The sequence below is a fragment of the Streptomyces sp. CA-243310 genome, from assembly GCF_050936775.1.
Classification (GTDB): Bacteria; Actinomycetota; Actinomycetes; order Streptomycetales; family Streptomycetaceae; genus Streptomyces.
In genome coordinates this window covers 1,136,766-1,193,414 of sequence record NZ_JBNJMF010000002.1, presented here as the reverse complement: position 1 = coordinate 1,193,414, position 56,649 = coordinate 1,136,766, and the positions used below count along the sequence as shown (strand labels likewise).

The 56,649-nt window shown below is 72.0% G+C and carries 49 protein-coding genes and 4 pseudogenes (2 of these 53 running past the window's edge); 24 read left to right on the top strand and 29 right to left on the bottom strand.

All coding sequences use genetic code 11. The annotated features are described in order from the left end of the window. A protein-coding gene (locus ACQEVM_RS22880; RefSeq protein WP_433081928.1) for a Gfo/Idh/MocA family protein crosses the window boundary here: on the top strand, nt 1–286 show its final stretch. Its footprint begins 620 nt before the window's first position; the window shows 286 of its 906 coding nt (coding positions 621–906); its start codon lies off the left edge, out of view; its stop codon occupies nt 284–286. Here the strand turns inward: ACQEVM_RS22880 and lnt are convergent. The 4 genes from lnt to ACQEVM_RS22860 all read right to left on the bottom strand — a co-directional run bounded on the left by lnt (nt 231) and on the right by ACQEVM_RS22860 (nt 3,177). Then, nucleotides 231–1,775, bottom strand: a complete 1,545-nt coding sequence (gene lnt / locus ACQEVM_RS22875) for an apolipoprotein N-acyltransferase (RefSeq protein WP_433081926.1) — start codon at nt 1,773–1,775, stop codon at nt 231–233. The two genes, ACQEVM_RS22880 and lnt, sit on opposite strands and share 56 nt — an antisense overlap. Before the next feature lie 54 nt (nt 1,776–1,829). Then, nucleotides 1,830–2,297, bottom strand: a complete 468-nt coding sequence (locus ACQEVM_RS22870; RefSeq protein ID WP_433081924.1) for a nuclear transport factor 2 family protein — start codon at nt 2,295–2,297, stop codon at nt 1,830–1,832. A 69-nt stretch (nt 2,298–2,366) separates the two neighbouring features. Next, nucleotides 2,367–2,543 carry a hypothetical protein gene (locus ACQEVM_RS22865; protein WP_266951622.1) on the bottom strand — a complete coding sequence of 59 codons (177 nt, stop codon included), beginning with the start codon at nt 2,541–2,543 and terminating at the stop codon, nt 2,367–2,369. Nucleotides 2,544–2,694: 151 nt separating this feature from the next. Then, the gene (locus ACQEVM_RS22860; protein WP_433081922.1) at nt 2,695–3,177 is read right to left on the bottom strand and encodes a transposase; all 483 of its coding nucleotides are present in this window, start codon (nt 3,175–3,177) and stop codon (nt 2,695–2,697) included. Here ACQEVM_RS22860 and ACQEVM_RS22855 point away from each other — a divergent pair. Both ACQEVM_RS22855 and ACQEVM_RS22850 read left to right on the top strand, forming a co-directional pair. Beyond that, nucleotides 3,172–3,663, top strand: a pseudogene (locus ACQEVM_RS22855) (IS5 family transposase); the annotation flags it as partial. The gene ACQEVM_RS22860 and the pseudogene ACQEVM_RS22855 sit on opposite strands and share 6 nt — an antisense overlap. A gap of 27 nt (nt 3,664–3,690) precedes the next feature. Then, the gene (locus ACQEVM_RS22850; RefSeq protein WP_433081920.1) at nt 3,691–4,023 is read left to right on the top strand and encodes a hypothetical protein; all 333 of its coding nucleotides are present in this window, start codon (nt 3,691–3,693) and stop codon (nt 4,021–4,023) included. Between the two features lie 55 nt (nt 4,024–4,078). Here ACQEVM_RS22850 and ACQEVM_RS22845 read toward each other — a convergent pair. After that, nucleotides 4,079–5,124: pseudogene (locus ACQEVM_RS22845) on the bottom strand (transposase). Nucleotides 5,125–5,310: 186 nt separating this feature from the next. Next, the gene (locus tag ACQEVM_RS22840) at nt 5,311–5,901 is read right to left on the bottom strand and encodes an SMI1/KNR4 family protein (protein ID WP_433081918.1); all 591 of its coding nucleotides are present in this window, start codon (nt 5,899–5,901) and stop codon (nt 5,311–5,313) included. Between the two features lie 544 nt (nt 5,902–6,445). Here ACQEVM_RS22840 and ACQEVM_RS22835 point away from each other — a divergent pair. From ACQEVM_RS22835 to ACQEVM_RS22815, 5 genes and pseudogenes are all read left to right on the top strand, one after another. Then, nucleotides 6,446–7,862 (top strand): annotated as a pseudogene (locus tag ACQEVM_RS22835) (DUF6177 family protein). Nucleotides 7,863–8,104: 242 nt separating this feature from the next. Continuing rightward, entirely contained in the window at nt 8,105–8,545 is a 441-nt protein-coding gene (locus tag ACQEVM_RS22830) for a DUF6507 family protein (protein WP_433073434.1), read from the top strand. After that, nucleotides 8,542–11,097, top strand: coding sequence for a hypothetical protein (locus ACQEVM_RS22825; RefSeq protein ID WP_433081916.1), 2,556 nt, complete (start codon nt 8,542–8,544; stop codon nt 11,095–11,097). The genes ACQEVM_RS22830 and ACQEVM_RS22825 overlap by 4 nt, the downstream gene beginning before the upstream one ends. Further along, nucleotides 11,094–12,062 carry a hypothetical protein gene (locus tag ACQEVM_RS22820; protein ID WP_433081914.1) on the top strand — a complete coding sequence of 323 codons (969 nt, stop codon included), beginning with the start codon at nt 11,094–11,096 and terminating at the stop codon, nt 12,060–12,062. Before ACQEVM_RS22825 ends, ACQEVM_RS22820 begins: the two co-directional genes overlap by 4 nt. A gap of 513 nt (nt 12,063–12,575) precedes the next feature. Next, nucleotides 12,576–13,196 (top strand): annotated as a pseudogene (locus ACQEVM_RS22815) (transposase family protein); the annotation flags it as partial. Between the two features lie 51 nt (nt 13,197–13,247). Here ACQEVM_RS22815 and ACQEVM_RS22810 read toward each other — a convergent pair. Together ACQEVM_RS22810 and ACQEVM_RS22805 are read right to left on the bottom strand one after the other, a co-directional pair. Next, complete coding sequence (locus ACQEVM_RS22810; RefSeq protein ID WP_433081912.1) at nt 13,248–14,126, bottom strand: undecaprenyl-diphosphate phosphatase; 879 nt, start codon at nt 14,124–14,126, stop codon at nt 13,248–13,250. 48 nt (nt 14,127–14,174) lie between these two features. Further along, a complete protein-coding gene (locus ACQEVM_RS22805; protein ID WP_433081910.1) occupies nt 14,175–14,903 on the bottom strand; it encodes a TVP38/TMEM64 family protein in 729 nt (242 codons plus the stop codon). A gap of 614 nt (nt 14,904–15,517) precedes the next feature. On the opposite strand from ACQEVM_RS22805, the gene tuf reads away from it, so the two are divergent. From tuf to ACQEVM_RS22790, 3 genes are all read left to right on the top strand, one after another. Further along, a complete protein-coding gene (gene tuf / locus ACQEVM_RS22800) occupies nt 15,518–16,696 on the top strand; it encodes an elongation factor Tu (RefSeq protein WP_433081908.1) in 1,179 nt (392 codons plus the stop codon). Nucleotides 16,697–16,807: 111 nt separating this feature from the next. Next, complete coding sequence (locus ACQEVM_RS22795; RefSeq protein WP_433081906.1) at nt 16,808–17,656, top strand: patatin-like phospholipase family protein; 849 nt, start codon at nt 16,808–16,810, stop codon at nt 17,654–17,656. Nucleotides 17,657–17,739: 83 nt separating this feature from the next. Further along, complete coding sequence (locus tag ACQEVM_RS22790; protein ID WP_433085320.1) at nt 17,740–18,531, top strand: spermidine synthase; 792 nt, start codon at nt 17,740–17,742, stop codon at nt 18,529–18,531. 41 nt (nt 18,532–18,572) lie between these two features. On the opposite strand, the gene ACQEVM_RS22785 is transcribed toward ACQEVM_RS22790, so the two are convergent. Then, nucleotides 18,573–19,877, bottom strand: coding sequence for an MFS transporter (locus ACQEVM_RS22785; RefSeq protein ID WP_433081904.1), 1,305 nt, complete (start codon nt 19,875–19,877; stop codon nt 18,573–18,575). Between the two features lie 70 nt (nt 19,878–19,947). After that, nucleotides 19,948–20,979, bottom strand: a complete 1,032-nt coding sequence (locus tag ACQEVM_RS22780; RefSeq protein ID WP_433081902.1) for a hypothetical protein — start codon at nt 20,977–20,979, stop codon at nt 19,948–19,950. 96 nt (nt 20,980–21,075) lie between these two features. Here ACQEVM_RS22780 and ACQEVM_RS22775 point away from each other — a divergent pair, with 96 nt between their 5' ends. From ACQEVM_RS22775 to ACQEVM_RS22765, 3 genes are all read left to right on the top strand, one after another. Beyond that, entirely contained in the window at nt 21,076–21,528 is a 453-nt protein-coding gene (locus tag ACQEVM_RS22775; protein ID WP_199826666.1) for a DUF4442 domain-containing protein, read from the top strand. A gap of 380 nt (nt 21,529–21,908) precedes the next feature. Then, nucleotides 21,909–24,410, top strand: coding sequence for a glycoside hydrolase family 3 C-terminal domain-containing protein (locus tag ACQEVM_RS22770; protein ID WP_433081900.1), 2,502 nt, complete (start codon nt 21,909–21,911; stop codon nt 24,408–24,410). A gap of 57 nt (nt 24,411–24,467) precedes the next feature. Then, the gene (locus ACQEVM_RS22765; protein WP_433081898.1) at nt 24,468–25,217 is read left to right on the top strand and encodes a DedA family protein; all 750 of its coding nucleotides are present in this window, start codon (nt 24,468–24,470) and stop codon (nt 25,215–25,217) included. Nucleotides 25,218–25,280: 63 nt separating this feature from the next. Here the strand turns inward: ACQEVM_RS22765 and ACQEVM_RS22760 are convergent, their stop codons facing one another. Further along, nucleotides 25,281–25,826 (bottom strand): gamma carbonic anhydrase family protein, encoded by a 546-nt coding sequence (locus ACQEVM_RS22760; RefSeq protein WP_053683228.1) that lies wholly within the window; start codon nt 25,824–25,826, stop codon nt 25,281–25,283. Nucleotides 25,827–25,957: 131 nt separating this feature from the next. Between ACQEVM_RS22760 and ACQEVM_RS22755 the strand changes: the two genes are divergently transcribed. Next, complete coding sequence (locus ACQEVM_RS22755) at nt 25,958–26,722, top strand: acyltransferase (RefSeq protein ID WP_433081895.1); 765 nt, start codon at nt 25,958–25,960, stop codon at nt 26,720–26,722. Nucleotides 26,723–26,729: 7 nt separating this feature from the next. Here the strand turns inward: ACQEVM_RS22755 and ACQEVM_RS22750 are convergent, their stop codons facing one another. Next, nucleotides 26,730–27,596 (bottom strand): EamA family transporter, encoded by an 867-nt coding sequence (locus ACQEVM_RS22750; RefSeq protein WP_433081893.1) that lies wholly within the window; start codon nt 27,594–27,596, stop codon nt 26,730–26,732. Between the two features lie 110 nt (nt 27,597–27,706). Between ACQEVM_RS22750 and ACQEVM_RS22745 the strand changes: the two genes are divergently transcribed. Then, the gene (locus tag ACQEVM_RS22745; RefSeq protein WP_433081891.1) at nt 27,707–28,285 is read left to right on the top strand and encodes an XRE family transcriptional regulator; all 579 of its coding nucleotides are present in this window, start codon (nt 27,707–27,709) and stop codon (nt 28,283–28,285) included. A 120-nt stretch (nt 28,286–28,405) separates the two neighbouring features. On the opposite strand, the gene ACQEVM_RS22740 is transcribed toward ACQEVM_RS22745, so the two are convergent. Next, entirely contained in the window at nt 28,406–28,810 is a 405-nt protein-coding gene (locus tag ACQEVM_RS22740; protein WP_433081889.1) for a CoA-binding protein, read from the bottom strand. Between the two features lie 144 nt (nt 28,811–28,954). Here ACQEVM_RS22740 and ACQEVM_RS22735 point away from each other — a divergent pair, with 144 nt between their 5' ends. The 3 genes from ACQEVM_RS22735 (at nt 28,955) to ACQEVM_RS22725 (ending at nt 33,877) form a co-directional block, all read left to right on the top strand. Further along, nucleotides 28,955–29,581, top strand: coding sequence for a YigZ family protein (locus ACQEVM_RS22735; RefSeq protein ID WP_433081887.1), 627 nt, complete (start codon nt 28,955–28,957; stop codon nt 29,579–29,581). Between the two features lie 118 nt (nt 29,582–29,699). After that, entirely contained in the window at nt 29,700–30,869 is a 1,170-nt protein-coding gene (locus ACQEVM_RS22730) for an exonuclease SbcCD subunit D (RefSeq protein WP_433081885.1), read from the top strand. Further along, complete coding sequence (locus tag ACQEVM_RS22725; RefSeq protein ID WP_433081883.1) at nt 30,866–33,877, top strand: AAA family ATPase; 3,012 nt, start codon at nt 30,866–30,868, stop codon at nt 33,875–33,877. Before ACQEVM_RS22730 ends, ACQEVM_RS22725 begins: the two co-directional genes overlap by 4 nt. Here ACQEVM_RS22725 and ACQEVM_RS22720 read toward each other — a convergent pair. After that, nucleotides 33,867–34,313, bottom strand: coding sequence for an Lrp/AsnC family transcriptional regulator (locus ACQEVM_RS22720; RefSeq protein ID WP_433081881.1), 447 nt, complete (start codon nt 34,311–34,313; stop codon nt 33,867–33,869). The genes ACQEVM_RS22725 and ACQEVM_RS22720 overlap by 11 nt on opposite strands. A 94-nt stretch (nt 34,314–34,407) precedes the next feature. Here ACQEVM_RS22720 and ACQEVM_RS22715 point away from each other — a divergent pair, with 94 nt between their 5' ends. Further along, nucleotides 34,408–34,926 (top strand): rhodanese-like domain-containing protein, encoded by a 519-nt coding sequence (locus ACQEVM_RS22715; RefSeq protein WP_433081879.1) that lies wholly within the window; start codon nt 34,408–34,410, stop codon nt 34,924–34,926. A gap of 87 nt (nt 34,927–35,013) precedes the next feature. On the opposite strand, the gene ACQEVM_RS22710 is transcribed toward ACQEVM_RS22715, so the two are convergent. The 4 genes from ACQEVM_RS22710 to ACQEVM_RS22695 form a co-directional block, all read right to left on the bottom strand. Next, on the bottom strand, nt 35,014–36,720 hold the full coding sequence (locus ACQEVM_RS22710; protein WP_433081877.1) for a DUF885 domain-containing protein: 1,707 nt from the start codon (nt 36,718–36,720) through the stop codon (nt 35,014–35,016). Nucleotides 36,721–36,863: 143 nt separating this feature from the next. Beyond that, nucleotides 36,864–38,321 (bottom strand): GNAT family N-acetyltransferase, encoded by a 1,458-nt coding sequence (locus ACQEVM_RS22705; RefSeq protein ID WP_433081875.1) that lies wholly within the window; start codon nt 38,319–38,321, stop codon nt 36,864–36,866. Nucleotides 38,322–38,441: 120 nt separating this feature from the next. Then, complete coding sequence (locus ACQEVM_RS22700) at nt 38,442–40,037, bottom strand: alkaline phosphatase D family protein (protein ID WP_433081873.1); 1,596 nt, start codon at nt 40,035–40,037, stop codon at nt 38,442–38,444. A gap of 106 nt (nt 40,038–40,143) precedes the next feature. Continuing rightward, on the bottom strand, nt 40,144–41,043 hold the full coding sequence (locus tag ACQEVM_RS22695) for an alpha/beta fold hydrolase (protein WP_433081871.1): 900 nt from the start codon (nt 41,041–41,043) through the stop codon (nt 40,144–40,146). A gap of 354 nt (nt 41,044–41,397) precedes the next feature. On the opposite strand from ACQEVM_RS22695, the gene ACQEVM_RS22690 reads away from it, so the two are divergent. Beyond that, complete coding sequence (locus tag ACQEVM_RS22690; RefSeq protein WP_433081869.1) at nt 41,398–42,156, top strand: GntR family transcriptional regulator; 759 nt, start codon at nt 41,398–41,400, stop codon at nt 42,154–42,156. 921 nt (nt 42,157–43,077) lie between these two features. Here ACQEVM_RS22690 and ACQEVM_RS22685 read toward each other — a convergent pair. The 3 genes from ACQEVM_RS22685 to ACQEVM_RS22675 form a co-directional block, all read right to left on the bottom strand. Then, nucleotides 43,078–44,235 carry an ROK family transcriptional regulator gene (locus ACQEVM_RS22685; protein WP_433081867.1) on the bottom strand — a complete coding sequence of 386 codons (1,158 nt, stop codon included), beginning with the start codon at nt 44,233–44,235 and terminating at the stop codon, nt 43,078–43,080. 101 nt (nt 44,236–44,336) lie between these two features. Next, a complete protein-coding gene (locus ACQEVM_RS22680; RefSeq protein WP_433081865.1) occupies nt 44,337–44,987 on the bottom strand; it encodes a response regulator in 651 nt (216 codons plus the stop codon). Between the two features lie 36 nt (nt 44,988–45,023). Beyond that, nucleotides 45,024–46,112 carry a sensor histidine kinase gene (locus tag ACQEVM_RS22675; RefSeq protein ID WP_433081863.1) on the bottom strand — a complete coding sequence of 363 codons (1,089 nt, stop codon included), beginning with the start codon at nt 46,110–46,112 and terminating at the stop codon, nt 45,024–45,026. A gap of 108 nt (nt 46,113–46,220) precedes the next feature. On the opposite strand from ACQEVM_RS22675, the gene ACQEVM_RS22670 reads away from it, so the two are divergent. Both ACQEVM_RS22670 and ACQEVM_RS22665 read left to right on the top strand, forming a co-directional pair. Continuing rightward, complete coding sequence (locus ACQEVM_RS22670) at nt 46,221–48,008, top strand: ATP-binding cassette domain-containing protein (protein WP_433081861.1); 1,788 nt, start codon at nt 46,221–46,223, stop codon at nt 48,006–48,008. Beyond that, nucleotides 48,005–48,442 carry a hypothetical protein gene (locus ACQEVM_RS22665; RefSeq protein WP_433081859.1) on the top strand — a complete coding sequence of 146 codons (438 nt, stop codon included), beginning with the start codon at nt 48,005–48,007 and terminating at the stop codon, nt 48,440–48,442. Before ACQEVM_RS22670 ends, ACQEVM_RS22665 begins: the two co-directional genes overlap by 4 nt. A 256-nt stretch (nt 48,443–48,698) precedes the next feature. Here the strand turns inward: ACQEVM_RS22665 and mug are convergent, their stop codons facing one another. The 5 genes from mug to ACQEVM_RS22640 form a co-directional block, all read right to left on the bottom strand. Then, nucleotides 48,699–49,238, bottom strand: a complete 540-nt coding sequence (gene mug / locus ACQEVM_RS22660) for a G/U mismatch-specific DNA glycosylase (protein WP_433085318.1) — start codon at nt 49,236–49,238, stop codon at nt 48,699–48,701. Then, complete coding sequence (gene purB / locus ACQEVM_RS22655; RefSeq protein ID WP_266972549.1) at nt 49,235–50,668, bottom strand: adenylosuccinate lyase; 1,434 nt, start codon at nt 50,666–50,668, stop codon at nt 49,235–49,237. Before purB ends, mug begins: the two co-directional genes overlap by 4 nt. Nucleotides 50,669–50,739: 71 nt before the next feature. Then, a complete protein-coding gene (locus ACQEVM_RS22650) occupies nt 50,740–51,531 on the bottom strand; it encodes an SGNH/GDSL hydrolase family protein (protein ID WP_433081857.1) in 792 nt (263 codons plus the stop codon). Between the two features lie 92 nt (nt 51,532–51,623). Further along, nucleotides 51,624–52,643: a hemolysin family protein gene (locus ACQEVM_RS22645; RefSeq protein WP_433081855.1), complete on the bottom strand. Its 1,020-nt coding sequence runs from the start codon at nt 52,641–52,643 to the stop codon at nt 51,624–51,626. Further along, a complete protein-coding gene (locus tag ACQEVM_RS22640) occupies nt 52,640–53,980 on the bottom strand; it encodes a hemolysin family protein (RefSeq protein WP_433081853.1) in 1,341 nt (446 codons plus the stop codon). Before ACQEVM_RS22640 ends, ACQEVM_RS22645 begins: the two co-directional genes overlap by 4 nt. Nucleotides 53,981–54,184: 204 nt before the next feature. On the opposite strand from ACQEVM_RS22640, the gene ACQEVM_RS22635 reads away from it, so the two are divergent. Continuing rightward, a complete protein-coding gene (locus tag ACQEVM_RS22635) occupies nt 54,185–54,610 on the top strand; it encodes a GNAT family N-acetyltransferase (RefSeq protein ID WP_433081851.1) in 426 nt (141 codons plus the stop codon). A gap of 76 nt (nt 54,611–54,686) precedes the next feature. On the opposite strand, the gene ACQEVM_RS22630 is transcribed toward ACQEVM_RS22635, so the two are convergent. The 3 genes from ACQEVM_RS22630 to ACQEVM_RS22620 all read right to left on the bottom strand — a co-directional run. Further along, on the bottom strand, nt 54,687–55,346 hold the full coding sequence (locus ACQEVM_RS22630) for a class I SAM-dependent methyltransferase (protein ID WP_433081849.1): 660 nt from the start codon (nt 55,344–55,346) through the stop codon (nt 54,687–54,689). Between the two features lie 232 nt (nt 55,347–55,578). After that, nucleotides 55,579–56,298, bottom strand: a complete 720-nt coding sequence (bioD, locus tag ACQEVM_RS22625) for a dethiobiotin synthase (RefSeq protein WP_433081847.1) — start codon at nt 56,296–56,298, stop codon at nt 55,579–55,581. A gap of 5 nt (nt 56,299–56,303) precedes the next feature. Next, a protein-coding gene (locus ACQEVM_RS22620) for an adenosylmethionine--8-amino-7-oxononanoate transaminase (RefSeq protein WP_433085316.1) crosses the window boundary here: on the bottom strand, nt 56,304–56,649 show its end. 887 nt of this gene lie beyond the right edge of the window; 346 of the gene's 1,233 nt are visible here — the last part of the coding sequence; its start codon lies beyond the right edge, outside the window; its stop codon occupies nt 56,304–56,306.

The window sequence follows — 56,649 nt, the reverse complement described above, 5'->3', positions numbered from 1 at the left end:
CATGAACCGGCTGTCGGGGTCCACCGAGGAGACCCTGGAGGTCTCCGGACAGGACACCAAGCGGCAGGTCGTCAACCTCGCCGAGATCGTCGACCACAAGGGCCAGCCGACCGTGCGCAGGCGCGGCGACTGGGTGCCGGTCGCCCGCCAGCGGGGCATCGAACAGGTGGTGGACGCCTTCCTGGAAGCCGTCGAGGCGGGCACGACGCTGAGCGCCCGGGACGCCCTCCTCACCCACGAGCTGTGTGAACGGGTGGTGCGCTCGGCTCTGGAGCAGGCTTCCTGATCGAGGGCCTCCACCGGGCCGCGCAGAACGCGGCCAGGGCGGCGAGGGCAGCGCCCACCGGCCAGTCCCCGAAGCGGACGTAGAGCGTCGAGCCGGTGGCCAGCGGCACGGCGTACACGTGGGCGGTGCTCTCCGAGGTGGCCAGGGACGGGCCGACCCGCTCACCGGCCGGGCCGTGCACCTCGCTGATGCCGGTGAGGGTGGCGTGCACCACCGGGCGGCCGGTCTCGGCGGCGCGCAGGGCGGCGAGCGAGGCGTGCTGGGCCGGGGCCCAGCTGTCCTGGAAGCTGGACGTCGCGGACTGCGCGACGAGCAGGGCCGCCCCGCCACGCGTCAGGTGCCGACTCATGTCGGGGAACGCGGACTCGAAACAGACCAGCGGACCGATCAGCAGCGCGGGCCGGCCCGGCAGCGGCATCAGCACGGGGGAGTCGCCCCGCACCCGGTCCTCGCCCGCCGCCTTGCCCACCGAGGTCGCCCAGCCGAACAGCGCCCGGGCGGGTACGTACTCGCCGAAGGGAACCAGCCGCATCTTGTCGTACCGGTCGCCGGTCGGACCCTGGGGCCCGATCAGCACGGAACTCTTGCGGATCCCGGCACTGTCACCCCGCCGCGCGTCCACGTTCACCAGCAAAGGAGCCCCCACCTCGGCGGACAGCGCCGTCAACCGCCGCTCCAGGTCCGGGCGGGCCTCCAGATCCGCGCCGACGCTGCTCTCGCCCCACACCACCAGGTCGGGGCGTTGACCCGCCAGGGTCCGGGTCAGCTGCTCCCCGACGTCGAACCGGCGCTCGGCGCTGTCCGGCCCGTCCGCGACGACCCCCGGCTGGACCACGGCCACGCGCAGCACGCCGGCCGCCTCCGGGCGCGGTACCCACAGCCACGCCACCCCGGTCAGCACCGCACAGCCGGTCACCCCGGCCACCGCCGGGACCCGCGCCCCGGGCACCGCGAGCAACAGCACCAGCGCACAGTTCACCGCCACCACCAGCAGGCTCACCAGCCACACCCCGCCCAGGGAAGCCAGCACGAGCGCCGGCGGCACCTGCCACTGACTCGCCCCGAGCAGCCCCCACGGCCCGCCCAAGCCCTGCCAGGATCGGACCAACTCCGACAGCAGCCAACCCGCCGGTACCAGGACCAGCGCGGCCACCGCACGACCGGCGGCCGGCACCCCGCCGAGCAGTTCCCGCACCAACAGTGCCCAGGGGATCCACAGCAACCCCAGCAGCGCGGCCACCGCGACCAGGAACACGTGCATGCTCGGCAGCAGCCAGTGGTGCACGGCGAAGATGAACCCGGCGCCGCCGAGCCACCCCTCCAGGGCCGCGCGCCGTCCGCTGGGGGCAGACCTGAGCAACAGCATCCAGGGCACGAGGGCGACGTAGGCGAACCACCAGAGGCCGGGCGAGGGGAAGGCGAGGGCGGGCAGCGCTCCGGCGGCGACGGCTGCCGCCGCCCGCCACCACCGGTTCGACCTCGAGATCATGACGCGCCTCCGCCTCCAGTGTGGAACGGCCGGGCCGGATCAGCCCGGCCAGGGCTACGCGGGCATGTGCCGCCACTTCTCGTGCACGGTGACCGAGGCGAGCCGCCAGCCGTCCGCGGTCCGGGCCAGCGCGAACGCGTACCGCCCGGCGGCGACGAAATTGGGGGAGGTCACCGTCCCGTCGAACTCCTCCCCGGCCAGTCGCATCGGGTTGAGGAAGTCCGCCCGCACCTCCGCGGAGTCCCCGGGCGAACCGCCCAGGTCCTCCAGCCGGATCAGCCGGTTGACGATCAGGTGCTGGCGCACCGGGAACAGCAGCATCGTCTGCGCGAGCCATTCGGCCACCTCGCCGGCGGGCCCCTCCACCCCGCCGGCCGAGCTGTAGTCGGCCCGCCCGGTCGGTGTGAACAGGGCGCGGTAGGCGTCCCAGTCACCGTCGTCGACGGCTGCCGCGTACTCCGACACCACCTCGTCGATGGCCAGCCGGTCCATCAACGTCCCGAGGTCCACGCGCTGCGTCATCGGGACAGTCTGGGGGCGCACGCCCGCGAGGCCAAGGGGCGTGCGCGGACCGGGCCCCCACACTCGCGATCAATGACCGGAATGAGCCTCCCGCGGTCGGACCACGACCAGGAACGCGTCACTGTCCAGGTCCATCACCACCTCGGCCGGCACGCCCTCGCGCAATCGCTGCGCCGCGTACTCCTCGGCGGGCCAGCTTCCCCGCGGACTTCCGGCCGGAAAACGCTCCAACACCACACGACCCATGGGACACCCCCTGCTTGCTTGCCTTCAGGTCCTTCAGGCACAACGACGCGGAGGCCGCCCGGGAACGTTCCCGAACGGCCTCCGGTTCACGCGAAGCGGTGAGCGCGCCGTGCGCTACGATGCCGCCCCGCCACCTACCACAGCTATTGATTCAGAAACTCAAAGGGTTCTCGTCCAGGACGTAGCGGACGTGTGGGCCGCCGAAGTAGCAGCGGACGATGTGTGGTTGACGCCGGCGTCTGTGGAAGAACCTGAGGGTTTCGGCGGCGAGTTCAACCTGGTTCCTGGCCCGGTGGGTGTGGGGCAGGCTGCGTTTGAGGTCGGCGTTGACCGGCTCGTCGGGGTTCAGCTCGGGTGAGTACGAGGGCAGGAAGTGCACCTCGATCTCGTCCGTGCGGCCGGCGAGCCAGGCCTGGACGGTCTTCGAGCGGTGGGCCGAGTGCCGGTCGAAGATCAGGTGGACCTTCCGGTCGAAGTGCCCGACGATCCGGGTGAGGAAGCGGCACATGACCCAGGTCTCCTCGTGCCAGACGCGGACCGCTTCCGCGTCCTGCTCTACCGCCCGCTTGTCAGGACGCTGGAAGGCCAGCCCCCAACGCTTGAGGTACGGGTTGGCACCGAGCCGGACGATCACGGGCTGGGCCGGTCAAGGGGTGGGTTAACCACGAAGATTCATCTGGCGTGCGAGCAAGGCTGTCACTGCTGGTCACTGCTGGTCACTGCTGGTCGCAGCGGGGCAGCGGGGTGACAGCCCGCAGTTCGAGCCGGTCCTCGAAGCGATCCGGGTTCCCGAGCCGGGTGGTGGCCGACCCAGGCACAAGCCGCTGCGGGTGAGGGGCGACAAGGCGTACTCCTCGCGCGCCAACCGTTCCTACCTGCGCAGACGCGGAATCCGGTGCACCATCGCCGAGCCGGCTGATCAGATCCGAAACCGCAAGCGCCGCGGTCGTGACGGGGTCCGCCCGCCGGCCTTCGACCGGGAGGACTACAAGGCCCGCCACGCGGTCGAGTGCGGGATCAGCCGGCTCAAGCAGCACCGGGCGGTGGCGACTCGATACGACTGCTCGCCGTCCGCTTCGAGGCCACCGTCCAGCTGGCGGCGGTCCAGCAGTGGCTGTGAACCACCGGCCGCCGACCTGGCCATGCCATGCCGACTATCGGCATTCAGCAGCTCGTTCAGGGGGGAACAGTGGCCGCCCAGTACTACTGCGCCGACAGCGAGAACGGTGACCACATCGACGACCCGTCCGAGGACGCCCTGTTCATGCTGATCACCGACCTGAACGACGGCGACAACACCTTCGTCGTCATCCCCGACGAGGGCAATCCCGCCTGGTTCGCCTCCGTCGCCGTCCTTGACGAGGGCGGATACGAGATCGTCCGCCGTGACACCACCCGCCGCGAGCACGACGTCACCATCGAGAGCAGCAGCGACCGCATCGCGGGCCTCACTACATGGCTGGCCACCCGCGCTACCTAGAACACGGCCTAGCCGCCCCACGGGACTTCCGTTGCCCATCAGCCCCTCCCACATGTCATGGACGGCTCAGACACAGGTACTGAGCTTGTTCTTTATCTACCAAGATGTACCAAGATCTTCCAGGTCTGCCGATGGCTTTGAGGGTCTCGGGGCGTTTGACGGTTTTGTCGACGTCGTAGCGGGTGGCGGGCCGTCGGTTCTTTGAGCCGAGGGGTCGTCCGGGCCCGGTTCCGGTCGGTTGAGGAACACGGGCCGGGCAGAGCAGGTGGGCGCGGATGTTCCTGAACCCGCGGCGGACCCGGGCCGGGGTGAGGCGTTCAGGCTTGGCCGGTTTCTCCCAGGGCCGCCGGAGATCGGTGGCCAGCGGCCGGGCGAGTCGGAGCTGGGTGTGGGCGACGACCAGGAGCCAGGTCCAGCGGTCTGCCGCCTCGGGAGTACGGACTTTCGGGGTGGTCCAGCCGAGCGAGGAACACCTGCCAGCACAGGTCCACGTCTACCGGGACGGCTCCGGTCTTGGAGGACCACAACCACACCGGCGGGGCCTCTCGTTCCTTCGAGAGGTGCTCGACTTTCAACCGGATCGGGGTGCCCTCGACGGCGGTGACCGCAGTCGCGTCGCCCTCGGGCCCGAGCCGGACCACGTCCAGGATCCCGGTCCACGACGTGGCGCCCGGCTCCAGGACGGCGACGAAGGAGTAGGGCCAGCCCGGGATGAACTGCGCCGCGGACTTCGCCCGCCCGTAGACATGGCAGAACGGCCGGTCCGCCGAGCACGGCGCGTCGGACCGCAGCCACGGCGGCACGTCGACCGCCAGCACCAGACGACCGTCGTCGAAGCGCGGCAGCGGCATGTCGGCCAGAAGGGACCGCAGCCCTGTCGACGTCGATTCGGCCGTGCTTGAGGGCTCCGTACAGCGCCCCGTGCCCACGACGGTGCTCGGGCACCAGCGTCAGGTCCACCGGTCGGTCGACGCACAGCAGCGCGTCTGTCAGCTCGAACAGTTCGTCACGCCGGGCGGTCAGACACTTGTAGAACTCGGCCCGGAAGCGTGACGCTTCCGCGAACGCTTCCCTCCGGACAGCATCAGGCAGCAGACTCAGCCTCACGGCCTTCGTCTTGGTCACGTGCACCTTGGTCGGAGCACGTGATCAGACGAATGTCGCCCCCGTGTCCGGCGAATGCGCAGGTGAGCGCTCTAGTGCGAGCCGTCGTTCGATGCCGGATGCCACATCGGTCCAAACATGCCGAGGCGAGTACGACCCACCGGACTCAACAGCGCGTCCCTCTCACCAGTCGATCTTTCCGTCCTCGTCTACAGAGGGATGAGCGACGGAGTCGAGCCGGTCGGTCCGATCGTGGTGTTCCATGGCCTCGGCCACCTCGTGGAGCCAGGTTCCAAGGCTCGGCCACCCCACGAAGTAGGCATGGTCGGCGTGCGGGGCGCTACCGACATGGTCATGCCACAAGCCCGGGCCCGCGTCGATGAAGTGCTCATCGCCATCGCCGCCGGCGAAGGGAATCCCCTGCGTTCCCCACCAAGGAGTCTCCTCCTCGTCGGGGTCGTCCTCGCCCTCCCAGATCTTCATGCGTCTCTGTCTCACGTCGGCGATCGCGTCCGTGGAGTAGAGAGGGCCGCACGGCAATATGCCGAGATGGGATGACTCCCCGTTGTGGCACAGCAGTGACGCGCGCAGGTCGGTGGGGAGAGCTACGCCCAACGCGACTTCGAGCTGGTCGACGGCATGCGGCGAAGCCGGAGCAGCAAGCTCTGCCAGTCGAGCGGGCGCATGCCGGCCCAGCCATGTGTCGATGCGCTGCCAGGAGGTGGCGACGGGAGGAATCACCGGCGTGATGCCGATCCGAGGCGGCTCAATCATGAGCTGAAGCATCTCATCCGCGGTCAGCAGCAGGCTGAGAGGTGCAGGCTACGGATGCTTCTCATCTACCTGGACGGGGCTGGAAGATAAAGAACAAGCTGAGGCACATCTGGCCGTGTGACCAGGCCGTCGCCGCCGAGGCCGCCACGTCTGCCGCCGTTCCTGTACAGCAGTCGGACTTGCGGCCGGTACCCCGGTACGAGCCGACGGTGGCTATCCGGTGGGTCACCGCCCCCGTGCTCGCCGCCACGTCTGCTGCTGTGTCGCGGGATGCCGCCCGCTCCGTCGCCTGCACCTGAAGCACCCATGGGAAGCATGGAATCCCCGGCCTTGAGGGCGGGGAGATGCCAAGGTCTGCACGGCGTCCTGGCTCCGGCTCGCCTCTGGGCGATGGCAGTGAGGAAGAGTTGCTTATTCGCCGATATGTACGCTTCGTGTAGCGCCCGGTGCTGTGCACGCGGTCGACGGGCAGACTTACCGCCTGAACCACACGCTGTACGAGACCGAGTGCCGAAACCGCCAGACCCAAGGGCCGTACGACCACATGACGACGGACGTCATAGCCCTCTCCCCGCGGATGCCGGACGCCTGGAGCGTGCTGGCCGGGCCCCTTTGCGGCGGCCCCGACAAGCTCGTGGACACCACCGGTGAGGGCGCCGTCGGGCAGCTCTGAGATGCCCAGGGCCGGCCGCTGGTGGCAGTCGAGGCGCCGATGTTCACACAAGTCCCGGGCGAAGCAGCCCGGTTGTTCGGGGCCGTGGAGCCGCCGGTGCCGTTCTGGTGGACCGAGGCCCGCGCCACCACCGGCGTCGCGGAGGCGGAACGGCTGGCAGGTACCTTTGCGGCCCGGGTTGCTGCGCTGATCGGCGGCACGGCGTGGCCGCCGGAATCCGCGCTCTCCGTGGCGGTGGTCCCGTCCGAAGGCGTGGGCGTGGCTCCCGCGCAACCCGCCGCGCAACCCGCCGTGAACGTCCTGACTGACATGGTTGCCGTGGTGATCACGGACCGGTCGGTCGTCGCGATGACGGCCTGGCTCTCGGATGCCTTCCGGGCTGCCGCCGCCTCGGGGCGCGGGCTCCAGATCGTCAGTCCGGCGGGCAGCACTCTCACCCCGACCGTGCGTGACGCCCTGCCCGGCGCCATCGCGCTGGGTCGTCCGGGACGCGCGGGACGGGTACTACGACGGCCCTACGGGCGCGGTGCTGCGCCGGCAAGAAGGCATGTTCGCGCCGGTCGTGCAGCCGGACGGGGCCGAGGGCGATCTGCGCACCCCGGTGGCGGCCTCGTTCCAGGAGTTCGATGACACGGGCGAGCGCCAACTCGCCATCTCGTTCCGGACGATCCACCCTGCCGACGATCGGCTGGTGCTCGGGGGCGCCCTGGAGGCGGTCTGGCGCGAGCTCACCGGCGGAGCGCCGGCCGGCTGGTCCACCGCCGAACCGGCCAATCTGCCCTGGTCCCCCGAAAGACTGACCGAGGTCGCCCACGCGCGGTCCCCCGAGTCGACCTGGTTCGCAGTCGTGGGAGCCCCGTCGCGGCCGGGACTCGCCGGGGTTCGGGTGACCCGTACGAAGGCGGGGCTGGAGGCGGACGTCACGCCGGCGTTCGGCTACGGGGCGCACGAGGAAGTGCCGTTGGATGTGCTGCCGCGGCTGGCGGAGTCGCTCGCCACCCGCCACCACTTGTGCTCCATGCCCGTGCAGCTCCGCAAAGCGCGCCGCGATCTGGCGGTACCGGCCCGTTTTGAGGGTCCCGATGTGCCGTTGGCGTTCGTCCTGGGCTCCGAGGAGGTTCGGGCGATGCCGGGTGACCGCGCACGGCGTACGCCGCTGTCAGTGCAGCCGGTCATGCTGGGACCGAAGGCCCGCCCGGCGCTGTACTACCCGTTCCCGGGGGATCCTTCGGATCTTTCGGGGTGGAGCGATTTCGAGCGGTTGGTGCGCCACCTGCAGGGTGAGTGACGGACCTGCGGGTTTGTCAGGCTTGTGTCACAACTGGTCGGTTGCTGGTTGCATTAGCTATGTAGATTGATAGAAACGATCATACTTGCGATCGTTTGAGTGTCGGGGGAGCGCGACGTCGTTGTGGGGGTGCAGTGCCCCGCGGGTCTGGTGCCGGCCCCGCGGCGGACGGGCGCCGAGCTGAGAAATGGGTTGGAAGTGCGCCTCGTAAGGGGTGGGCATGTCGGAGCTTCGGGGGAGCCATGACGTCGTGGGACATCAAGCCGCAGGGTGTGCAGAGCCAGCTCAAGCTCACCGGTGAGCGGGCGGGTGATCTGGAGAAGGCGCTGAACAAGCTGATGTCGGACATGTCGGAGGCGGCGTACGCGGCCGGCACGGCGATTCCGGGATCGGCGGCCACGCTGCCCTCGCCCACCATGCAGGGGCCGGTGGCGACGGGGCAGGTGCCGCTGTCGCACCGCGGCAGCACGGGTCCGGTGGGTGCCGCGCTCAGCCAGTACCTGGAGAAGCGGCAGACGGACCTCAAGTCCATGGTCGACCGCATTCAGGCCGCGGTCCTGGGCGCGGCCAAGGCGACGAACGAGTACGTCCACGGCGACCTGGAAGCGGCCAAGGAGGCCCAGGACGCGGCGAAGAACGTGCGCCTCGACCAGCTCAAGGAAGCCGCGGGAGGGCACAAGTGAGCAACGCACCGGTCGATCCGGCCAACGTTCCCGTCTTCACGGGTCAGTTGTCGGTGTTGGACGAGAAGGTCAAGGCCCTGTCGGCGGACGGCGGCGCCCTGGCCAATGCCGGCTCGTCGGTCCACACCACCTTCGGCGGGATGTCGGCGTACTACCAGGCGCCCGAGGCCGAGCAGTTGTTCGCGGTGACGAAGCCGGTCGTCGACATCACGATGTCGTTCAGCGGCGACATGTGCACCATCGCGGGAGCGCTGGGCACCTACGCGCAGGAGATCCGTCCTCTGGTGAAGAGGATGGAGGAACTGAAGACCGAGGCGGCGTCGTTCAAGTCCAAGGTCTCCCAGGACGAGGACTGGATCGAGGACGGGGATCTCATCGACGAGAACCTCGAACGCCGCAACAAGATCGCCGAGGTGTGGACCCAGTTCCAGGCGGCGGAGCGGCACGCGCACGACAAGATCGTGGCGTTGGTGTGCGGAACGCCGCTGAAGGTCAACGACGGCTCCAACGGCGAGGGCATGTACGGCTATGACGCCGAGGCCCTCAAGCATGCCAAGACGCTCCCGTGGGGCGACGCGGTGGAGGAGTCGGTCCCGGCGTGGCAGGTGTGGGAGCACGCCTACGACTTCGGCAAGGGCCTGATCGTCGACGGCGTGTGGGGCACGATCAAGGGTCTGGGCACGCTCGTCGGCTTCGACGGCTGGGACGCGGCGGGGCAGGCGTGGACGGGGCTCGGGAAACTCGCGACGGGTCTGGTGATCGCCTCGGTCCCGGGCGTCTCGACGGTGTTCTGGCTGGCGGACGACAAGGACCTGCCGCCGTGGATCCGTGACTCGCGCACGGCGATGAAGGAAACGGGCAAGGCGCTTCTGGCGTGGGACCAGTGGGGTTCGAACCCCTCGCGGGCGGCGGGCGCGGTCACCTTCAACGTGTTGACGACGGTGTTCACCGGCGGCGCCGGCGGTGCGGCGGCGGGTGCGGGCAAGGCGGGCCTCGCGGCGAAGGCGATCTCGTTGGCCGGCAAGGCCGGTCGCGCGATCGATCCGATGACGTACGTGTTCAAGGGTGCCGGTGCCGGCATCTCGAAGATCGGCGACGTCATGGCCGGTCTCAAGGGCATGGGCAAGATCGAGCTTCCCAAGATCGACGAGGGTGCGTTCAGCCTGCCCGAGGGCTCTCTGGAACTGCCTGACGGAACGATTCAGCTGCCCAAGGATACCCCGATACCCGAGGGGGCCATCAAGGTCTCCGACGACACCATCAGACTCCCCGAAGGCACCACCTCCCTGCCCCCGGGCACCGTGAAGTGGCCCTTCGACGGCCCCGCGAAGTACGCCGACGAGGCGGGCAACCTCTACAAGGAGGACGGCAGCCTCTACCAGAAGGCCGGCGAGGCCAGGCCGGAGCCGTCCCCGAAGATCGACACGGGCGCGAACACCCCCCGTACGGAGGTCCCGGTCCGCCAGGAGACCCCGGTCCTCGCGGGAGTCGGCGCCCGAGGCGGCGACGACGTCATCCGCCTCGGCAGCGACATCTCCGAACCGGTCCACGCGGTGGACAACGGCGCCCACGGCGGCCCCCACGGCCTCGACAACACCCCCACGGGCCGCGCGGGCGACCACACCACCCCGGGCGGCCACGCCCCGGACGGCATGCCGCGCAACAGCGCGGACCACCACTCCCCGGGGACGGGAGGGCACCCGGAGCCCCCGTCCACGGCGGGCCACACGGACGGCCCGGGCGGCGGCAACCACGAGCCTCCGCCCACGGGCGGTGGCCATGGTGACACCCTTCCGGGCGGCGGCCTCGGCGACGGTCCGGGAACCGGTGGGCTTGCTGGTCCTGATGGACCGAACGGTCCTGCCGCCTGGGAGCGGCCCGCGAACGGAACCGGCCCGCTCCAGCGGGGCAGCGAACTGGAACAGCAGGTTCGGGACCAGATACGCGCCGTCAAGGTCAAGCATCCGGACATCGAACCGGTCCTGAAGACCCTGTCGGAGTCCCCCTTCGGCAGGGAGATGGCCGACACCATCGCCTCGGGCCGCTTCACGGATGCCGACGGCTTCAAGACCGTGGTGTCCAACCTCGTCCGGCCCTCTGAGATCCCGGGCAGCCTCGAGGCGATGCGTCTGGGTAACCGACTGCATGACAGTGGTGTCACCGATGTCTCCTTCGAGGTCAAGCAGGGCGGGAACGAGATCAGGCCCGGTGTCTTCACGGGCGAGAAGACCGATCTCGATGTGATGGCCACGGACGCGGCCGGCAGGGTTCACGGCTGGCAGTTCAAGGACATGACAGGACCGGAGTCGTCGCCCATCGCGGGGAAGTCGGTCCAGCGCATCTTCAAGAGCATCCATCAGCTCCTGGACTCGAACGCGGACGTGCAGACCTTCGTGATCGACTCCAAGATCCCGAGGGGCGAGATGGAGACGCAGCTCGCACGTCTTCAGGAGAAGTACGACACCAAGGGTGTGCAGTTCGTCATCCGCACGCCGGACGGAGTCATATTCGTCCCCCGGGACGGTAAGTTCATGCCGGAGGTGGCACCGTGATCGCCAGTACGCCAGTCGCCCGATGGACGTGGGGCGACTTCATCGAGGATGTGGACCCGCTGGTCCGGTGCCTCGGAGACCTGATCGCGGCTCGATCCGTGCTGGCCTCGCACCAGCTCGCGCTCGGCGAGCCGACCTTCCGTCTCGCCATCGCCGAGGCCGGCACACCGGCCGGCATGCTGTTCCAGAGCGAACTCACCGCTACCGGATCCGCCGAGGAACTGGCCGGCGCGATCAGGTCTGCCATGCGCCCTGGTCGCATCGGATCGGTGGATGCCCGGTGTACCGTGGCCGGCTCGCTGTCCACCGGTGCGGAGCAGATCCGGACGGAAGGAGTGTTCGACCTGACCGCCTTCGTGGACCCCAGCTTCGCCACAGTGGATCTGGTCACATACTCCGATGCCTGGATGCCGTACGACCTCCGAGGCCGTGCCCAGTCCGCCGTCCACGAGGCGAACGCGCCTCGTTTGGAGTCCGCGCTCGCGGAGCTCACCGATGTGCTGGGATCCGACATGGACCCCGAGGACCCCACCTACTTCGGCACGCCGACGGAGACGGGCGTCGTTCCCCATGTCGACCAGGACGGAACTCCGTCCGACTCCTGGTCCCGGTACGAAGTCGCCCGGCGGTACGACGTCTTCACCCATGCGCCCGGCTTCGGGCACATCGGATACCGACGCTCGGTGCCGGGCGAGGTCCGGTACGTGTCGGTGACCGACGACCGCGGGGTGCTCGGATATCTCTGGGCCTCTGAGACAGAGCCCGCGGCGAGCTTCGAGCCCCTCGATCTCGACGACGACGAGAGGTACCGGACCGCGCTCACGTGGTTGGACCGCCTGCGCTCCGCCTCCGATCGGGGACTGTCACCGTGCCAGGCACTCACGGAGCTGACGGGACGATCACTGAGCGACACCGAGGGGCCCGTGGGCCTGGCGGAGCTGCGTGCACGGGCGGAAGACGTCTGACCGTTTCCGTCCCCCACACCGCTGTGGACCATCAAAGGGGTGTGTCTGTCCCCGCGGGCCGCCAAGACCCTCGCCGGACTTCCCGGGCCCACCCGGGAGATGGTCCGCGACGTCCTGGACGTCGCGGTCCGTTCCCCGTGGGGCTGGCCCCAGTGAATACCGGCGACCCGGAGGGTGAGGACGTCCGCGCCGCGTCGGTGGGCCGGCTGTCCGTCGTCTCCACGGTCAATCGCCTCACCCGGCGCATGTCTGTCCTGGAGATCGTCTGGGGGAGGTGTCGCCGGTCGTGCCCGGGGGTGAGGAGCTCGGCGGTACCCGGCTCCTCCACCCTTGCCCGGCCGGGCGCGGTACCGCGGTTTCCTACGCGTAGTGGTCCAGAGGAGCAGGACCTGCTCGCGCGGCCGACGCTCACCGGGAGATCGGCCACGACCCTGTTCTGATCAATGAGAAGCCCGTGCCCACGGCATGCTTCCGCTGGTGCCCGAGATCCGTCCGTCCCTCCCCGTGGTTCCCCAGCTCGCCGCGGGGTTCGGGATCGGTATAGCGACCGTCTACCGGTACATACGTGAGGCGATCGAAGTCCTGTGCGTCCTCGCACCGTCTCTGGACGAGGCGATGGAGACGGCCCGGACGAAGGCGTTCGCGATCCTGGTCGCCCCCTGCTGCCGACCGGCCGGATCGCCGTCGACACGCCGTACTACTCGGGGAAGCACAAACGCCACGGCATGAATGTGCGGGTCCTCACCGATCCGCTCGGCCGACTGCTCTGGACCTCGGCCGCTCTGCCAGGCTCCACCCGTGACCTGACGGCCGCCCGAAGCCACGGGATCGTCAAACGCGATCGCTGCCGCGGGACTGAAATGCTGGGCGGACAAGGCCTACCAAGGCGCCGGTCGGCACATCCGAGTCCCCTTCCGGGGCCGCCGGCTGAAGCGGTGGAAGCCACGTCACAACAGCAGCCACGCCAAGATCCGGTGCGTCGGCGAGCAGGCCAAGGCCGTCCTGAAGGGCTGGCGCCTCCCGCGGAAGCTCCGCCGCAGCACCAACCGGATCACCGACATTGTCAAGGCCGTGGCTGATCGCCTCCCGATCTCCTGGGTGGGAGACGAGTGGGAGGCGATCATGGCCTGGTGATGCGTCCAGGCGCCAGGAAATGCTAGATGGTGCTCCATGCGTGGCCCGGGATCAGGACCCGGACTCGCCGGCGTGCGGGCTCAGCACATCCGTGCCGATCAGCGCGAACAACAGGATGCCCAGGGCGATCCGGTAGATCACGAACGGCATGAAGCTCTTGGTGGAGATGAACTTCATGAACCAGGCGATCACGACGTATCCCACGAAGAAGGCGATGACCGTCGCGAAGATCGTCGGTCCCCAGGAGATGTGCCCCGGGGTCTCGACCACGTCCTTGATCTCGAACGCCCCGGAGGCCAGCACGGCCGGGATGGCGAGGAGGAAGGAGTAGCGGGCCGCCGCCTCGCGCGTGAAGCCCAGGAGCAGACCGCCGGAGATCGTCGCGCCGGAACGCGAGACGCCGGGGATCAGGGCCATCGCCTGGCAGACACCGAAGATCAGACCGTCCTTGACGCCCAGCTCCTGGAGCGTCTTGCGCTCCTTGACCACACGGTGCTTCCCGCCCTGCTCGTCGCGCGAGGCCAGCCAGTCGGCATAGCCGAGCACGATGCCCATCACGATCAGGGTGGTGGCAGTCAGTCGCAGGTCGCGGGCCGGGCCCACGATCGCGTCCTTGAAGACGAGGCCGAGGACACCGATCGGGATCGATCCGACGATCACCAACCAGCCCATCTTCGCGTCCTGCTCGGAGCGGAGGGCCTTGGTGTAGAGCGAACGGAACCACGTGGAGATGATCCGCGCGATGTCCTTGCGGAAGTAGATCAGGACGGCGGCCTCGGTGCCGATCTGGGTGATGGCGGTGAAGGCCGCCCCCGGGTCGTGCCAGCCGGCGAAAGCCGCAGTCAGCCTGAGGTGGGCACTGGAGGAGATCGGGAGGAACTCCGTAAGCCCCTGGACGAGACCGAGGATTAGGGATTCGAACCAGCTCATGTCGGGGTGCGCTCGTCCTTGTGATCGTCGGGCAGTTCGGGTCCGATGCTAGGGCCCGTGGGGGGCGCCGCTGACCACAGGGGGGTGGTGGGGCGCCGGCTCGTACGCCGGGCCGTGTGCGACGGGGGGTGCCAGACGGTGCCGCTTGCGCCAGGCGACGGCCGCCGCGACGACCCCGGAGACCGCGATGAAGCCGAACGACGCGAGGAACGCGGGCGAACCCGGGGACGAGGCGCTGGCTCCCGCGATCACGTACGCGGCGGTGTTCGGGACCGTGCCGAGCGCCGTCGCCGCCAGGAACGGCAGCCAGCCGCAACGGGAGACCGCGGCGCAGTAGTTGGCCGCGGCGAAGGGCACCCCGGGGAAGATCCGGATCGCCAGCATGGAACGGAACCCGTGCCGGCTCAACTGTCCGTCGGCCGCCTGCAACCAGCGCCCGCGCAACAGCGGACGCAAAGCCCCCTGCCCCATCACCCGCCCCAGACCGAAGGCGACGCCGGCCCCGAGCACCGTGCCACCCACCGCCGCCACCAGCCCGAACGCGGTTCCGAAGACCGCCCCCGCGGCGAGGTTCAGCAGCGGGCGCGGCACGAACGCCGCCGTGCACAGCCCGTACACCGCCGCGAACAGCGACACCGCCACACCCACCGGGAGCGCCGGCGCCCACCCCTCCGAGAGGAGGCGCTGGGGCTCGTACAGCAGCACGCACACGCCCGCCGCCACGAGCAGCAGGACGAGCACGGACAGCCGGGTCCACGGCGCGAGGAGGAGGGACATCCCGGGAGACTAACCGACACATGCGGCGTCGCGCCGTAATCCGGACCTCATGCGGTCGAACGACCGGCGGCCTCCGAACGTGCCTCGCGCCCGCCCGCGGACGCGGCTCGCGTCGCCCGGCGGAGGGCGCGTCGTGGACGCCGAGCAGGTCGGTCGTGCGACGCGCCCGCGCCGAGGGCGACGAGCCCGTCCGCGCGGATCCGCGCGGACGACGCCGCGCACCGGCCCGGGCAGTGACGAAGGACACTGCGCGGCCGGCCGGGACCCGCCGGCCCTTCCCGCCGCCGGGCCGCCGGGCCCTCGCGGACCGTGAGCGCCCCGGGCGGTCGGTGAAGCGGCCGAGCCGGCAAGAACCCCCGGCCGCGCCGAAATTGGGTCGACGCCGGCCCGATCGCACGGCAGGATCGCCGACATGTCCAGGCACGCCTTCCTCGCAGCGCCGTCCGCAGTCGCGGACGCGCCGAAGGCTGCCTTCCTCGTGGAGGATCTCGCCCTCGTCGCATTCGACGGCGCACGAAGCTGACCCTTCCCGGATCGTCCGGCGGACCCCACAGGGGGAGGGTCGGTTCGCTCCAGGGGTCCCGCTCCAGCTTCGGAACACGCGGGAAGACATCATGGCCAAGACGGCCTTCGTGCGCACCAAGCCGCACCTCAACATCGGCACCATGGGACACGTCGACCACGGGAAGACGACCCTCACCGCCGCCATCACCAAGGTTCTCGCCGAGCGCGGCGGCGCCTCCTTCGTCCCCTTCGACCGCATCGACCGGGCCCCCGAGGAGGCCCGGCGCGGCATCACCATCAACCTCACGCACGTCGAGTACGAGACCGACACCCGGCACTACGCCCACGTCGACATGCCGGGTCACGCCGACTACGTCAAGAACATGGTCACGGGCGCGGCCCAGCTCGACGGGGCGATCCTCGTCGTGTCCGCGCTCGACGGCGTCATGCCACAGACGGCCGAGCACGTACTGCTGGCCCGGCAAGTCGGCGTGAACCACATCGTGGTGGCCCTCAACAAGGCCGACGCCGGGGACCCGGAGCTCACCGACCTGGTGGAGCTGGAGGTCCGCGAGCTGCTCACCGCGCACGGCTACGGCGGCGACACCGCCCCGGTCGTCCGGGTCTCCGGGCTCGGAGCGCTGGAGGGGGACCCGCGCTGGACCGGGGCGATCGAGGCGCTGCTGGACGCCGTGGACACGTACGTGCCGATGCCGGTGCGCTACAAGGACGCGCCGTTCCTGCTGCCCGTGGAGAACGTGCTGACCATCACCGGGCGCGGGACCGTGGTGACCGGAGCCGTCGAGCGGGGCTCGATCCGGCTCGGCGAGCGCGTGCGCGTGCTCGGCGGGGACGGCGAGCCGGTCGAGACGGTGGTCACCGGGCTGGAGACCTTCGGCCGGCCGATGGAGTCCGCCGAGGCCGGGGACAACGTCGCGCTTCTGCTGCGCGGCGTGCCGCGCGACGGGGTCCGACGCGGTCACGTGGTCGCGGAGCCCGGGAGCGTGGAGCCGAGCCGCCGCTTCACCGCGCGGGTGTACGTGCTCTCCGCGCGGGAGGGCGGTCGTACGACGGCGATCACGTCCGGGTACCGGCCGCAGTTCTACATCCGCACCGCCGACGTGGTCGGGGACGTGGACCTGGGCGAGGCGGCCGTCGTCCGACCCGGGGAGACGGTCACCATGACCGTGGAGCTGGGGCGGGACGTGCCGCTGGAGGCCGGCCTCGGCTTCGCGATCCGTGAGGGCGGGCGCACGGTCGGCGCCGGGACGGTGACCGCCGTCCTCTAGTGGGTCCGGGCCGACCGTCGGTGTCGGCCGGATCGGGGCCCGCCGTGGTGGCGGCGGTCGGCTTCGGCCAGACTGCCGTCATCACGGGACACGACCGAGGGGCGGGCGGCGATGAGCGGCGAAACGGCACTGGTGCTGGGCGGCGGGGGGCTCACCGGAATCGGCTGGGAGAGCGGGATCCTGTACGGGCTCGCCCGTGCGGGCATCGACCTGGGCAACGCCGAACTCGTCGTCGGCACCTCGGCCGGCTCGGTGGTGGGTGCGCAGCTCACCTCCGGGCTGCTGACCCCCCGGGAGCTGTACGAGCGCCAGCTGGGCGACGCCTCGGGCGAGGCGGTGGCGCGGCTCGGCGCGGGGCTCGTCGCGCGGTACGCCGTCGCGATGGCCCGCTCGCGGGACGCCGCCGGCTACCGTCGGCGCGTCGGCGCCTACGCCCTGGCCGCCGCCGGGACGGCATCGGAGACGGAGCGCCGCGAGGTCCTCAAGGCCCGGCTGGTCTCGCAGGAGTGGCCCGAGCGGAGGTTCGTCGTCACCGCCGTGGACACCCTGACCGGGGAACTCGGCGCGTTCGACCGCACGGGCGGGGCCGGGCTGCTGGACGCGGTCTCGGCGAGCTGCGCCGTGCCCGGGGTGTGGCCGCCGGTGACCGTGGGCGGGCGACGGTTCATGGACGGCGGTGTCCGCTCCGCCACCAACGCCGACCTGGCGGCGGGATACGCGCGGGTGGTGATCCTCGCGCCCATGAGCCTGGGCACCGGCATGATCCCCTCGCCCGCCACACAGGCGGCCCGACTGCGGGCGGCCGGGGCCCGGGTGCTGCTGATCACCCCGTCCCCGTCGGCACGCAAGGCCTTCGGGCGCAATGTCCTGGACCCCGCCCGGCGGGACCCGGCGGCGCGGGCGGGGCTGGCACAGGCGGCCGATCACGTGGCCGAGGCGACCGCCGTCTGGGCGACCTGACGGCGCGGCGGCCCGACAATGGTGGGGTGGACGACGAACAGATCCCGGTGATCCGGGACGTGGGTCAGGGCACCGCCAAGCTGATGCCGGACGTGGACCGGGAACGGGCCTGGCTGCTGACCGTCAACGGGGCACCGCAGTCGTACGTGGACCTGGACGCGCCGGAGCACCTGGAGTTCGAGTACGTGCGCCGGCTCGCCCACGTACTCGACTGCGCGGCCGAGCCCGGCGCCCCGCTCGACCTGCTGCACCTGGGCGGGGGCGCGCTGACTCTGCCGCGCTACGCCGCCGCGACCCGGCCGGGGTCCCGACAGCAGGTGGTGGAGTTCGACGCGGAGCTGGTGGACATGGTGGCGCGGCACCTGCCGCTGGCGGAGGGCGCCGGGGTCACGGTGCACGCGGCCGATGCCCGGGCCTGGTTGGGCGGCGCCCCCACCGCGAGCGCGGACGTCCTGGTCGCGGACGTGTTCGGCGGCTCTCGGGTACCGGCGCAGCTGACCTCGGTGGAGTACGCGCGGGAGGCGGCCCGGGTGCTGAGGCCCGGCGGGCTGTACGCGGCGAACCTGGCCGACGGGGCCCCGTTCGGGTTCTTGCGGGCGCAGCTGGCGAACTTCGGGGCGGTGTTCGGGGAACTGGCGCTGATCGCGGAGCCGGGCGTACTGCGGGGGCGGCGCTTCGGGAACGCGGTGCTCGTGGCGTCGGACCGGGAGATCCCGGTGGCTGCGCTGGCCCGGCGCTGCGCGGCCGACGCGTTCGCGGCTCGGGTGGAGGACGGGGAGGCGTTGGCCCGGTTCACGAGGGGGGCGTTGCCGGTGGGGGACGCGCAGGCGGTGGACTCGCCGGAGCCGCCGACGGGCGCGTTCAGCGTCGACTGAGGAGACCCCGGGCGGGGGCCGGGACCCGCCTGCGGCCGATCTCAGCCGTGCAGGACGGCGGCGGCCGGAGCGGGCGCCGTGTGGAGGTCGGGGGCTTCCTTCGCGGACTTGCGGGTCATCCGGCGGACGTCCGGGACGAGCAGGACCAGTCCGGTGACCAGGATCACGAGCGCCGCGCACCCCCACAGGGCCGAGGTGCGGCCGACGGCCGATTCGACGGGGCCGGCCAGGGCGGTGGCGAGCGGCAGCATCGACACCGAGCCGAACCAGTCGTAGGCGGACACCCGGGAGAACTTCTCCTCCGGGATCTCCTGGTGCATGGTCGTCATCCAGCTGACGCCGAACACCTCGATCGCCAGGCCGCTCACGAGCATCACGAGGCACAGGGCCCACACGGGAAGCGGGACCGCCAGTCCGGCGGAGGGCAGGGCCAGCGGGAACACGCACAGGGTGCCGACCAGCAGCAACCGTCGGGGTTTCCACGCCATCATGAGGAAGGCTCCGGCGATGGTGCCCACGCCGAAGAAGGCCAGGGCGAGGCCCCAGGGGGCCGCCCCGCCGAGTCGATCCCGCGCGACCAACGGCCCGTACACGGCCTCGGCGGCACCGACGACGGCGACGACCACGGAGAACTGGAGCACGATGCTCCACAGCCATGGGCGGGTCTTGAACTCCACCCAGCCCTCGCGCAGGTCGGACAGCAGTCCGCCGCCGGGGACCCGGTCGGGGATGTGGCCTACGTCGAGGAAGGCGCGCAGGGCGCCGGCGACGGCGAAGGCGGCCGCGTCGACGGCGAGCACCCAGCCCGGGCCCATGGCGGCGATCAGGGCGCCGCCGAGGGCCGCGCCGCCGATGCCGGCGCCGTTCACGGCCATCCGGAAGAGCGCGAAGGCGCGGTTGGCGTGCGGGCCGGACACGGTGGAGAGCAGCATGCCCTCGGCGGCCGGATTGAAGAACGCGGTACCCGTGCCGCAGAGCGCGGTGAACAGCATCATCTGCCACAACTGCGGGTGCCCGGTGAGGACGATCGCGGCGAACGCGGCCTGGGACACGCAGTTCAGGGCGTTCGCCCCGACCATCACCCGGTGGCGGGGCAGCCGGTCGGCGATGGCTCCGCCGATGAGCAGGAACAGGACGAGCGGCAGGGTGCGCGCCGCCGCGACGAGACCGACGTCACCGGGGGATCCGCCGGTCTGTATGACCGCGAAGGAGGCCGCGATGAGCGCTCCGTGGCTGCCGAGGTTCGTGACGACCGCCGAGGCCGTCAGGAGGCTGTAGTTGCGGCCCGCCCATTCGGGGCGGCGGCGCGCGGACAGCGGGGCGGGATCGGCGGGGGGAGTGCTCACCCACGGACTATCCCTGTCCGGGGCCGGGATTCCAAACGGAATTCCGGCCCCGGGGGAGGGGATGCAAAGATCAGCTCGTGTTGAGGCGGACGGAGCTGAGGATCTTCTCGTACGTCTCCTGGCTGACCTCGCCGGGAACTCCGGCCGCGCTGTAGAGGACCCAGGTCGCGAAGTCGTTCTTGGCGTTCTTGAAGCTGAAGGCGATGCTCTTGCCGTCCGAGGAGCACTTGTTCTCCTTCGGCAGGCCGGTCACCGAGGCGGTCGCCATGTGCCCCTTGAGGCCGGAGGAGGTGGTGTACTCCTTGGGCTCCGTGACCTTGGTGGTGCCCTTGGGCCCCTTCTGCGCGTATCCGGCGAAGGCCCAGTTGCCGGCCTCGGTGCGCGCCGCCTCGGCGGTGTCCTTGGCTCCCTGGCCGCCCTTGGTGCCGGTGCCGCCGAGCGCCGTGGTCTCCTCGCTGCCGTTCTTGTCGGAGTCGACCTTGCACCAGTCCTGCTTGAGGTACGCCGGCGCGGACATCATGAGGATCGGCGAGCCGTCGCCCTTGGCCTCGTCCTCGAAGCCGATCGACATGCCGGAGGTCAGCACCTCCCAGTCCGGCGGGACGTCGAAGGCGGTGCCGTGCTTCGGGTTGACGACCACCTTCCAGCCGGGGATCACCGGCTTCAGTTCACCACCGGCGCGCGGGTTCCCGGTGGGGGCGGCCGGTGCGGTCGAGCTCGCGGCCGGGGACGAGGCGGCGACGACGGGCTTGTCGTCCGCCTGGGCGCCCTTCTTGTCCCGGGTGAGCACGAAGGTGCCGGTGACGGCGGCCGTCACGACGACCGCCGCGGCCGCGACGATGGCCACGGTCTTCGTGGAGAAGCGGGTTCCGCCGCCCTGGGGTGCCTGCGGGGGCTGCTGTCCCCACGGCTGTACGGGAGGGGGGGTCTGGTAACCCGGCTGGGGATAGCCGTAGCCGGGCGGCTGCTGCTCGCCGAACCCCTGCTGCGGCGGCTGCTGCTGGTACGGGTTCGGCGTTCCCGGCTGCTGCTGGTACGGGTTCTGTTGCGCGTCCTGGGGGCTGTTCTCTCCCCCGGGCGGCTGCTGCTGTCCTGGCCACATGGCCGGTAACGATAGTGGGAGCGGGTGTCGGGAGCCACGGCCGCCCCTGGGGGAGGTCTGGCCAACCGCATCTACTCGTGGGTAACATCGCGTTCCATGAGCGCAGAACAGATGAACGTGGGCGAACTGCTCGCCGCGACGGTACCGATGGCCCGCACCCTCAACCTCCAGTTCCTGGAGACCACCCCGGAGCGCGCGGTCGTCCGCCTGCCGGACCAGCCCGACTACCACAACCACGTGGGCGGCCCGCACGCCGGCGCCATGTTCACGCTGGCCGAGTCCGCGAGCGGCGCCATCGTCCTGGCCGCCTTCAGCGACCAGCTCTCGCGCGCCGTACCGCTCGCCGTCAAGGCGGAGATCGGCTACAAGAAGCTCGCCAAGGGCGTCGTCACCGCCACCGCCACCCTCGGCCGCCCGGCCGCCGAGGTCATCGCCGAGCTGGACGCCGGCGGTCGCCCCGAGTTCCCCGTCACCATCGCCATCCAGCGCGAGGACGAGGCCGTGACGGGTGAGATGACGGTCGTCTGGACGCTGCGCCCCAACGCGTAGTGCTCTGAGCTGCTGGAAGAGGGTCTCCCTGGGCCTTCGGGGGGAAGCCCAGGGAGTTCCCGGGAAGCTCTTCCCGGGGGCTCATCACGGGAAGCGGCCGGAAGGCCGTCGCCGGCCGCCGGAGTCCGTCCGGCGACGGAGGGGAGTCCCATGGCCGAGGTCGACATCGGCCTCGACGCCGAACTCGTGGTGGAGGTGATGGTCCACGGCCGGCACCACACGAGGCGGGAACCCGAGGGCCTGCCACCGCCGCCGCAGGGCTGAACCTCGGCATCGCGGTGGCGCGTCCGGGCGAACCCGACGGCCCCCCGGCGCACAGTGGGCGCGGGAGCGGTCCGGCGCGGGCCGCTCCCGCCGATGCCGACGCCGCAGGGAGCGCCATGAGCGAGGCCGTGTCCAGACGTTCCGCGGTGCGCCTGCTCGGCGCACTGGGCGCCACGCTCGCCACCGCCGGCTGCGTGGCCGCCGTACCGCCCCGGGCCACGCCCCGCAAGGCGTCCCCCGCGGCGGGCCCCGCCGGGCAGCCGGCCGGCACGGCCCGGATCGACGCCCTGCTGGGCCGGCTCACCCTCGACGAGAAGACCGCCCTGCTGCACGGGGCCCCGGACCCCGCCCCGCTCGGCCAGGCCGGCCACGTGCCCGGCGTACCCCGGCTCGGGGTCCCGGCCCTGCGGCTCGCCGACGGACCCGCCGGCGTCCGCGTCGCGGCACGCGCCACCGCCCTGCCCGCGCCCGTGCTGCTGGCCTCCGCCTTCGACCCGGCGCTCGCCCGGGAGTACGGCCGGGTCCTCGGCCGCGAGGGTCGCGCGCTGGGTCAGGACGTGCTGCTCGCCCCGATGGTCAACCTGATCCGCACCCCCTTCGCCGGACGCAACTTCGAGACCTTCGCCGAGGACCCCAGGCTCACTGCCGACCTGGTCGCCGAACTCGTCCGGGGCATCCAGGACGAGGGAATGATCGCCACCGTCAAGCACTTCGCCCTCAACAACCAGGAACGCGGTCGCGACACCATCGACGTCGTCGCCTCCGAACAGACCCTGCACGAGACCGAACTGAGGGGTTTCGAGGCCGCGGTCGCCGCCGGCGTCGGCGCGGTGATGGGCGCGTACAACAAGGTCAACGGGACCTACGCCTGCGAGAACAAGGCGCTCCTGGACGAACTGCTGCGCGGCCGCTGGGGATTCGACGGCTGGGTGGTCTCCGACTGGGGCGCCACCCACGGCACCGTCGCCTCCGTCAACGCCGGCCTCGACATGGAGATGCCCGGTGGCACCCACTACGGCGCCCCGCTGCGCGAGGCGGTGAGCGGCGGCTCGGTGTCACAGGACACCGTGGACCTCGCCGTACGCCGGATCCTGACCACCATGGACCGCTTCGGGCTGCTCGCCGAACATCCCGCCGCCCGTCCCGCCCGCGACGCGTCCGCCGGGGCCCGGTTCGCCCGCAAGGTGGCCACCGCCGGGGCGGTGCTCCTGCGCAACGAACACGGCACCCTGCCGCTGACCGGGGCGTCGGCCCGCTCGATCGCCGTGATCGGCCCGACCGGGCAGGTGCCCTTCGTCGGCGGTGGCGGCAGCGCCCACGTGGTCCCCGACGCGGCCGAGGCCCCGCTCACCGCCATCAAGCGGCGCGCCGGGAAGGGGGCGAGCGTCCGGCACGTGCTCGGCGAGGACGTGTACGGCCGGGCGCTCCCGCCGACCCTGCTGACGCCGCCCGTCGACCTGGACGACCGCAGCGTGGACGCCGGCCGCCGCTGGAGCCACGAGGGGACGTTCAGCCTGGCCGCGGACGACGAGTGGACGCTGATCGTCCACTACGCCGGGAAGCGGCCGGTCGTACGCCTCGACGGGGAGGACCTGTTCCCCGTGCGCCAGGGCGTCGCCGAGTACTTCGCGGGCGGCCTTCTCGGGGCGGCCCCCGACGGGCTGACCGTCCGGCGCCACACGCGCCCCCTCAAGGCCGGCGTCCACCGCCTCGCGGTCACCGCGGACGGCGGGGACAAGGGGCTGCGCTTCCGGCTGCGGCACATCACCCGCGCCGGCCGGGCCGCCGACGTCGCCGAGGCCGTCAAGGCCGCCGAAGAGGCCCACAGCGTGGTCCTGTTCGCGTACGAGGACGCCACCGAGGGACGCGACCGCACCTCGCTCGCGCTGCCGGGCGGGCAGGCCGCGCTGATCGAGGCCGTCACCGCCGTCAACCCGCGGACCACCGTGGTCCTCAACACCTCCTCCAGCACCACCATGCCCTGGCTCGCGCGGACCGGGGCGGTCCTCCAGATGTACTACCCGGGGCAGGAGGGAGCCGGCGCGACCGCCGACCTGCTCTTCGGGGACGTCGATCCGGGCGGCCGGCTGACGCAGACCTTCCCGGTCGAGGAGCGGGCGACCCCGGTCGGCGGGGACCCGCAGCGCTACCCCGGCGTCGGCGGCCGGCAGGAGTACACCGAGGGCGTGCACGTCGGCCACCGCTGGTACGACGAGCGGAAGGTGGAGCCGCTGTTCCCCTTCGGGCACGGGCTCTCGTACACGACGTGGGCGTACGAGAAGCTTGCCGTGCGAGCGGAGCGCGGCGGGCTGCGCGTGGAGTTCACGGTCCGCAACACCGGACCCCGCAAAGGCGTGGAGGTGGCGCAGGTGTACCTCGGGCCGGCCGGCTCGCTGCGACTGGACCAGCCTGTGCGCGTGTTGGCCGGGTACCGGCGGCTGACCCTGGCCCCGGGACAGGCGCAGCGGGTCACCGTCGACATCGACGCCCGGACGCTGTCGTCCTGGGATCCGGACCAGCACACCTGGGTGGTGGGTTCAGGCCCGCGCGAGGTGTTCGCGGGCCGTTCCTCGCGTGAACTGCCACTGAGGGCGAGGGCCGTCGTGGCGAGCCGATAGGCTGCCCGTTCGGCGTGTCACAGGGGGCGCGCCGAAGATGATCTGGAGGACGTACCGGTGCACATCCAGGAATGGCTGGAGACGATTCCGGCGGTCAGCGTCTATCTCCTGGTGGGGCTGGTCATCGGACTGGAGAGCCTGGGCATCCCCCTGCCCGGTGAGATCATCCTGGTCAGTTCGGCCCTGTTGGCCTCGCAGCACGGCGAGATCGACCCGGTGGTGCTGGGGCTCTGCGCGATCACCGGGGCCATCGTGGGCGACTCCATCGGCTACGCCATCGGCCGGCGTGGTGGAAAGCCCCTGCTGGAGAAGCTCGGCCGGCGCTTCCCGAAGCACTTCGGGCCGGAACACGTGGCGCTGGCGGAACGCTCCTTCGACAAGTGGGGCATGTGGGCCGTCTTCTTCGGCCGGTTCGTGGCGCTGCTGCGCATCTTCGCCGGACCGCTGGCGGGCGTGCTGCGCATGCCGTACTGGCGCTTCCTCGTCGCGAACATCCTGGGCGGCATCCTCTGGGCCGGCGGCACCACCGCCGTCATCTACTCCGTCGGGATCGTCGCCGAGCCGTGGCTGAAGCGGTTCTCCTGGCTGGCCCTGGCGGCAGCCCTGCTGATCGGGCTCACGGTGACGCTGGTGGTGCGCGGCCGGATGAAGAAGGCGGCGGCGCAGATGCGGGCGACGGAGTCGGCCGTTCCCGCCGGGCGGACACCCGCGGCCCGGTCCTCCGAGTCGGCCGAGTCGTCGGCGGCGCCGGCGTCCTCGACCTCCTCCACCTCTTCGGCCTCGACTGCGGCGAGGCCGTCGGACTGACGCCCCGACCCGCGCCGGCCCACGTCCGCCGGCCCGCGCGGGCGGCGGGCCGGCGGAACCGCGTCAGGCGTCGGGGGTCACCGAGGCGCGGTGCTGCTTGGCCAGTTCCGTGTACATCAGGGCGTTGACCTTGATCCCCTCGCGCTCCTCCTCGGTGAGCTCGCGCCGCACCTTCGCCGGCACGCCCGCGACCAGGGAGCCCGGCGGGACCACCATGCCCTGCGGGACCAGCGCCTGCGCGGCCACCAGCGAACCGGCGCCGATCACCGCGCCGTTCAGCACCGTGGCGCCCATGCCGATGAGGCAGTCGTCCTCCACGGTGCAGCCGTGCACCACCGCGTTGTGGCCGATGGAGACGCGCGCGCCGATGGAGACCGGGAAGCCGGGGTCCACGTGGATCGTGCAGTTGTCCTGCACGTTGCTGTCGGCGCCGAGCGCGATCGGGCCGCAGTCCGCGCGCAGCACCGCCGAGTACCAGACGCTCGCGCCGGCGGCGAGGGTCACGTCGCCGATCACCGCCGAGGTGGGCGCCGTGAAGGCGGTGGGATCGATGACCGGCTGCCGTCCGCCCACACCCGCGACGAGTGCCTGGGCCGCCTGCTGCGTCATGTTCTCTTCCCTCTGTTCCGTGGTCTGCGGTCTGCCGCGCTGACAGCACGGTAGGCCACCTCCCGCGCGGGCCCGGGGATGGGGTGAAGATCACGGCGCGCTACCGGCGGCCGGCAGGCTACGGTGACCGGGTGCCGAAGAACCAGAACACGTTCTCATCCCTGCGGCGTCGGGTGGTCAACCGCGCCGTCCACGCGGGCTGGCGCTGGATGCAGCGTGCCGGCGCCGTCACCGCCGAGACCCCCGGACGGCTGCGCTTCGGCGCCATCGGGCCCGCCACCCGTCTCGCCTTCCCGCAGGGCACGATCTTCGGGGAACCCTGGATCAGGCTCGGAGACCACTGCATCATCGCCGAACAGGTCACCCTGACCGCAGGGATGATGCCCGACCTCGACCTCGGCCCGGACCCGATGCTCGTCCTCGGCAACGGCGTGGTCCTCGGCCGGGGCAGCCACGTCATCGCCGACACCCGGATCACCATCGGCGACGACACCTTCTGCGGGCCCGGCGTCTACATCACCTCCACCAACCACAGTTACGACGACCCGCACCAACCCGTGGGCAAGCAGTGGCCGCGCAGCGCCCCGGTGGAGATCGGTCCGGGCTGCTGGCTCGGCACGGGCGCGGTGATCCTGCCCGGGGCCCGGCTGGGCCGCAACGTGGTGGTGGCCGCGGGGGCCGTCGTACGCGGCGAGGTGCCCGACCACGCGGTGGTCGCGGGGGCGCCGGCGCGGATCGTGCGGCGCTGGGAGCCGGAGACGGGCTGGCAGCCGCCGCTGCGCACGCCGACGCCGGTGCCGATCGCGGACGGGGTCACCCCCGGCCAGTTGCGGGCACTGGCCGAGCTGGCGGAGGCGGAGCAGCGCACGTCGCAGACCGCGGGCGACCCGGCGTAGCGGGCCGCTACCCGGCGGCCAGGAGGACGGTGCCCGCCAAGGCCAGTCCGGCGCCCGCCGCCTGTACGGTCCGCAGCCGCTCCTTGAGCATCACGAACGCGGCCAGCGCGGTGATCACCGGGTAGAGCGAGGAGAGCACGGCGGCCACGGTGACCGGGCCGTTCTGCGCGGCGACGGAGTACGTGCCGTTCGCCGCGACGTCCGCGAGGCCGACGAAGGCCAGCGCCGGCAGCAGTGCCCACAGGATCGCGCGCCCGCCGTCCGCCGGAAGGGCGGGGGCGCCGCGCCGGGTCCGGACCCACAGGGCCGCGCCGCCGGCGGCCACGTTCGTCACCCGCTGGACGAAGAGGGCCAGGAACAGGCCGGGCAGGGTGGTGGAGGCGTGCGAGATCAGGGCCATCACCGCGCCGAACCCGAAGGCCGCCACCAGGGTGAGGACGACGGCCCGGCGCTGTACGGGGGCTCCCCGCAGCTCGGGACCGCCGGCGAGGACGATGCCCCCGACGGCCACGGCTATCCCGGCGAACTGGCCGAGCCCCGGCCGTTCACCCAGCGCCAGCCCGGCCCCGACCGGCACGATCACGCCGAGCGAACCCAGCGGGGACACCACGCCCATCGGCCCGAGCGCCAGCGCCTCGTAGAAGGCGAGCATCGCCAGCGGGCCGACCAGGCCGGCGCCGACCGCGAACCACAGCTGGGGCCCGGCCTCGTGCCAGGCGCCCGTGCCGAGGACCACCGCGCCCAGCACGACGACGGCGACGACTTGCGAGACCACGACCACCGTGAGCGCCGGCAGCCGGCGGGTGAGCAGCCCGCCGCCGAAATCGGCCAGGCCCCACAGCGCGGCTGTGGCCAAGGCGAACAGGGTGGTCATGGCAGGACCTCGCAGTACAGTGCAGTGAACGATGAAGTACACCGCACCATAGTTCACTTCATTGGACTCTGTCAGTCAGAATATTGGACCACGAGTGTGGGGGCGATACGTTGTCGGACCTAGAGGAGCTCACCCAGGCCCTCGCGCGGAACCTCAGGCGATGGCGCGGCGAGCGGGGCTTCACCCTGGAGGCGCTCGCGGCCCGGGCCGGGGTCAGTCGCGGGATGATCATCCAGATCGAGCAGGCCCGGACGAACCCCAGCGTCGGCACCACCGTCAAACTGGCCGACGCGCTCGGCGTCAGCATCACGACCCTGCTCGACCGCGACCGAAGCCCACAGGTGCAGGTGGTGCTGCCGGGCCAGGGGGTGCGGATGTGGTCCACCGAGGGCGGCAGCGGCGCCACCATGCTGCTCGGTGACGACCGGCGCGGACCCCTGGAGGTGTGGACCTACCGCCTGGAACCCGGCGAGGGCACCGACTCCGACCCCCACCCGGCGGGGACCCTGGAGATGCTCCACGTCACGGCGGGCACCCTCACCCTCCTCGTCGACGGGGAGGTGTACGCGGTGCCCGCGGGAGGGGCCGTCTCCTTCGAGGGGAACGTTCCGCACACCTACCGCAACGACGGGACCGAGCCCATGGAGATGACCATGGCCGTCTCGATCCCGCCGGTGACCGGGCCGTGAAGACTCAGGTGCGGTGAAGGCTCGCGCGGTCGGGGTTCGTGCGGTCAAGCCTCGCGTGCGGTGAAGCCTCGCGTGCGGTGACGCCCCACGTGCGGTGAACGCGTCCGGCCGGTCGGGCGGTCAGAGCGCCGGGATCTCGATCGCCGGGCAGCGGTCCATGACCATGTCCAGGCCGGCCTCGCGGGTACGGGCGTAGGCCTCCTCGTCGATCACGTCCAGCTGGAACCAGACGGCCTCCGCCCCGACCGCCACGGCCTCGTCGGCCACGGCGCCGGCGAGGGCGCTGTTCACGAACACGTCGACCACGTCCACCTTGAACGGGATCTCGCGGAGCGAGGCGTAACCCCGTTCCCCGTGCACCGTCTCCGCCTTGGGGTGCACGGGGATCACGCGCTTGCCGAACCGCTGGAGCACCCGGGCCACCCCGTGGGCCGCCCGGTCCTCGTTGTTGGACAGGCCTACCACGGCCCAGGTGTCACCGAGTTCGGTGAGGATCTTGCGGATGGTCGCCGGGTCGCCGTACACGTGTGCCGCCTCCTGCCGCTCCGGTGCTGCGCGCGGCCCGGCCCGATGCCGGCCCGCACGTCGATCAACCGCCGGGACCCGTGTCCGATTCCCCGGCCCGACGAGCGGCCGGAAAGACCCTTGGCCACGGCTTAGGGTGGAACGGTGACGGCAGACCAGTACGTGACGGTGGCCCGCGAGGGCGTGCACGAGTCCGAGATCAACCGCTCGCGGTTCCTGTGCTCGCTCGCCCCGGCCGCGACCGAGCAGGAGGCGCAGGCGTTCATCGCGCGCATCCGCAAGGAGCACCCCACCGCCTCGCACAACTGCCACGCCTACGTGATCGGCGCCGACGCCTCCGTCCAGAAGGCGAGCGACGACGGGGAACCCGGCGGCACCGCCGGAGTCCCCATGCTCCACATGCTCACCCGACGCGACATCCGCTACGCGGTCGCCGTCGTCACCCGCTACTACGGCGGCGTGAAACTCGGCGCCGGCGGCCTCATCCGTGCCTACGGCGGAGTCGTCGGCGAGGCGCTCGACGCCCTCGGCACCGTGACCCGCAGGCGCTACCGCCTGGCCACCGTCACCGTCGACCACCAGCGCGCCGGCAAGACCCAGAACGACCTGCGCTCCACCGGTCGCACCGTGGTCGACCTGCGCTACGGGACCGCGGTGGAGATCGAGGTCGCGATCCCCGAGGCCGACCTGCCCGCGTTCGAGGCCTGGCTGGCCGACAGCACCGCGGGCAGCGCCACCCTCACCCTGGGCGGGGAGACGTACGCCCCCTGACGGCGGGACGCGGGCACCCCGAACACGTCCTTGGCGGGCCCGGCGACGGGTTAGCGTAGAGGTGGCACAGGGCCAGAGGGCGACCAGGGGGAGACGGCATGCGCGGCGGGGCCGGCGAGTGAAGTTCCTGCACACCTCCGACTGGCACCTCGGACGCTCCTTCCACCGCGTGAACATGCTCGGAGCCCAGGCCGCCTTCATCGACCACCTCGTCGCGACCGTCGAGGAACACGAGGTCGACGCCGTCCTCGTCGCCGGTGACATCTACGACCGGGCCGTGCCCCCGCTGCCCGCCGTCGAACTGTACGACCGGGCCCTGCACCGGCTCGCCGCGCTCGGCGTACCGACCGTGATGATCTCCGGGAACCACGACTCCGCCCGCCGCCTCGGGGTCGGCGCCGGGCTCATCGACCGGGCCGGGATCTTCCTGCGGACCGACCCGGCGGGCTGCGCCGACCCCGTGGTGCTGTCGGACGCGCACGGCGACGTGGCGCTGTACGGACTGCCCTATCTCGAACCGGCTCTGGTGAAGGACACCCTGGGCGCGGACCGGGTCGGTCACGAGGCCGTGCTGGGCGCGGCGATGCGCCGGATCCGGGCCGACCTGGCCGGCCGGGCCCCCGGCACCCGCTCGATCGTCCTCTCCCACGCCTTCGTCACCGGGGGGACGGCCAGCGACAGCGAGCGCGACATCACCGTCGGCGGGGTCGAGGCCGTGCCCGCCGACGTCTTCGCCGGGGTGGACTACGCCGCACTCGGCCACCTCCACGGCTGCCAGACCATCAACGAACGGGTCCGCTACTCGGGTTCCCCGCTGGCCTACTCCTTCTCCGAGGCCGACCACCGCAAGACCATGTGGCTGATCGACCTCGGCGCGGGCGGGGAACTGACGAGCGCGCAACGGATCGAGAACCCCGTCCCGCGCCCCCTCGCCCGGATCCGCGGCCGACTGGACGACCTGCTCACGGACTCCGCGCTCACCCGGCACGAGGACTCCTGGATCGAGGCCACCCTCACCGACCCCGCCCGGCCCGAGGACCCCATGGCGCGCCTCGCCGCCCGCTTCCCGCACACCCTCAGCCTCGCCTTCGACCCCGAGGGCCGCGAGGAGGACGGCGGGATCTCCTACGCCCAGCGGCTCAAGGGCCGCAGCGACCAGGAGATCGCCGAGGACTTCGTCGCCCACGTGCGCGGCGGCGGATCCGCCGACGAGGCCGAACGGGTCGTGCTCCGAGGAGCCTTCGACGACGTACGGGCCCAGGCCCGGCACGAGGAGACCGCCCGATGAGGCTGCACCGGCTCAAGGTCACCGCCTTCGGCCCCTTCGCGGAACCCCAGGAGATCGATTTCGACGCGCTGTCCGGCGCCGGCCTCTTCCTCCTGCACGGTCCCACCGGAGCGGGCAAGACCTCCGTCCTCGACGCGGTCTGCTACGCCCTGTACGCCTCCGTGCCCGGCGTCCGCCAGAACCCCGGGAACAGCCTGCGCAGCGACCACGCGGCCCCCGAGGCCCCCACCGAGGTCACCCTCGAACTCACCGCGGGCGGACGCCGTCTGGAGATCACCCGGCGGCCCGAACAGGACCGGCCGAAGAAACGCGGCACCGGCACGACCAAGGACAAGGCGCAGAGTTGGCTGCGCGAGTACGACGGCGAGAACTGGACCGCGCTGAGCCGCTCCCACCAGGAGATCGGCGAGGAGGTCGAACAACTCCTCGGCATGAGCCGCGACCAGTTCTGCCAGGTGGTGCTGCTGCCGCAGGGGGAGTTCGCCCAGTTCCTGCGGGCCGGCGCCGAGGCCCGCGGCCGACTGCTCGGGCGGCTCTTCGACACCCACCGCTTCGCCGCCGTCGAGACGCTGCTCGCGGAACGTCGCCGCACCGCCGAGGCCAAGGTGCGCGCCGGCGACGAGAAGGTCCTCCACACCGCACAACGCCTGGCCCAGGCCGCCGGGGACTGCGCCGACCTGCGCTCCTGGCCGCTGCCCCGCCACCAGCCCGGCGACCCCGGCCTCGCCGAGGCGATCCGGGCCTGGGCGGCCGTCGCACGGTGCGCCGCACGGGAACGGCTGACCGTGTCCGAGTACGCGCTGGCCGCCGTCGAAAGCCGGTACGCCGCCACCCGGCGGGCCGCCGAGGACGCCCGGGAACTCGACCGGCTCCAGCGCCGGCACGCCGAGACCACCCGCCGGGCCGCCCTGCTCGCCGAGGCCGCACCCGAACGCGAGCGGGTCCGGGCCCTCCTGGACCGGGCCCGTCGGGGCGCCCTCGTCGCCCCCGCCCTGGAACTGCGCGGAGCCGCCGCCGCCGCCCACCTGACCGCCGCCCACGCCGAATCCCTCGCCCGCGCCGAACTCCCCCCGGCCCTCGCCGAGGCCGGCACGGAACAACTCGCCACCGTCGAGCAGCGGTTGCGCGAGGAACTCGGCGCCGTCGGCGCCGCCCAACGCGCCGAGCAGCGCAGCGCCGAGATCGGCCGCGAACGTGCCACCCTCGACCGGGAGTCCCGGGACGCCGACGAGCAACACCAGGAGTCCGCCGAGTGGCTCGCCCGCTGGGAGGCCACCCGGACCGCGCTGGTCACCCGTGCCGACGCCGCCCAACAGGCCGCCACCCTCGCCGAACAACTCGCGGGCCGCCTGGAGCCCGCCCGGATGCAGCTGAGCGCCGCCCGGCGACGCGACGCCCTCGCCTCCGACGCCGAAGCCGCCTCGGGCGACCTGCTGGCCGTACGCGAGGAGTCCACCGCCGCCCGGGAACGTTGGCTGGAGCTGAAGGAGACCCGGCTGCGCGGGATCGCCGCCGAACTCGCCGCCGCACTGGTGGCGGGGGAGCCCTGCACGGTGTGCGGATCGGCGGAGCACCCCGAGCCGGCCCGCCCCGCGCCCGGGCACGTCGACCGGGCCGCCGAGGACGCCGCCCACGCCCGCTTCGAGCAGGCCGAGGAGCGCAGGGCCACCGTCGAGCGGAGACTGGCCGCCGTGCGGGAGGCCGAGTCCGAGGCCGCCGCCGCGGCCGGGGACGCCACCACCGCCGAACTGCTCGCGCTCCACGCCGACCTCGGCTCCCGGCACGCGGCCGCCCACGCCGACGCCGCCGGACTGCACGCCGCCCGCGAGCGCCTCGCCCGCGCCGAGCAGGAGCACACCGCGCGCAGCGCCGACCGGCTCGACGCCGAGCGCCGGGCCGCCGCGCGGGCCTCCCGCCGGGAGGCCCTCGAACGGGAACAGGCCTCCCTGGAGGCCGAACTGGTCCTCGTACGGGGCGACGCGCCCAGTGTCGCGGCCCGCGCCCGGATCCTGGAGGACCGGATCCGGATGGTCACCGGCGCCGCCGCGTCCCTGCGCCGCGCCGAGACCACCGCCGCCCGCCTGAAGGAAGCCGACGACCAGCTCGCCGACGCCGCCTTCAAGGCCGGCTTCGACACCACCGAAGCGGCGTCCGACGCCGTGCTCCCCGAGTACGAACGCACCGCGCTCCAGCACCGGCTGGACTCCTGGCAGGCCGAGGAGGCCATGCTCGCCGACCGCCGCGGCGAGAGTGAGACCGCCGCCGCTGCGACCCTGCCGCCCGCAGACCCGCACAGCGCCGAGGCGCACGCGGACGCGGCCGCCGCGAGGCTGCGCACGGCCGGCTCGGCCGTCGACGCCGCCCGGGTGCGCTGCGCCGAACTGGACCGGCTCTCCCGGCAGGCCGAGCAGGAACTGCGCGCCCTGGGCCCGCTGCGCGAGGCCTACGACCGGGTGGCCCGGCTCGCCGGACTCACCGCGGGCACCTCCGCCGACAACGAGCGCAAGATGCGGCTGGAGTCGTACGTCCTGGCCGCCCGACTGGAGCAGGTCGCCGCTGCCGCGACGGTGCGGCTGCTGCGCATGTCCGGAGGCCGCTACACGCTCGTCCACTCCGACGCGAGGGCGAGCGGCCGGGGCCGCTCCGGCCTGGGGCTCCACGTGGTGGACGCCTGGACCGGCATCGAGCGGGACACCGCCACCCTGTCCGGCGGCGAGACCTTCTTCGCCTCGCTCGCGCTCGCCCTCGGGCTGGCCGACGTGGTCACCGACGAGGCCGGCGGGATGCGCCTGGACACCCTGTTCATCGACGAGGGCTTCGGCAGCCTCGACGACCAGGCCCTCGACGAGGTCCTCGACGTGCTGGACTCGCTGCGCGAGCGGGACCGCAGCGTCGGCATCGTGAGCCACGTCGCCGATCTGCGGACCCGGGTCCAGGCCCAGCTGGAGATCGTCAAGCAGCGCGGCGGCTCGATCGTGCGCCACCGTACCGGCGGTCTCAGGGGCTGAGGGGCCGCCGTGACAGCGGGGACGAGTACACGATGCTCGTGGTGACGGACCCGAGCCCCGATATCCGGCCGGTGATCTCCTCCAGGTGCCGCATGGAGCGCGCGGCCACCTTGAGCACGAAGCAGTCGTCGCCCGTGACGTGGTGGGCCTCCAGGATGTCCGGTGTGGCCTCCAGGAGATCGTTGAACGGCTTGTAGTTGCCGTGCGGATAACGCAGCCGAACCAGGGCGAGCACGGGTTTGCCCAGCTTCTCCGGATCCACCACGGCCGTGTACCCGGTGATCACGCCCGCCTCCTCCAGCCGACGCACCCGCTCGGTGACGGCGCTCGCGGACATGGACACCGCCCGCGCGAGCTTGGCGAATCCGGCCCGTCCGTTCTCTTGCAGGGCCGCCAGGATGCGCCAGTCCGTGGCGTCGGGGGAATAGTCGGTCATCCCGCAGATGTAGCAGGACATTCCCCGGCCATACAAGAGGAAGGCCGGGGAAACCACCTTCCGACGCCGATCGGCAGGTCATAGATTCCAGACCATGACGACGACACGGAACACCGAGGCCACCCCCGCCACCACCGCCCACCCCGTGCTCCGGGTCCCCCCGGCGAGCCCGGCCGCGGCGGCCGCCTACTTCGCGGCGAGCCTCGCCTTCCACGCGGACGTCTCCGACGTCGCCGGCGCGGTCAAGGCCCACCGCGAGGAGGGCGCCGCACTCGGCTTCCAACTGGTCGACTCCCGCTCCACCGGGGCCTGGGACCAGGCCCACGTGCCCGGCGCGATCCACCTGCCCACCGCACTCGTTCCCGGACAGGCCGACGAACTCCTCGACAAGGACGTCCCGGTGGTCACCTACTGCTGGGGCCCCGGCTGCAACGGAGCCGCCCGGTCGGCCCTCGCGCTCGCCGAACGCGGCTACCGGGTCAAGGAAATGCTCGGCGGCATCGAGTACTGGATCCGCGAGGGCTTCGAGGTCGAGACCCGGGAAGGCAACCGGCAGCGCGCCGAAGCCGACCCGCTGACCGCGCCCACGGACTCCGCCGACTGCGGCTGCTGACCTCGCCCCGCGGGCGCGGCACGACGGCGGACCGCCCACCCGCGCAGGGGTGAGCGGCCCGCCGTCATCCGTGACCCGAAGCCGGGATCAGAGCTTCGAGAGCTCGTCCACCAGGTCGTCCAGCCCCAGCGAACCCTGCGACAGCGCCGCCATGTGCCACGCCTTCAGGTCGAAGGCCTCGCCGTGCGCGGCGCGGGCGTTGTCCCGGCCCAGCAGCCAGGCGCGCTCGCCCAGCTTGTAGCCGATGGCCTGGCCCGGCATCGACAGGTAGCGGGTCAGCTCACTCTCGACGAAGTCGCCCGGCCGACCGCTGTGCAGGCCGAAGAACTCCTGCGCCAGCTCCACCGTCCACCGCTCGCCCGGGTGGAACGGCGAGTCCGCCGGGATCTCCAACTCCAGGTGCATGCCGATGTCCACGATCACGCGCGCGGCGCGCATCATCTGGCAGTCCAGGTAGCCCAGCCGCTGCTCGGCGTCCTTGAGGTACCCGAGTTCGTCCATCAGACGCTCGGCGTACAGGGCCCACCCCTCGGCGTTGGCGCTCACCAGACCGACGCTCGCCTGGTAGCGGGACAGCTGGTCCGCGACGTGCGTCCACTGCGCCAACTGGAGGTGGTGACCCGGAACCCCCTCGTGGTACCAGGTCGAGACCAGGTCGTACACCGGGAAGCGGGTCTGGCCCATCGTCGGCAACCAGGTGCGCCCCGGGCGGGAGAAGTCCTCCGACGGGTTGGTGTAGTACGGGGCCGCCGCGCCACCCGGCGGGGCGATCATCGACTCCACCTTCTTGACCCGCTCGGCGAGTTCGAAGTGGGTGCCGTCGAGGTTCTCGATGGCCTCGTCCATGAGGCCCTGCAACCAGGAACGGACCTCGTCGACGCCCTCGATGTGCGTGCCGTGCTCGTCGAGGTGCCGCAGCGCGTCCCACGGGTTCGAGCCCGGCAGGATCTTGTCCGCCTCGGCCTTCATCTCGGCGAGCAGCCGGTGGTACTCCGACCAGCCGTAGGCGTAGGCCTCGTCCAGGTCCAGGTCCGTGCCGTTGAAGTACCGGGACCAGCGCGCGTAGCGCTCGCGGCCCACGGTGTCCGGGGCGTCCGCGACGGCGGGTGCGTACACCTCGCTCATCCAGTCGCGCAGTGCGACGACGGCGGTCGTGGCGGCCGAGGCCGCCTCGTCCAGCTCGGCGCGCAGGGAGTCCGGGCCGTCCGCCGCGAACTTCCCGAAGAAGTCGCGCTCGCCGTCGTCGGCCTGACCGGCCCAGGTGGTGAGCTGACCGATGAAGGTGGCGGTGGGGCGCGGACCTCCGTACAAGCCCCGGTCCAGGCCCAGTTGCAGGCTCTCGCGGTAGCCGGCGAAGGTGGCCGGGACCGCCCGCAGCCGTTCGGCGATGGCCGCCCAGTCCTCGGCCGTGTCGGCCGGGGTCAGCGTGAAGATCTCGCGGACCGAATGCGCGGGGGAATGGAGGTTGCTGACCGCACGGAGGTCCTCGTCGGCCTCGTACACGCCCAGTTCCGCGGTGAGGCGCTCGCGCAGCAGGCGCGCGCAGCGGCGCTCGGCGTCGGTGTCGGCGCCGGGCAGCAGCTCGGCGGCGTCGAGCCGGTCGAGCGTGGTGCGGGCCAGCTCGGCGACGGCCGCGCGCCCGGCCGGGGAGAAGTCCGGGAGCCGGCGGGAACTCTCGGCGACGCCGAGGTAGGTACCGGTGATCGGGTCGATGGCGATGAGGTCGTCTACGTACGCGTCGGCGACCTGGCGGGGAAGCCGGCGGGCGCGGTCACTGTGGAGGGTCTCAGACATACGGCCATCTTCGTACGTGAGACGCCCTCCCGTCATCGGAGTTCGCTCTCGGCCTGCGGGCCCCTCGACCTGATGGCTTCCCGGGAGGGCCGTACGCGAGCGGGGGCCGCCCGCACCCGGCGGACGGCCCCCGAGTCCGCTCGTCAGCCCTGGAGCCGCGGGTTGTCGTACGCGTGCCTCGCGCGCGGGGCCTCGTGGGACGGCCGGGAGTCGACGCGGGCGGCGTCCAGCCGGGCCGTGATCACCAGGGTGCCCTCCTCGATCTGGTAGTCGAGGGGCAGTCCGAGGCCGCGCATGGCTGCGACCATGCCGGTGTTGGAGGCCTGGGTGACGGCGTAGACGCTGTCGCAGCCGGCCTCCACGGCCATCGACAGCAGCCGGCGCAGCAGTTCCGAGCCGATGCCCCGGCGCTGCCAGTCGTCCTCGATGAGCAGCGCCACCTCGGTCTCGTCGCCGTCCCACAACAGGTGACCGAGGGCGACGAGCTTCCCGGACGCGGTCGTCGCGGCCAGCGTGCGACCGAACCGGGGACTCAACAGGTGTCCGAGGTAACGATCGGCGTCGCCGACCGGCCCGTGGTAGCGAAGGCCCAGCGTGCGCTCGGAGCAACGGTCGTGCATCGCGCGGGCGGCGGCCAGGTCGGAGCCGTCGGCCCGCCGCACGGTGATCTCGTTGCCCTCCGGCAGCGTCAGCACGTCCTGGCTGCGCGGGACGCGCGGCCCGAGCCGGGCGTCGAGTTCCACCAGGGCCCGGGCGCGGGCGAACTCGGTCGGGGTGAAGGGAAGGTAGGGGCGCTCCACGGTGATCGCGCCGCCCGAAGGGTCGCGCAGCCGCATGACCGTGGCCTCCAGGACCCCTTCGACGGGGGCGTCCGCGCCGGCGTTGGGGCGGCCGGAGAGCGTGGTCGCGGGGATCGAGTGGATCGTGCAGCGGCCGAGCAGTTGGCGCAGGGCGAGCGGCAGCTCGGCGGCGTCCAGCGCGGTGCGGGTGGCGAGCCCGAGGACCCGGGTCGGGGTGTCGACCAGGTCGTGGGCGTCCGCGCGCTCGATCCAGGTGCTGTGCCCGCCGGCCCCGGCGATGGCCCGGGTCAGCTCCGCGGAGGGCAGCCGCTGGGGGGCGCGCAGCAGGAACTCGTCGACCGTGCCGCCCTCGGGGAGGGGGTGGGTCTGCAACGTCAGGATGTCCACGCCGCCGTGGGCGAGAGCGGTGCAGATCGCTGCCAGGCTGCCGGGTTCGTCACGCACCGTCGTGCGCATCCGCCACAGGGCGGGGGCCGCCTTCGGGTCGGCGGGGGAACCGGCGGTCTTCCCGGCGGGTGCGGCATGCGGCGCCGATCCCGCGGCCGGATCGGAGGGAGCTGCGTGTCCCGGAGGGGGCGCATGACTGTGGCGGCGTGCCCACCAGGTGTGGAACGCGGCCGTGACCAGGAGTGCGATGGCCGAGGCGACCAGCAGGATCGGGCCCCTGGGGCCGTGCACCACGAGATTGGCGATGCCGTCGGCCACCGCGACGGCGCAGAAGAGGGCGGCGAGTTCGACGACGTCACGGCGCCAGTGGTGGCGGTGGGGACGCTGGGCGGAGGCAACATTACGGTCAGTCATGCACACCACTGTGGCGTAGGGGTGTTGCGTGATCACGAACGATCTGTGACCGACTGGTTAAGTGTCGATCCGCTCGGTCTGCGATGTTTCAAGGTGTTTCGGCCGTTGTTTCCGGCGAGGTCACGACTGCCCCACGCGCCCCGGTCGGAGCGTTTTGGTGAAGAGCACCCGCCCTCCCTGCTGCCGCAGGCGCACGGTGAGATCCCCACTGTCCCCGTCGATGTCGACCTCACCGTAGTAGGGCGGGTTCTCGGCCGGGGACATGTTCGCCACCGAGGCCGACCGGACGTAGGCGGTCCGAGCGCCGAAGGTCGCGTCGAGGCGGCCCGCAGGGAAGGCGCCCGCGCCGATCGGGCCGGAGACGAACTCCCAGAACGGCGCGAAGTCCGTGAAGGCGGCCCGCTCGGGCGCGTAGTGGTTGGCGGCCGTGTAGTGGACATCGGCCGTGAGCCAAAGAGTGCCGGTGATGCGTTGGTGCTTGATGTGACGCAGGAGTTCGGCGATCTGGAGCTCCCGACCGAGAGGGGCGCCCGGATCCCCCTGGGCGACGGCCTCGAAGTCGGTGGCCCCGTCGGCGACGACGATGCCCAGCGGCATGTCCGCGGCGATCACCTTCCACGTCGCGCGCGAGCGCGAGAGCTCGCGCTTGAGCCGGCCCAGCTGTTCCGGACCGAGAATGCCGATCGGGTCGACGGTCTGGGTGTCGGGGGAATTGGGATTCCGGTAAGTCCGCATGTCGAGGACGAACACGTCCAGCAGCGGCCCGTGCCGCACCACCCGGTACATCCGCCCCTCGGCACCACCGCGCAGATCACTGACCGGGAAGTACTCCCCGAAGGCCTGCCGGGCCCGACCGGCGAGGGTGTCCACGTCCTTGACCGTGTACCGGGGATCCTCGATCCGCTGCCCCGGATACCAGTTGTTGCGCACCTCGTGGTCGTCCCACTGGGCCAGCACCGGGACCTGGGCGTTGAAGTCGCGGAGGTTGCGATCGAGCAGGTTGTAGCGGAAGTTCCCTCGGAACTCCGCCAGGGTCTCCGCGACCTTCGACTTCTCCTCGCTGGTGACGTTGCGCCAGACCGTCCCGTCGGGCCGGGGCACGGCAGCCTGGAGGGGACCGTCGGCGTAGATCGTGTCGCCGCTGAAGAGGAAGAAGTCGGGGTCCCTCAGCCGCATCTCCTCGAAGACGCGGTACCCGCCCACCTCGGGATTGATGCCCCAGCCCTGCCCCGCGAGGTCACCGGACCACAGGAACCGCACGTCGTGGCGGCGGGACACCGGCGTGGTGCGGAACGTGCCGCGCACCGGCTCGCCGGTCCGGCGGGGATCGGCGGGGTCCGCGAGCACGATCCGGTAGTGGATCTGCCGGCCGGGCGGCAGATCGCGCAGGGTGACGGTGCCGGTGAAGTCGGTGGCGGGACCGAGGAACACGCCCCCGTGGCGGCGCACGCCGTACCGGAACGACTCGCTCGGGGAGGTCTCGACGTACATCCGCGCCGGGCGGTCGGAGCGCGTCCAGACGGTGGCCGAATGGGCGGTGATCTCGCCGGACTGGGTGCCCCACAGGGCGTTCGGGCGGCCCGAGAGGACGAGTGCGGGAGCCCGGCGCGACGCGGCGAACGCCGGCGCGGCGAAGGCGCCGGACAGGACGAGCCCGGCCGGAACGGCGAGCGAACTGCCGAGCAGGGAACGTCGGGTGTGCGGCAGGGGTGCCATCGGTGCGTCTCCAGGGACCGGCGGGGGCGGGCCGGACCAGTGTGTCGCCGCACACCGGCCCGGCCGCGTCGCCCACGCGAACCGCGGATGAACAGCCGCCGGCCGCTCACACGACGCGCTGCTCCCCGCTCCACGCCGTCGCGTCCGGCATCGGGCCCGCTGTACCGTCCGATGCCCGGCGCGCGGTGTCGAGGATGACCCGGGAGACGAGGGCGGGGTCGTCGTTCATCGGGACGTGCCCACAGCCCGGGAGCCGCACCAGCCGGGCGGCCGGGATGAGGTTCTTGGCCCGCACGCCCTGCCGGCGCAGGAGGAGTCGGTCGCTGCTGCCCCAGGCGATGGTCACCGGCAGGCCCGGCACGTCGTCGGTGAAGAGTACGGATCCGCCCGCCGCCAGGGTCTTCTCGAAGCCGGTGGCGTCGCGCAAGGCGAGGGTCTCGGCCACCACCGCCTCGGGAGAACGCCGGGCCGGGCGGGCGTAGATGGTCCCGGTCAGCGCGGCCCGCCCCGCTCCGCTGCGCGAGAGCCGCTCCAAGGTGGGTCGCGGCAGCGTCCTCGCGCCGACGCGCATCGAGCGCAGGGCCGCGAAGGCGTACCGGCGCTCGGCCTGCGACCAGAACCCGGCGGGGGACAGGGCGGTCACCGACCGCACGAGGTGCGTGCGCGCCATTTCGAGCGCGAGCAGCCCGCCGAGGGAGTTCCCCGCGACGTGCGGACGCTCCACGCCCAGCGCCGAGCAGAGCGCGCCGAGGGCCGGGGCGACGGTGGACAGGTCGTACGGGACGTCCGCGGGCAGCGGATCGGAGGCACCGAAGCCCGGCAGGTCGACGGCGATGACCTCGTGCTCGGCGGCCAGGATGTCGATCACCGGATGCCAGGCCTGGAGGTGGTGGCCGATGCCGTGGAGCAGCAGGAGCGGCTCGCCGGCGCCCTTGCGCTCGTAGGCGACGGTGGCGGGACGGGGGCCGAGCGGAGAATCGATCGTGAACGAGACCGTGGCGGTCATGCTGCTCCTCGTCGGGCTGGACGCGTGTGAGACAGGCTGTCAGTAATGACTACCGTTCAGTAGCTTCCGCCGGCAAGTCCCCGCCGGAGATCGGGCGTTGGAATCCTCCGGACGCCCGGGGTCGCGGTGGTCGCCGGAGCGGTCGTGACCCGAGAGCGAGAACATCCCGTGAACGGGTTGCTGCATATGCCCGATCTGCCCGACAAAGCGGCGAGGATTGGTCTTGACCAAGGTGTTGTGCCGTCCTATCGTCGCAGGGATAGTGCAGGAACCTTTAATAAACAAGGGCGCGGAACTGCGGTGCGGAACTGCCGCTGGGACACGGCGATTGCATCGATTGCAGGAGGAGTCAGGGTGGGGACCACGCAGCTCGAATCGGTGCCGGAGCCGAAGTACTGGCACCTCAAGACCGTCCTCAGCGAAGCACTCGACCGGGACTTCGCCGTCGGCGAGATCCTTCCGAACGAGCGCGAACTCGCCGCACGCTTCGGAGTCGCCCGCGCCACCCTGCGGCAGGCTCTGGAACAGCTCGAACTCGAAGGCCGCCTGCAGCGCAGGCGCGGCGTCGGCACCACCGTCGCCCCGCCGCGCGTCGGCGTCGCCGTCGGTGACACCGGCCACAGCTGGCCCGGCGAGAGCGGCGACGGCTGGGAGGCCACGGACGCGGTCGAGGCCGTGCCGCCGGCCGCCGTGCTGAAGCTCCTCGGTCCCGGCTTCGCCGCCGACCAGCCCGTACACGTCGTGCGCCGGACCAGGGTCACCCAGGGGCAGGCTCTGGCCGCCGAGCTGCTGTACGTTCCGGCCCAGTCCGTGCCCGGACTCTCCGCCATCGACGCCCCGGCCGGACCCGCCCGCGCCCGCGCCGTGATGCGGGAACTCCAGCGCCTCGAGCTCGACGGCCAAGACCGCTCCGTGGAGCTGGGCTCCGCCCGCGCCGACGACGCCAAGGAACTCGACCGGCTGCCCGGCGCCCCGGTGCTGCTGGTGACCACGCGCTACATCACCGCCGCCGGCACGGCCGCCGTCGCGGTGGCCACCTACCGCGCCGACACCTGCCGCCTTACCTTCGGCGACTCGGGAGTCGAGATCACCGAAACCCGCGCCGCGTCCTGAACTGCGGAGCTTCTCCCGGAACGAGGACCACCCCGGGACGCCCGGCCTGCCTGCGGGGCGGTGTGGCCCTCCCGAGAGGGCGGGCCGTTCCGCACGGGGCACGTGGGGCGCCTGCGGTACGTGGGTCGCACGCGGTATGTGGGTCGCACGCGGTATGTACGGCGCCCGCGGTCCGTGGGTCGCAATGTACGTAGGCCGCGCGGTGCACGTAGGTCGCACGGTGCACGTACGTCGTACGGGGTACGTACGTCGCGCGATGCGCGCGCCCGCCGTACGAGCCCGCCGTATGAGGCAGGTACGCCGCACGCCCGCCCGACACCCGACAAGGGCCCGGCGCCCTGAGCGCCGGGCCCTTCTCGTCGCCCGGGCGTCTTCCCCGGCGCCAGTGGGCTGGGGGTTCCGGTGCTGGTGGCGGTGCTGGTGGCGGTGGCGGTGGCGGTGGGCGGCATAGACGGCCCCGGGAGCTTGCGGGCGCCCCGGCATCCCCGCCGCGCCGGGGTGCGGCCGAGCACGGGGGCGCGCTGTCACCATGAGCGCTGCCGTCACCGTGGGTCCTGGTGTCACCAGGGACCGGTTGCCCGTCCGGGGCCGTGTTGCCGCATTGGGTCGGGCAAACCGGTCGGCCGCTCCGCCGCTCACCAGCCAGCCAGCCAGCCAGCCGGTCGGTTCCTGGTCGGTCGATGGGCCGGTCGGTCGGGCTGGAGCCGGCCAGGACAGGGCCCGGCCAGGTCCCCGGCCGGAGTCAGCCGGCGCCCCGCAGTGGCGCGGAAGACAGGGGCGCAGAAGCGAACGCCGAGCCGCCCGGCCTGTACGCGGCATCACCCCGCCACATGCTCGGCCCGGGGCGCCGTGGAACGCCGCCCGGGGCCGGGGTGCCCGCCGGGGTGGGTCACGGCGCTGCCCTGTCCGACAGTGCCCGTGTCAGCGGCTCCGGGCCGTCACCGTTTTCTCCACCGCGAACAGCTCCTCCTCGACGTGATCCAATGCCAGCCGCAGCGCCCCGGTGGCCACCGCCGCCTCGCCGAGCAGAGACTGCACCACCCGGGGCGGGCGCAGGCAGTACCTCTCCAGCTCCCGGCGCAAGGGCTCCAGGACCCCGTCCAGACCGGCAGCCCAACCGCCCACCACCACCAGCTCCGGATCCATCGCCAGCACCAGCGCGGCCACGTCGTGCACCAGCCGCTGGAGGAACCGTTCCACGGCGGCGACCGCCCGGGAGTCCCCCCGCCTGGCCATCGCGAAGACCTCGGCCACGGCCGGCTCGTCGAGCGGATGCAGCGGTTCGCCGGTGGTGGACAGCAGCTTCTCCGGTGTGACCTCCCGGCCCAGCAGGTGCAGCGCGCCGATCTCGCCGGCCGCTCCGCCGTAGCCGCGGTGCAGTCGGCCGCCGATCAGCGAACCGGCGCCGGGACTGAGGCCCGCCATCACGAACACCATGTCGTCGGTGTCCCGCGCCGCACCCTTCCAGTGCTCCGCGACCGCCGCGGCGTTGGCATCGTTCTCCACCTGTACCGGGCAGCGGAACGAGCGCCTCAACCTCTCGCCGAGCGGCAGCCCGGTCCATCCCGGCAGGGCGGTCCCGAGGCGGACCGTCCCGTCCGCCTCCACGATTCCGGGGCTGCCCACACCGACGGCTCGCAGCGAGTCCCGTGGCACGCAGGAGCGCCGCAGCAGATCGGCCACCGCCGACCGGACCCGTTCCAGCCGCTCGTCGGCCGAAGCGGACTCGGCGACGTCCTTGGTGCCCGCGCCGATCACCCGCCCGTCGAGGCCGGAAAGCAGGACGGCGATCCGGTGCGAACCGATCTCGATGCCGAGCAGATGTCCCGCCTCGGTACGGAAACGGAACCGTCTGGCCGGCCGACCCTGTCGACGCGCGCCCTCCTCGGCTTCGGCCTCCACCACAAGCCCCGTGCCGATCAGCCCCTCCACCACACCCTCCACGGTCGGCCGGGAGAGCCCGGTGACCCGTGTGAGGTCGGTGAGGGTCGGCGATTCGGCCGCGCGCAGGGCACGCAGCACCACCGCCGAGTTGATCCTTCGGAGCAGAGAGGGGTCCCCGCCGGTCAGCTGCCCCAACGTGTGTCCTCCCAGCTAGCGGCCCTGTCAGCCGGATCGTACTGCGCACCCGCCGCAACGGCGAGAAGCGGCCCCCCATCGGCCGGAATCAGCCCCTCCCGTCAAGCCGGGGCGACGAATCCGGACTCGTAGGCGGTGATGACCGCCTGGGTCCGGTCGCGTGCGCCCAGCTTCGCCAAGATCGCACTGACGTGGGACTTCACGGTCTCCGTCCCGACGATCAACTCCGCCGCGATCTCCACATTGGTCAACCCGCGGGCCATCAACCGGAGCACCGCCTCCTCTCGCTCGGTCAGCGCGGCCCGTTCGAAGACGGCCCGCGCCTTGGAATTGCCGTACTCCGCCGCCAGGGCTCGCACGGCGGCCGGGAAGAGCAACGTCTCGCCCTCCGCGACGAGTCGGACCGCGTGCACGATCTCCGAGGGTCGGGCCCGCTTGAGCAGGAAGCCGTCAGCTCCGGCCCGCAGAGCCTGGTAGACGTACTCGTCGTTCTCGAACGTCGTCACCACGAGGATCTTCGGTGGTGAGTCCACGGACCGGAGAACCGCCCGCGTCGCCTCGATCCCGTCCAGCAGCGGCATTCGTACGTCCATGGCCACCACGTCCGGTCGCAGCTGTCGGACGAGCGGGATCACGGAGGCCCCGTCGGCCGCCTCGCCCACCACAGTGATGTCGGGCTGTGCTTCCAAGACGGCGCGCAGACCCGCGCGCACCAGGGGTTCGTCATCGACGAGCAGTACGGTAACCGGCATTCGAGCAGCGTATTCGGTCCAGCGGGAGGCGGGCGATCACTCTCCAACCGCCCCTGTACGGACTGGTTTCGGCTTCCCTGCCGAGGAGCGCGGCCCTCTCCCGCATCCCGCGCGGCCTCCCGGTGCGAAGGTAGGCCGTTCCGACAGCGGGTTCGTCACCTCCGGATCCAGCGGGGCGGTGGTCACCTCGTCCCGCGCTCCGTCGGGCACGGGACCGCGATGCCGCAGCGCATTCCCCGGCGCCTCCCGGAGGATCCGGTAGCCCTCCCGGGTGACGGGACCGGGCACCTTCTCCATTGACCCCGTCAGCCGGGCGTCCACCGCCACACCCGAAACGCGGGCCGACTCCGGCAAGCGGTCCGCCTCCGCCAACGTCGGCCGCTGAGAGGCCGGCTGGACGGACTCGCGCAACACCAGGAGCACCCGCTCCAGATCCTCCAGCGCGGCCCGGCCCGTCTCCTCGATGGCGTGGAGGGCCCGATCGGTGAAGTCCGGGTCGGCGGCTGCCCGTGCCGCCCCCGCCTGCGTGACCGCCACGGTCAGGGCGTGACCGATGGAGTCGTGCAGTTCCCTCGCGATGCGGGTCCGTTCCCACGATTGCCCGGTCCGGGTCTCCAGCGCGGAGAGGCGCTCGGCCGCCGACGGCCCCGACAACCGTCGGGCGATCGAGGTGATCATCTCCCCGAGCAGCACCACCACGACGATGAGTACGACCAACGGCACCGGAGCGAGCAGCGCGGCCACCCCATGCGTCGGGATGAACGGCACGGTCGGATTCGCGGACAACTGCTGCCCGAGCGCGGGCGCGATCAACTCGAACGTCATCAACGCAAGCACGGCGGTCGCGAACATGGCGGCGCCGGTGACCACGAGACGCATCTCCAGCCACCACAGGGTCCGCCACCGGTCACCCCACCGCGCCGACGGCGCGGTACCCATGACGCTGCCGGGGGAGCCGCGCTCATGCGGGGTCAGCAGGAACTGCGCCCGTAGTTCCCCGGCCGGCCTCACCCATGGCATAAACCCGAACGGCATGGCGATCAACAACAGCACCCACGGCCAACTGGGGTTGGCGAACATCCAGACGGCGAGCAGAATCAGCGGTGCGCTGAGCAACGTGTACATGGCTCCATCGTGGCAGCGCGAAGGTCAACTCCGTCTCCCCCGTGTAGGGGAGACGCCACCCTCGCCTGGGGGAGGGAACGCTGTGGGGCCGACGGTGAATCTTGAGGCATGAACCGTGAACCGAACCGCAACGAGATCCGCGAATTGGCCAAGGACTACGGCATCACACGAGCCGTGGACCACCTCACCTTCGATGTTCTGACCGGCGATGTCCTGCCCGGCCGGGTCACCGGTTTCCTGGTCCCGAGCGGAGCCGGGAAGTCGACGGACCGTGCGCCTGCTGCTCGGGCTCGCCCGACCCACGGCCGGCACCGCCACCATCGGCGGGATCCGGTTCGCCCACCTGAGAGACCCGCTGCGCCGGGTCGGCGCTCTACTGGATCCGCAGGCAGCCACGGGGGATGCACCGCCCGGAATCACCTCCTCGCGCTCGCCGTCAGCAACGGCATCGCGGCAGCGCAGGTGAACACGGTGTTGGAGCGGGCCGGGCTCGCCGTGGTGGCCCGGCAGCCGGTCAAGACCTTCTCCCCGTGCATACGCCGGCGGCTGGGAATGGCCCCCGCGCTACTGGGTGATTCGGGGGTCGTCCTGCTCGCCGAGCCGACCAACGCCCTCGACCGAGAAGGCATCCTCCGGATCCGCGAGCTGATGCGCTCTCTCGCCGCCGACGGCCGCGCTGCCCTGGTCTCCAGCCACCTCATGGCCGAGACCGCCTCGTTCGTCGACCACCTGGTCGCCGCCGGGCAGGGCGCATTGTTGGCCGACCTGTCGATGAAGGGCTTCATCGACTCCCGCAGCACCCCCAGGGCAAGACTGCGGACTTCCGACCCCGATCGGCTGCGAGCAGCGCCGGCTCGTAGGGGGTTCGAGCCGGCCAACGCCGCGGACAGGTGCTGGGCGGTCGACGGCATACATACCGAGCAGATCGGGAGCCTCGCCGCCCGCGAGGGATACTCCTGCCCGAACTCGCCGCTGAGCGGGCCCCCTTGGGACAGGCCTGTCTGGAGCTCACGGCCGCCCGCGCCCAGTTCCGGGCGACCCCCGTCTGAGGCTCGCCCGCCCCCAAAACCATCCTTGATGGAGAGCGGAACGCATGTCATGACCGCCGTTGCTTTGCCCAGCATCTCCGTCTTGCACTCGGAATGGATCAAGATACGTTCCTCCCGCATGGCCTTTGGCTCGCTGACCGCGGTCTTCCTCGTCACCACCGGCATCACGGCGCTCATCGCCGCCGCGATCGGAACGGCCGAAGCGGGGGCCATGGGCGACGACCGGCTGCTCGGTGCCTTCCACGAAGTCAACTTCGGTCAGATGGCCGCCATTGCCCTCGGGACCACAGTCTTCGCCAGGGAGTTACGCAACGGCGCCCCGAGGGTCTCGCTCACGGCCGTGCCCCACCGGACCCGCCTGTATCTCTCCAAGGTGGCCATGATCGCCAGACTCGGCTTCATCAGCGGCCAGATCACCGGCGCCGTCACCTTCGTCGCCGGACAGGCCTTCATGGTGAAGTACGGCTGGGGGCTGGGTGACACGGGCGTGCTGAGGGCCGTGTTTCGGGAGCGGGGTCCACCTGACGCTCATGGGGCTCCTCGCGGCCGGACTGACCGCGCTGGTGCGCGGTGGCACGCTCGTGATGAGACTGCTCGTACCCTTCATGCCGATCCTGCCTTTCGTGGTCGGTCAGGTGGCGGGAAGGGCGGGGCAGTTCGTGTCGGACCGTGCCGGTCAGATGGTCATGCGGGCGACGACGGACGGCTCATTCGGTCCCTGGACCGGCTTGGGGGTGGCCACGCTCTGGTCGCTGCCGGTCCTGATCGGAGGCCGGCTCGCGGTGAGCCGTCGGGCAGCATGACGTCAGGCCAGTTGTCAGTGCCCCCCGTGATACTGACGGCATGACCACGGCAGAGCATCTGGATACGATCGACCGGCTCCGGGGACAGCCCTTTCCCACCGAGCCGGTCCGGTTCGACAGGCACGGCAGTGGCCCGGGCCATCATCTGGTCCAACTCGCGCAGACCCGGGACTTCTGTGAGGACGACGGATCGGCTCGGATCGAGGCGGGCGACCAGATCAGCGCCGAGTACGGAGCCCTGGTGCAGGTCTTGACCGGCCGCTGGGGGACACCGCAGGTGTTCACTCTGGACGGGACGATGCAGCGGGGTCTCGACGGGGAGTCGATACCGGAGCCGTGGGACAAGCTCGCCAACGACGCCGATCACGTTCACCTCTGGCGGGCGGGCGACCGGTGGCTCGTGGTCTACGCGGCGCGCAGAGCGACCGAGGACCCCTTCAGGTTGATGGCCGCGGTCACTGTGGTCGACCCGCCGTAGGGGTGACCCGAGACCGGGATACGGGAGACCGGGATACGGGAGACCGGGATACCCGAGAGCTGGTTGTCGGGGCGGGCATTGCCGGGGGAGCGGGGCACGAGAACTCCCCGGCTGCTCCACCGTGCCGGAACGGCTCCACCGTTGCTGCCATACGCGGATCGACCCGGATCGGACGCGGGTCGACTCGGCCCCGGCCTGGAATCGGACCCGACCCCGGCCCGGTCCCGACCCCGACCCCCGGCCCGGCGAGGCTCGGTCAGGGTGTCTCGGTGGCGGCGCGGAGTCGGGCGTACTCCTGGGCCATGGACTCGGCGGTCCAGTGAGCGTTGAGGCCGCTGGGGTTGGGCAGGGCCCAGATGCGGGTGTCGCCGATGGTCCGGTCCTGGGGGCCGATCCGGGCCTTCCTCTCGCCGAAGGCGGTGCGGTAGGCGGTCACACCGACGACGGCCAGCCACTGCGGCCGCAGGAGCTCCACCTTGGCCGTCAGGATCCGACCGCCCTCACGGAATTCCTCGGCGTCCAGCTCGTCGGCGCGGGCCGTGGCCCGGGCCACCACGTTCGTGATGCCGAGCCGGTAGGTCAGCAGCTCCTCCTGCTCGGCGGGGGCCAGCCGGCGCGGGGTGAAACCCGAGAGGTGCAGGACCGGCCAGAATCGGTTGCCGGGGCGGGCGAAGTGGTGGCCCGTGGCGGCGGAGAGGAGACCGGGATTGATCCCGCAGAACAGCACACGCAGACCGCCCGCGATCACGTCCGGGAGGACGCGGTCGCGGGCGGCGGCCAGCTCGTCGGGGGTCAGAGGATCGACCCCGGCGCGTACCCGGCGGCCTCCGGGTGCTGCTTGGAGATGGCCTCGACGCGGGAGACCACCGTCGCGACCTGGTCGCCGGCCGCACCCGTGAAGGACAGCTTGTCGGCCATCAGGGCGTCGAGCTGAGCGCGGTCCAGCGGCATCCGCTCGTCGGCGGCCAGCTTGTCCAGCAGTTCGTTGCGCTCGGCGCCCTGCTCGCGCATGGCGAGCGCGGAGGCGACCGCGTGCTCCTTGATGACCTCGTGTGCGGCCTCGCGGCCCACTCCGGCCCGCACCGCGCCCATGAGCACCTTGGTGGTGGCGAGGAAGGGCAGGTAGCGGTCGAGTTCACGGGCGACGACCGCCGGGAAGGCGCCGAACTCGTCGAGGACGGTCAGGAAGGTCTCCAGCAGACCGTCGAACGCGAAGAACGCGTCCGGCAGGGCCACGCGGCGTACGACGGAGCAGGAGACGTCGCCCTCGTTCCACTGGTCGCCGGCCAGCTCGCCCGTCATCGAGGCGTAGCCGCGCAGGATGACCATCAGGCCGTTCACGCGCTCGCAGGAGCGGGTGTTCATCTTGTGCGGCATCGCGGAGGAGCCGACCTGACCGGGCTTGAAGCCCTCGGTCACCAGCTCGTGGCCGGCCATCAGCCGGATGGTCTTGGCGATCGAGGACGGGGCGGCGGCCAACTGCACCAGGGCCGTGACCACGTCGTAGTCGAGCGAGCGCGGGTAGACCTGGCCGACGGAGGTGAAGGCCTGGGCGAAGCCGAGGTGGGCGGCGATGCGCTGCTCCAGGTCGGCGAGCTTCGCGGTGTCGCCGCCGAGCAGGTCGAGCATGTCCTGGGAGGTGCCGACCGGGCCCTTGATCCCGCGGAGCGGGTAGCGCTCCAGGAGGTTCTCCAGGCGGTCGTACGCGACCAGCAGCTCGTCGGCCGCGGTGGCGAAGCGCTTGCCCAGGGTGGTGGCCTGTGCGGCGACGTTGTGGGAGCGGCCGGCCATGACCAGCTCGGCGTGTTCCGCGGCCAGCTTGGCGAGGCGGGCGAGGACGGCGACCGTGCGGTCACGGGACAGTTCCAGCGAGAGCCGGATCTGGAGCTGCTCGACGTTCTCGGTGAGGTCGCGGGAGGTCATGCCCTTGTGGACGTGCTCGTGACCGGCGAGGGCGTTGAACTCCTCGATGCGGGCCTTCACGTCGTGGCGGGTGACCTTCTCGCGCTCGGCGATGGAGGCGAGGTCGACCGTCTCCAGAACGCGCTCGTAGTCGGCGAGGGCGGCGTCCGGAACCTCGATACCGAGATCCTTCTGGGCGCGCAGCACGGCGAGCCACAGCCGCCGCTCCAGCGTCACCTTGTACTCGGGGGACCACAGGACGGCGAGCTCCGCGGAGGCGTAGCGGCCGGCCAGGACATTGGGGATGCGGGGCTTGGCTGTCACGTGGAGTGATTCTACTTGGGCCGCCGCTGTGCGTTCACGCAGGTAGGGGGGCCACCTCGGATTGTGCCTTGCTACGAGAGCCGATCCGTCGCCGAGGGCGTGTACGGCAGCAGCTCTCCGCGCTTCGCGGCCCGCCCGTCGCCCGACGAGCGGCCGGTCAGTCGGCGCCCGATCCAGGGCAGCAGGTGCTGCCGGGCGAACCGGAGGTCCTCGGTCCTGCGAGCCGGCCAGCTCGGCGCGGTCGAGGGCGCGAGGTCGGCCCGCCACTCGTCCTCGGCCGGCAGCCCCAGGCTCTGCCACACGGCCTCCGCCACCCGGCGGTGTCCCTCGGCCGTCAGGTGCAGCCGGTCGACGTCCCACATGCGCGGGTCCGCGAGCACGGGCGCCCCGTACAGGTCCACCAGCAGCGCGTCGTGCCGCGTGGCCAGCCCGTCGAGGATGGTGAAGAGCTCCTCCATGCGGGGGCGGAAGCGGTCCATCACCGGACCGTTGCGCCCCGGCGAACGCATCAGGACCAGCGTCTTGCAGGAGGGGGCCAGCAGTTCCACGGCCTGCTCCAGGTGTGCCCGTACCCGGCCCATGTCGACCTTGGGTCGCAGCGCGTCGTTCAGACCGCCCACGAGCGTCACCACGTCGGCGCCCATCGCCGCCGCCACCGGCGCCTGTTCCTCGGCGATCTGGCTGATCAGCTTCCCGCGGACCGCGAGGTTCGCGTAGCGGAAGTCCGGCTCGCGGGTCGCGAGGCGTGCGGCGAGCAGATCGGCCCAGCCGCGGTAGGAGCCGTCCGGGAGCAGGTCGGACATGCCCTCGGTGAAGGAGTCACCGATCGCGACGAAACTGGTGTAAGACGCATTCATCTCCATGGCGGGAGCGATGATACCGCGCGGTATGCCGGCCCCGCACGGTCGGGGACCGTACGGGGCCGGCATACCGGGACACGGGAATCAGACGCCGGTCACGTGGACGCCGGCCTGCCGAACAGCTCGCGCAGCACGTCCTCCATCGTGACCAGGCCCGTCATGACGCCGTCCTGGCCCAGCACCGCCGCCAGGTGGGTACGGCTGCGCCGCATGGCGGTCAGCACGTCGTCCAGCGGGGTCTCCGCCCGCACCTGGGCGATCGGGCGCAGCTCGGACAGCGGGAAGGGTTCGTCCCGCTCGGCCACGTCCAGCGCGTCCTTGACGTGCAGGTAGCCGAGGATCCGATGCTCCGCGTCGATCACGGGGAAGCGGGAGTAGCCGGACTCGGCGGACAACCGTTCCAGTCCCGCCGCGGAGATTCCCTCGCGCGCCGGGACCACCCGGTCCGAGGGCAGCACCACATCGGTGACCGGGCGACGGCCCAGTTCCAGGGCGTCGTGCAGTCGCTCGCTCGCGCGGCCGTCGATCAGTCCGGCATCGCTGGAGTCCTTGACCATCCGGGCCAGCTCGTCGTCCGAGAAGGTCGCCGCGACCTCGTCCTTCACGTCCACCCGCAGCAGGCGCAGCAGGGTGTTCGCGAAGGCGTTGATCGCGAAGATCACCGGTCGGAGGGCCTTCGTGAGGGTCACCAGCGGCGGCCCCAGCAGCATCGCGGTGCGCACCGGCTCGGAGAGCGCCACGTTCTTCGGCAGCATCTCGCCGAACAGCATGTGCAGGTACGTCGCCAGGGACAGCGCCACCACGAACGAGATCGCGTGGGTCAGTCCGGCCGGTACCCCGACCAGGTCGAACAGCGGCGTCAGCAGGTGGGCGATGGCGGGCTCGGCCACCACGCCCAGCACCAGAGTGCACAGGGTGATGCCCAGTTGCGCCGCCGCCATCAGTGCCGACAGGTGTTCCAGGGCCCACACGACGGCGCGGGCGCGCCGGTCGCCCTGCTCGGCGTACGGCTCGATCTGGCTGCGCCGGACCGAGATCAGCGCGAACTCCGCGCCGACGAAGAAGGCGTTCACGACCAGCGTCGCCAGGCCGATCAACAACTGGATGGCGGTCATCGGGTCTCCTCCGCGCCGTCGTCGTCGGCGGAGTCGACCGGCGTGTGCAGGAGCACCCGCGCGGCCCGACGTCCGCTCGCGTCCACCACGTCCAGCCGCCAGCCGTCCAGTTCCATGCTGTCGCCGACGGCGGGGATCCGGCCCAACTCGGTGGCCACGAGACCGGCGAGCGTCTCGTACGGGCCGTCCGGCACCCGCAGTCCGATCCGCCGGAGCTGGTCGGTGCGGGCGGCGCCGTCGGCCGAGTACAGGGCCCGTCCCGAGGCGTCCGTGCCGGCCGGCGCCAGGTCCGGGGTCTCGTGCGGGTCGTGCTCGTCGCGGACCTCACCCACGACCTCCTCGACGATGTCCTCCAGCGTCGCCACACCGGCCGTGCCGCCGTACTCGTCGATGACCACGGCCATCGTCTGACGGCCCGACAGCCGGTCCAGCAACCGGTCCACGGTCAGGGACTCGGGGACCAGCAGCGGCTCGCGCAGCAGGCGCTCGACGGGGTACCGGTGTCGGTCCTCGGCGGGCAGCGCCAGTACGTCCTTGATGTGCACCGTGCCGACGACGGTGTCGAGGCTGCCCCGGTAGACGGGGAAGCGCGACAGGCCGGTGGCCAGGGTGGCGTTCGCCACGTCCTCGGCGGTGGTCTGCACGTCGAGGGCGGTGACCTGGACGCGCGGGGTCATGACGTTCTCCGCGGTCAGGTCGGCCAGGTTCAGGGTCCGCACGAACAGCTCGGCGGTGTCCTTCTCCAGCGAGCCGGCCTTCGCGGAGTGCCGGGCCAGGGCCACCAGTTCCTGAGGGCTGCGTGCCGAGGCCAGTTCCTCGGCCGGCTCCAGGCCGAACCGGCGTACGAGGTGGTTCGCGGTGGTGTTCAGATGGCTGATCAGCGGCTTGAAGGTACGACTGAAGACCCGCTGCACGGTGGCCACGCGCTTGGCGATGGCGAGCGGCGAGGAGATGGCCCAGTTCTTCGGCACCAGTTCGCCGACGACCATCAATACGACGGTCGACAGGACGGTGCCCATGATCAGGGCGGCGGAGGAGGCTGTCGCGGCCGACAGGCCCAGGGCCTCGAAGGGCCCCTGGAGCAGGGCCGAGATCGAGGGCTTGGAGAGCATGCCGATGACCAGACCGGTCACGGTGATGCCGAGTTGGGCTCCGGAGAGCTGGAAGGTCAGGCTCCGGACGGCCGTCAGGGCGCTGTCGGCCCCGCGTTCGCCGCGTTCGACGGCACGTTCGAGCTCGCTGCGCTCGACGGTCGTCAACGAGAACTCGGCCGCGACGAAGACTCCACAGGCCAGGCAGAGCAGCAGCGCCACGACGAGCAGGAGCACTTCGGTCATCGGTCGGTCACCTCCGTTCCATGATCAGTCAGGAGGGGGAGGAGTGGCGCGCGATGTCGGATACCGGAGGGCTCGCCCATGGACGGACGCTCACACCTTTCTTTCAGGTCGTTCGAACGGAACGCTTGACCACATGGTAAAGGAAAGGCAAAGGGAGGGGATCGTGCTTCTGGTGCCCGGTCCTCGGGTGATGGGATCCGGAGCATGGACGATCTTCACATCGGACCCGCCTCCCCGCCAGACCTCGTCGAGGTACTGGCCTTCTGGAAGACGGCCGCCGAAGGGACAAGCATCTCCGACGACCTCGCCGGAATCGAGCTGCTCCACGCCCGTGACCCGCACGCCCTCCTCCTCGCCCGCCGCGACGGCGGGCTCGTCGGCACGGTCGTCGCCGGCTTCGACGGGTGGCGCTGCCACCTGTACCGCCTCGCCGTCCACCCCGGACACCGCAGGCAGGGAATCGGCGCGGCGTTGCTCGCCGCCGCGGAGGAGCGGTTCGCCGCCCTGGGCGGGCGGCGCGCGGACGCGATGGTGCTCGATCGCAACGAGCGGGCGCACGGGGCGTGGGACGCGGCCGGATACCACCCCGAGGACCACTGGACCCGCTGGGTCAAGCCGCTCGACGACTGATCCACGAAACGGTCGGCGACCGCGACGGGACCCGACGAGGCCGCCCCGCCCCCCGGCGCCAATGCGACGACAGGGCCTATTCCTCCACGCGACGGGCCGAGCCGATGACGCAGTACGAGGTGGGGAGCGCCGGGCCGCGTTCCGGCAGCCGGAACGCGCGGTGCGAGACGATTCGGAAACCGGCCGCCTCGATCGCGGCGAGCGGGTCACGGGCCGTGTGGCAGCCGCCGAAGAGCCGGGGCCATACGGTCCGGTCCAGCGTCCGTTGGACGGCGGCCATGCCGGGGCCGGGCGCCAGACCGTGTTCGAAGAAGCGCAACTCGGCGCCGGGGCGAAGCACCCGGTGCAGTTCCGCGAGGGCGCGGGGGAGACTGCGTACGGTGCACAACACCAAGGAGGCCACGGCCACGTCGAAGGCCTCGCTCTTGACCGGCAGCGCCTCGGCGACGCCGGGAACGAGGTCCACCGGGACCTCGGCGCGCAGCGCGGCCGCCGCCGCGAGTCGACGCAGGGAGCGCTCCGGTTCGACGGCGACCACCTCGGAGACGGCCCGGGGGTAGTGCGCGAAGTTGAGGCCGTTGCCGGCGCCGATCTCGATGACACGGCCGGACACACCGTGCAGCAGTTCCTCGCGGAGCGGGCCGATGCCGCCGCGGGTCTCGGCGGCGGTGCTGAGGCGGGCGTAGAAACGGGCGAAGTGCGGGTGGTGGACCGGGTCGGCGGATCGGCGGGGCATGGCGGGCCTCCAAGCGGGGGTGGCGGCTGGTGCGGGTGCCCTGCCGGGCTGTTCCCCGCCTCGAAGGGCCGCGAAACCGCCCGGGCGCACAGTCGTCCGGGGGACCGTGGCCGAACGCCCGCCGGTGCCCGGCCCCGCACCTTCCCGAGTCACGCCCCCACGCGCCCACGTCGCGACGGAAGCCGCCGGTCCATCCGCCTCGGGCTCCCGCGCGAGCGGCGCCTGCCGACGGTCAGGGCTGCCAGGTCCGCAGGAACTCCGGTTCCGACCAGGTGCCGTGGAGCATCGGCCCCAGCCACGTGGGGGCCGCCTTACGGAACTCGACCGGGGCCAACGCGCCCGAGCCCTCCGGGACGGCGCCCATCAGGGGGACGCCCGCGGACCTCGGCAGGTCGGCGAGGTTGCACCGCGAGGCCAGGTCCGGTTCGGCGGGCCAACTGCCGACCACCACCCCCCACGGGGTCAACGACCGGGCCCGCAGGGCCTCGGCGGTGAGCGTGGTGGCGTTCAGCGTGCCGAGCCCCGCCGGGGCGACGATCAGCACGGGGGCGTCGAGCAGGCGGGCCGCGTCGGCCAGGGTGTTGCCCTCCTCGTCGAAGCGGACCAGCAGCCCACCCGCCCCCTCGACCAGGACCAGGTCGTGGGAGAGGTCGAGCCGGTGCGCGGCCTCGGCGACGGCTCGGGGCGAGACCGGGGTCAGTCCCGAGCGCCGGGCCGCCGTGTCGGGCGCCAGGGGCTCGGGATAGCGGGCCAGTTCCTCGGCGGTCACGGACGGGCCGGCCAGCCGGGAGACTTCCGCCGCGTCGCCCGGTTCGTCCGGGCCGACGCCGGTCTGGGCCGGCTTGAGCACCGCCACCGTCAGGCCGGCGGCCGTCGCGGCCGTCGCCAAGGCGGCGGTCGTCACCGTCTTGCCGATTTCCGTACCGGTGCCGGAGATCATCAGGATCGTCATGTGGGTCAGCCCTCCCGCGCCGCTGCGCACACCGCACGGCAGATGCGCGCCACGTCGGCGTCACCCGTCACGAACGGAGGCATCGTGTAGATCAGATCGCGGAACGGGCGCAGCCAGACGCCTTCCCGGACGGCCGCCCGGGTGGCCGCGGCCATGTCCACGGGGTGGTCGAGCTGGATCACGCCGATCGCGCCGAGGACCCGGACATCCCGTACGCCGGGAAGGGCCCTGGCCGGTTCCAGGCCCGCCACGAGCCCGGCTTCGATGCGCTTGATCTCCCGTTGCCAGTCCTGGCTCAGCAGCAGGTCGATCGAGGCGTTCGCCACCGCCGTCGCCAGCGGGTTGCCCATG

Excerpts from the sequence above, each read along its gene's own strand:
- ACQEVM_RS22635 (WP_433081851.1), top strand. The coding sequence starts at position 54,185 with ATGGACGATCTTCACATCGGACCCGCCTCCCCGCCAGACCTCGTCGAG.
- ACQEVM_RS22710 (WP_433081877.1), bottom strand. The coding sequence starts at position 36,720 with ATGTCTGAGACCCTCCACAGTGACCGCGCCCGCCGGCTTCCCCGCCAG.
- ACQEVM_RS22760 (WP_053683228.1), bottom strand. The coding sequence starts at position 25,826 with ATGACGCAGCAGGCGGCCCAGGCACTCGTCGCGGGTGTGGGCGGACGG.
- ACQEVM_RS22850 (WP_433081920.1), top strand. The coding sequence starts at position 3,691 with ATGCCGACTATCGGCATTCAGCAGCTCGTTCAGGGGGGAACAGTGGCC.
- ACQEVM_RS22645 (WP_433081855.1), bottom strand. The coding sequence starts at position 52,643 with ATGACCGCCATCCAGTTGTTGATCGGCCTGGCGACGCTGGTCGTGAAC.
- ACQEVM_RS22810 (WP_433081912.1), bottom strand. The coding sequence starts at position 14,126 with ATGAGCTGGTTCGAATCCCTAATCCTCGGTCTCGTCCAGGGGCTTACG.
- tuf (WP_433081908.1), top strand. The coding sequence starts at position 15,518 with ATGGCCAAGACGGCCTTCGTGCGCACCAAGCCGCACCTCAACATCGGC.
- ACQEVM_RS22705 (WP_433081875.1), bottom strand. The coding sequence starts at position 38,321 with ATGACTGACCGTAATGTTGCCTCCGCCCAGCGTCCCCACCGCCACCAC.
- ACQEVM_RS22675 (WP_433081863.1), bottom strand. The coding sequence starts at position 46,112 with ATGTACACGTTGCTCAGCGCACCGCTGATTCTGCTCGCCGTCTGGATG.
- ACQEVM_RS22630 (WP_433081849.1), bottom strand. The coding sequence starts at position 55,346 with ATGCCCCGCCGATCCGCCGACCCGGTCCACCACCCGCACTTCGCCCGT.
- ACQEVM_RS22870 (WP_433081924.1), bottom strand. The coding sequence starts at position 2,297 with ATGACGCAGCGCGTGGACCTCGGGACGTTGATGGACCGGCTGGCCATC.
- ACQEVM_RS22770 (WP_433081900.1), top strand. The coding sequence starts at position 21,909 with ATGAGCGAGGCCGTGTCCAGACGTTCCGCGGTGCGCCTGCTCGGCGCA.
- ACQEVM_RS22750 (WP_433081893.1), bottom strand. The coding sequence starts at position 27,596 with ATGACCACCCTGTTCGCCTTGGCCACAGCCGCGCTGTGGGGCCTGGCC.
- ACQEVM_RS22795 (WP_433081906.1), top strand. The coding sequence starts at position 16,808 with ATGAGCGGCGAAACGGCACTGGTGCTGGGCGGCGGGGGGCTCACCGGA.
- ACQEVM_RS22720 (WP_433081881.1), bottom strand. The coding sequence starts at position 34,313 with ATGACCGACTATTCCCCCGACGCCACGGACTGGCGCATCCTGGCGGCC.
- ACQEVM_RS22695 (WP_433081871.1), bottom strand. The coding sequence starts at position 41,043 with ATGACCGCCACGGTCTCGTTCACGATCGATTCTCCGCTCGGCCCCCGT.
- ACQEVM_RS22715 (WP_433081879.1), top strand. The coding sequence starts at position 34,408 with ATGACGACGACACGGAACACCGAGGCCACCCCCGCCACCACCGCCCAC.
- ACQEVM_RS22780 (WP_433081902.1), bottom strand. The coding sequence starts at position 20,979 with ATGTGGCCAGGACAGCAGCAGCCGCCCGGGGGAGAGAACAGCCCCCAG.
- ACQEVM_RS22725 (WP_433081883.1), top strand. The coding sequence starts at position 30,866 with ATGAGGCTGCACCGGCTCAAGGTCACCGCCTTCGGCCCCTTCGCGGAA.
- ACQEVM_RS22670 (WP_433081861.1), top strand. The coding sequence starts at position 46,221 with ATGAACCGTGAACCGAACCGCAACGAGATCCGCGAATTGGCCAAGGAC.
- ACQEVM_RS22790 (WP_433085320.1), top strand. The coding sequence starts at position 17,740 with ATGCCGGACGTGGACCGGGAACGGGCCTGGCTGCTGACCGTCAACGGG.
- ACQEVM_RS22865 (WP_266951622.1), bottom strand. The coding sequence starts at position 2,543 with ATGGGTCGTGTGGTGTTGGAGCGTTTTCCGGCCGGAAGTCCGCGGGGA.
- lnt (WP_433081926.1), bottom strand. The coding sequence starts at position 1,775 with ATGATCTCGAGGTCGAACCGGTGGTGGCGGGCGGCGGCAGCCGTCGCC.
- ACQEVM_RS22650 (WP_433081857.1), bottom strand. The coding sequence starts at position 51,531 with ATGGAGATGAATGCGTCTTACACCAGTTTCGTCGCGATCGGTGACTCC.
- ACQEVM_RS22700 (WP_433081873.1), bottom strand. The coding sequence starts at position 40,037 with ATGGCACCCCTGCCGCACACCCGACGTTCCCTGCTCGGCAGTTCGCTC.
- ACQEVM_RS22680 (WP_433081865.1), bottom strand. The coding sequence starts at position 44,987 with ATGCCGGTTACCGTACTGCTCGTCGATGACGAACCCCTGGTGCGCGCG.
- ACQEVM_RS22830 (WP_433073434.1), top strand. The coding sequence starts at position 8,105 with ATGACGTCGTGGGACATCAAGCCGCAGGGTGTGCAGAGCCAGCTCAAG.
- ACQEVM_RS22840 (WP_433081918.1), bottom strand. The coding sequence starts at position 5,901 with ATGATTGAGCCGCCTCGGATCGGCATCACGCCGGTGATTCCTCCCGTC.
- ACQEVM_RS22775 (WP_199826666.1), top strand. The coding sequence starts at position 21,076 with ATGAGCGCAGAACAGATGAACGTGGGCGAACTGCTCGCCGCGACGGTA.
- ACQEVM_RS22805 (WP_433081910.1), bottom strand. The coding sequence starts at position 14,903 with ATGTCCCTCCTCCTCGCGCCGTGGACCCGGCTGTCCGTGCTCGTCCTG.
- ACQEVM_RS22665 (WP_433081859.1), top strand. The coding sequence starts at position 48,005 with ATGACCACGGCAGAGCATCTGGATACGATCGACCGGCTCCGGGGACAG.
- ACQEVM_RS22640 (WP_433081853.1), bottom strand. The coding sequence starts at position 53,980 with ATGACCGAAGTGCTCCTGCTCGTCGTGGCGCTGCTGCTCTGCCTGGCC.
- bioD (WP_433081847.1), bottom strand. The coding sequence starts at position 56,298 with ATGACGATCCTGATGATCTCCGGCACCGGTACGGAAATCGGCAAGACG.